The organism is Streptomyces sp. NPDC006610, assembly GCF_040611575.1.
Taxonomy (GTDB): domain Bacteria; phylum Actinomycetota; class Actinomycetes; order Streptomycetales; family Streptomycetaceae; genus Streptomyces.
The window spans coordinates 228,505-270,109 of the sequence record NZ_JBEXOP010000003.1; the positions used below are offsets into that span (position 1 = coordinate 228,505).

Genomic DNA, 41,605 nt, shown 5'->3' on the forward strand with positions numbered 1-41,605 from the left:
CCGCGAGCGGGAGTTCCGTCCCGCCCTGGTGGCGGGTGATCGACTCGGCGTCGATCTGCCAGTGGTCGAGGGCGCGGCGGACGGCGGCGAAGCGGTACGCGGTCGCGCCGTCGTCGCTGCGGACGACGTACCGGCCCGCCCCGGTCTCCTCGGGCGTGATCAGCCGCTCGTGCGCGAACTCGGCGAGCGCCTTGCGGATCAGCAGGCGGTTGGCGCGCTCCCAGCGTTCGGGGGACAGGTGGTCCACGGCGTCGGCGAGGCTCATACGGCCACCCCCGTCGCGGCCAGGAACTGCTCCCTGGTGCAGAAGCTCAGCAGCGCCGTCTTCTCCGGCTTGCGGATCTCGCGCTCCGGCACGAAGCCGACGGCCTCGTTCAGGGCGTGCACCGCCTTGTTGGCGACGTCGGGCTCCACGACCACGCGGGCGGTGGCCGGGTCCTCGAAGAGACGGGCCATGACGGCCGTGATGACCGAGCGGGTGAAGCCGTGCACGGGCCGGTCCGTCGGCGGGGTCAGGAAGTGCATGCCGACGTCGCCGGGCTGCGGCTCGTACAGGCCGACCAGCTCGCGGTGGGCGGGGTCGTAGCGCTCCATGAGGAAGGCGGGCTCGCCGCCCTGCAGGCCCAGTTCGGCGTGGTGGTGCTCGTCGGCCGCGATCTCCATGTAGGCGCGTTCGACGTCCTCCAGCCGGGCGTCCTGCATCATCCAGAACGCGGCCTTGGGGTGGGTGACCCACCCGTGCAGCAACTCGGCGTCCTTCAGCGGGTCGAGGGGGCGGAACGTGAAGGTCATACGGCGAACTCCTGGAACGCGATCGACTTCTCGACGGGGTAGTACTCGCTGCCGAGCAGCTCACGGATGATGCAGCTGTTGCGGTACGCGCCCATGCCGAGGTCCGGCGAGGTGATGCTGTGGGTGTGGACGCCCGCGTTCTGCAGGAAGACGCCGTGGCCGGTGACGTCGATCGCGTAGGTGCGGGTGACGTCGTAGCGGCCGTGGCCGTCGAAGCGGAGGCGGTGGCGGATCGGTTCGAGGAAGGCCGGCGGCTCGTAGTGGTAGCCGGTGGCCAGCACCAGGCCCTCGGTCTCGATCTCGAAGTCCTTGCCCTGCTCGTCCTGGTGGAAGCCGAGCCGGTAGACGCCGTCCTCGTGACGCGCGGTGCGCAGCGTGGAGTTGGTGAGCAGCCGGGTGGGGACCGGGCGGTCGCCGCTCTCGACGTGCTTCTGGTAGAGCAGGTCGAAGATCGAGTCGATCAGATCCGAGTTGATGCCCTTGAACAGGCCCTTCTGCTGCTTCTCCAGCCGGTAGCGGGTCTCCTCGGGCAGCGCGCGGAAGTAGTCGATGTAGTCCGGGGACGTCATCTCCAGGGTCAGCTTGGTGTACTCCAGCGGGAAGAACCGCGGGGAGCGGGTGACCCAGTTGAGCTGGTAGCCGTGGACGTCGATCTCGGCGAGCAGCTCGTGGTAGATCTCGGCGGCGCTCTGCCCGCTGCCGACGATCGTGATCGACTTCTTCGACCGCAGCTCGTCCTTGCGGTGCATGTACTGCGCGTTGTGGAAGAAGTCCCCGCCGAGTCCCCGGCAGGCCTCCGGGACGTACGGGACGGTGCCGGTGCCGAGGACCAGCCTGCGGGCGCGGTACGTCCCGCCGCGCTCGGTGCGCACGGCGTACACCCCGTCCGTCTCGTCGTACGTCACCTCGGTGACCGTCGTGCCGAAGCGGATGCTGCTCAGCTTGCCGGCGGCCCAGCGGCAGTAGTCGTCGTACTCCACGCGCAGCGGGTAGAAGTTCTCGCGGATGTAGAACGAGTACAGCCGGCCCTTCTCCTTGAGGTAGTTCAGGAAGGAGTACGGCGAGGTCGGGTCGGCGAGGGTGACCAGGTCCGACATGAACGGCGTCTGGAGGTGGGCGCCGTCGAGGAACATGCCGGCGTGCCACTCGAAGTCCGGCTTGGACTCCAGGAAGACGCCGTCCAGTTCGCCGATCGGCTCGGTGAGGCAGGCCAGGCCGAGGTTGAAGGGGCCGAGCCCGATGCCCACGAAGTCGTAGGTCTTGTCGCTGGACTGGGCGGCTTCAGGAAGCGCGGTCAAGGGATTCTCCCAGGTACTGCTCGGCGTGGCCGGCGATCAGGTCGAGTACGGCGGCGATGTCGTCCGGCGTGGTCTCGGGGTTCAGCAGGGTGAACTTCAGGTAGTGGCGGGCGCCGACCTTGGTGCCCGCGACGATGGCCTCGCCGGAGGCGAACAGGGCCTTGCGGGCGTAGAGGTTGGCCCGGTCGATCTCGGCGGGGTCGGTGACGTTCGCCGGGACGTAGCGGAAGACCAGGGTGGACAGGGTCGGCTCGACCACCACGTCGTAGCGCGGGTCGGCGGCGAGCAGCTTCCAGCCCTCGGCGGCGAGGTCGCACACCTCGTCGAAGAGCTGTCCGATGCCGTCGGCGCCCATGACGCGCAGGGTCACCCACAGCTTCAGGGCGTCGAAACGGCGGGTGGTCTGGAGGGACTTGTCCACTTGGTTGGGTATACGTTCCTGCACCATGCGGCGCGGATTGAGGTACTCCGCGTGGTAGGTGGCGTGCCGCAGCGTGGTGGCGTCACGGACCAGCACGGCCGAGGAACTCACCGGCTGGAAGAAGGACTTGTGGTAGTCGACGGTGACCGAGTCGGCGCGCTCGATGCCGTCCAGCAGGGCGCGGCGCTTGAGCGAGGTGAGCAGTCCGCAGCCGTAGGCGGCGTCGACGTGCATCCAGGCGCCGTACTGGGAGCACAGCTCGGCGATCTCGGGGAGCGGGTCAATCGAGCCGAAGTCGGTGGTGCCGGCGGTGGCGACGACGGCCATCGGGACCAGGCCCTCGCGCCGGCAGCGCTCGAGCTCGTGGGCGAGGGCGACGGTCTGGAGGCGCTTGTCGTGGTCGACGGGGATGGGGACCACGGAGTCCTGGCCGAGGCCCAGCAGTTTCGCGGACTTCTTCACGCTGAAGTGGCTGACCTCGGAGGCGAAGATGCGCAGTTTCGCCAGGCTGTCGGTCTTCGCCTCCTCGCGGGCCAGCAGCAGCGCCTGGAGGTTGGACTGGGTGCCGCCGGAGGTGAACACGCCGTCCGCACAGGGCCCGAGGCCGATGCGCTCGGCGGTCCAGTCGATCAGCCGGCGCTCGATCAGGGTGCCGCCGGCCGACTGGTCCCAGGTGTCCAGGGAGGAGTTGACGGCGGACAGGATCGCCTCGCCGAGCACCGCCGGGATGACGACCGGGCAGTTGAGGTGGGCGAGGTAGCGGGGGTGGTGGAAGTAGACGGCGTCCCGGAGGTAGACGTCCTCCAGTTCGTCCAGCACCGCGGTGGTGTCGTGCAGCGGCTTGTCGAGATCGATCCGCTCGATGAGGGGGGCGAGGGCGTCGACGCTGACGCCGGTGAACGGCCTTTCTGCGGTGGCGAGTTTGGCAGCCACCCGCTCGACTCCCTCGGTCACGGAGCGGCGGTAGTGCTCCGCGGTGGTGTCGTTGAGCAGGTGCGAGCGCATGTGGGGGTCCTCCGATGGGGACGGTCCGTGCGGGCGGAAGAAGGATCGGAACCCGAGGTTCAACTTAGGGTAGCCTAACCTAAGTTGATCTGTGGTGCGGCAGCCTCGTTCGTGACCGCCGTCACGTCGGACGGCGGTCATGTCAGGGCGGGTCGACCGGCGGCTCGGAGCGCCGGCCGGCTACTCCTCGCCCATCTCGCGCAGTTGCTCCTCGGTCAGCCCGTGGCGCCAGTAGCCCACGAAGGTGACCCGGCGGCGGTCGATGCCGCGTTCGCCGACGAAGTGCCGGCGCAGCTGCTTCACACAGCCCGACTCGCCGGCGATCCAGACATAGGGGTGCTCCGCGTCCGCGAGCTTCGCGTCACGGATGACGGGGAGGGCCAGGGGGGAGTCCTGGCCGGGGGAGTCGCCCTGCACCAGCCACTCGATCTCGGCATCGGCCGCCGTCTCGATCTCCTGGACGTCGCCGGCGTCGCGCACCTCGATCCAGGCCTTCACGGGCGTACCCGCCGGCAGCGCCTCGATGATCGCGGCGGCGGCGGGCAGGGCGGTCTCGTCCGCCCACAGGACGACCAGGTCGGCGTCCTCGGGCGGGCGGAAGCGGATCGAGCGGTTGTCCGCGATCCGGGGGCCGATGAGCACGACCCGGTCGCCGGGCTTCGCCCCGGCGGCCCAGCGGGAGGCGGGGCCGGCCGGGGTGGCGGAGCCGGGCTCGACCCCGTGCAGCACGAAGTCGATGTCGATCTCGGTGGTGACGCCCTGCGCGTCGCGGCGCAGGGACCGCAGGGTGTACGAGCGCATCACCGCCCGTACGTCCTCCGGGAGTTCCTGCCACCCCCGCCACCAGTCCTCGCCCATCTCGATGGGCACGGCCGGCGCGTCCTGTCCCGGGTGGGGCAGGAACAGCGACAGTGACTGGTCCTGTCCGTCGGAGCGGAAGTCGGCCAGGTCCGGCCCGGCGAAGGCGACCCGGACCAGCGACGGGCCGAGCCGTCGCGTCCGTACGACCTGGAGGGAGAAGAAACGGAACGGTACGGCCGCGGCAGCCGTCATCGGGACTCCTGAATGTCGGTCAGGGGCGGAAGGGCGACGGGAGGGCGGAGCGGAGTCAGCCGACCTTCTTGGCCTTCTCGATGGCCTCGGCCAGGGTGGTCAGCAGCGGGGTGCACTTGGCGTAGGAGAGGATCGGCTCCGGCGAGCGGGCGATGACCTGGCCGGCCTTGACGGCGGGCAGCTTCTTCCAGGTCCCCTCGGTGATGTCGGCGGGCTGGATGGTCTGGGAGCGGTCGTCCATCATGATGATGTCGGCGTCGTACTTGTCGACGTTCTCCCAGCTCAGGCCCTCGTACCAGCCGCCGCCCTCGGCCTTGGCCTCCTCCGGCGGCTCGACGAAGTTCACGCCGAGGGCCTTGAAGTACTCCAGGTCGATGGAGAGGTTGGTGCCCGAGACGTAGAACAGCTCGGTGCTCGCGGAGCCGGCCATCACCTTGATCTCCGGGCGGGCCTTCGCGGCCTTGCGCAGGCGCTCGGCGGCGGCCTCGAAGTCCTGCTTGGCCTTGGTGACCTCGGCGGCCTTCATGTCCGCGCCCAGCGACTCGGCCAGCTCCCACACCCGCTGGAGCGGCTCGGTGATCTGCCGGTCGTACACGGAGACGGCGACGCTCGGGGCCAGCTTGGCGATCTTGCCCTTGGACGCCTCGGGGACGTACCAGAGGGTGCCCGCGTCGTCGAACGTGGTGGAGATGAGCAGCTCGGGCCGGAAGGCCGCGTACTGCTCGACGTTGAACTGGTCCCAGACGTTGCCGAAGACGGTCAGCTTGCTGACGTCCATGTCGCCGGCCTGGACGTCGGCCTTGCCGTCCTGGGTCTTGGTGGGACCGAAGACGCCCTCGACCTCGATGCCGTAGTCGTGGAGCGCGGCGGCGACGCCGACGAAGGCGACGATCCTCTCCGGGGTCTTGTCCAGCTTGACCGTCTCACCGCGGTCGTCCTTGAAGGTCCAGGGACCGGAGGCCTTGGCGGACGCCGTGGAGTCCGAGCCGCCGCTCTTCGTGTCGTCGTCGCCGCAGGCTGCGAGCACGGCACCGAGGCCGAGGGCACCGCCGGCGGCGAGGATGCCGCGACGGGTGAGGTGGGTGGCACGGGCGTTGGACATGAGTGTGGCTGCTTTCGAACAGGGCGGAGGGCCCGCCGGACAATTCGAAGGTAGGTTAGCCTAACCTCAGATCTTGTCCAGAGGTGGGTGACGATCATCCGTCATCACGTGACCCACCTGCGACGCGCCGTGTCGACCGGGGCCCGTCAATCTCCGGGCCGGTTCTCGCAGTTGTGATCCTCTGGCCTCGAACGACAGGTTTTTTCGGCCAGGTCGGTCTTCCGGTATTCGAACTACCCGCCGGTCGCGGTGCGTAAGGCCCGGGGAGCGAAACGTGATCAACACCACGCGGGGTGGGGCGGGTGCGGGTGGGAGCTGGGGCCGCGTCAGAAGGGCGCGCGGTGGGGGCCGTGGGGGCCGTGGGGTGCCGGGGGGTGCCGGGGGCGATGCCGACGTGCAGGGCCGACGTGCGGGGTCGGCGCACCGGGTCGGTGTACGGGTCATCGGGCCGAGCGGCCGCCGCCCTCGACGCCCCGTACGCCCTCGTGCACGCCCCCTGACACCGTCGGGCGTCGCCCGGGCGGCCGCTACCCTGCCAGCCCCAACTCGCGGGCGATCAGCATCCGCTGGACCTCGCTCGTGCCCTCGCCGATCTCCAGGATCTTGGAGTCGCGCCACATGCGGGCCACCGGGTACTCGTTCATGAAGCCGTAGCCGCCGTGGATCTGGGTGGCGTCGCGGGCGTTGTCGACGGCGATCGTGGACGAGTACAGCTTGGCCAGGGCCGCCTCCTTCTTGAAGGGCTCGCCGGCCACCAGGCGGGACGCGGCGTCGCGCCAGGCGAGGCGGGCCGTGTGGGCCTTCATCTCCATGTCGGCGATCTTGAACTGGATTGCCTGGTTCGCGCCGATCGGGCGGCCGAAGGCGTGACGTTCCTTCGCGTACTTGACCGACTCGTCCACGCAGCCCTGCGCCAGCCCCGTGGCCAGCGCCGCGATGGCGATGCGGCCCTCGTCCAGGATGCGCAGGAACTGGGCGTACCCGCGGCCCTCCTCGCCCAGCAGGTTGGCCGCGGGGACGCGGACGTCGGAGAAGGACAGCTCGCGGGTGTCGGAGGCGTTCCAGCCGACCTTGGAGTACGGGGGCGCGACCGTGAAGCCCGGGGTGCCCGAGGGGACGATGATCGCCGAGATCATCGGTCTGCCGTCCGGCTTGCGGCCGGTGACGGCGGTGACGGTCACCAGGCCCGTGATGTCGGTGCCGGAGTTGGTGATGAAGCACTTGGTGCCGTTGATCACCCATTCGCCGGTGTCCGGGTCGAGCCGCGCCGTCGTGCGCGTCGCGCCCGCGTCCGAGCCGCCGTCCGGCTCGGTCAGGCCGAACGCGCCCAGGATCTCCCCGGAGCACAGCCGCGGCAGCCACTCGCGCTTCTGCTCGGGCGTGCCGAACAAATGCAGCGGCATCGCGCCCAGGGAGACGCCCGCCTCCAGGGTGATGGCCACCGAGGAGTCCACGCGGGCCAGCTCCTCCAGGGCGATCCCCAGCGCCAGGTAGTCGCCGCCCATCCCGCCGTACTCCTCCGGGAACGGCAGCCCGAACAGGCCCATCCGGCCCATCTCGCGGACGATCTCGTACGGGAACTCGTGCCGCTCGTAGTGGTCGCCGATCTTCGGGGCGACGACGTCGTGCGCGAACTCCTCCACGGTGCGGCGGAGTTCCTCCAGCTCGGGGCTCAGACGGTGGTCCATGGCGGTGATCACGGCTCCTGGTGGGAGAGGGCTCGGACGGTGCGGGACGGGCTGGGCCGGCCCAGGCGGCCCGCCATCCAGACGCTGGTGGCGACGAGGCCGTCCAGGTCGACCCCGGTGTCGATGCCGAGGCCGCGCAGCATCCACACGAGGTCTTCGGTGGCGAGGTTGCCGGTGGCGGACTTGGCGTAGGGGCAGCCGCCCAGCCCGCCGGCGGAGGCGTCGACGGTGGTGACGCCGTGCTGCAGGGCGGCCAGGGTGTTGGCCAGCGCCTGCCCGTAGGTGTCGTGGAAGTGGACGCCGAGGGCGCCGGCCGGGACGCCGGCCTCGAAGAGCGCGGCGAGCAGCGCGCCGACATGGCCGGGCGTGCCGACGCCGATGGTGTCGCCGAGGCTCAGCTCGTCGCACCCCATGTCCAGCAGGGACCGGCACAGCCGCACCACCTGCGCGACCGGCACCGGGCCCTCCCACGGGTCGCCGAAGCACATGGAGAGGTACCCGCGCACGTGCAGGTCCTCCGCCTTGGCCCGGCTCACCACGGGGGCGAACATGGCCAGCGCCTCGTCCACCGTGCGGTTGAGGTTGGCCCGGGCGAAGGCTTCGCTGGCGCTGGCGAAGACGGCGATGCGGCGGGCGCCGAGCGCGAGCGCCCGGTCGAGGCCGCGCTCGTTCGGCACCAGCACCGGCAGCGCCACGCCGGGCAGGTCGTCCACCATCGGCAGCAGCCGCTCGGCGTCCGCGAGCTGCGGCACCCATGTGGGGTGGACGAAGCTGGTCGCCTCGATCGTGCTCAGCCCGCAGCCTGCCAGCCGGCGGATGAACTCCGCCTTGACCTCGGTCGGGACGGTCTCCTTCTCGTTCTGCAGGCCGTCGCGGGGGCCCACCTCGTGGATCCGCACCCGGGCAGGCAGTCCCGGCGCCGGTACGGTCATCGGCAGCCCGTGCGCCGTCATCGCGCCGCCTCCTGTCCGGGCTCCCGCTCCGCTTCCCGTCCCGGTTCCCGCTCCGCCTCCCGTGGCGTGATCACGGCCAGGACCTGGTCCATGGCGACCGTGCTGCCGGGCGCGACGTCCAGCTCGGCGACCGTGCCGGCGTGCGGGGCGGAGATGACGTGCTCCATCTTCATCGCCTCCACCACCAGCAGGCTCTGACCGGCCGCCACCTCGTCGCCGACGGCGACCTTCACGACCGTGACCGTCCCCGGCATGGGCGCGGTCAGCGAGTCGGCGCCCGCGTGGGCGGCCCGGCCGAGGGACGCGGCGACCGGATCGTGGTCGCGCACGTGCCAGGCGTCGCCGTCCCGGCCGAGCCAGTCGCCCGCCCGGTGGAAGGTGTGCCGTACGCCGTCCAGGGTCACGGACACGCGGTCGGCGGCGACCGCGTGCTCGCCGCGCGGGGTGTACGTCACCGGCTCGGAAACCCGCAGCGGGAAGGCGGCGGGCCTGGTGGCGCCGCCCATCCGCCAGCCGCTCGGCACCGAGAACGGGTCCGTCCAGCCGCCGCCGCGCGGGCGCAGCGCGTCCAGCCGTACGGCCGCCGCCGCCTCGTACACCTCCTCCGGCACGTCCGTCGCGACCAGCGACTCGGCCTCCCGCTCGACCAGCCCGGTGTCCAGGTCGCCGGCCACGACCGCCGGGTGGGCCAGCAGCCGGCGCAGGAACCCGGTGTTGGTCGGCACGCCCAGCACGACCGTGTCCGCGAGGGCGGCACGCAGCCGGCGCAGGGCGGTCGCGCGGTCGGGGCCGTACGCGACGACCTTGGACAGCATCGGGTCGTAGAGGCTGCCGACCTCCGTGCCCTCGCTGAGCCCGGAGTCCGTGCGGACGCCGTCACCCTGCGGCTCGCGCAGCCTGAGCACCGTGCCGCCGGAGGGCAGGAACCCGCGGGAGGGGTCCTCGGCGCAGACGCGGGCCTCGATGGCGTGACCGGTCAGGGCGATGTCGTCCTGCCCGAACGGCAGCGGCTCCCCGGCCGCCACCCGCAGCTGCCACTCCACCAGGTCGAGACCCGTCACCAGCTCGGTGACCGGGTGCTCCACCTGGAGGCGGGTGTTCATCTCCATGAAGTAGTACGACGAGGGGTCGCCGCCCGGGACGATGAACTCCACCGTGCCCGCGCCGACGTACCCGCAACTGCGCGCCGCCTGCACCGCCGCCTCGCCCATCGCGGCCCGCGTCGCCTCGTCCAGGAGCACGCTCGGCGCCTCCTCGATCACCTTCTGGTGCCGGCGCTGCAGGGAGCACTCGCGCTCGCCGAGGTGGACGACGTGGCCGTGGGCGTCGGCCAGGACCTGGATCTCGATGTGCCGGGGCCGGTCGACCCACCGCTCCACCAGGAGGGTGTCGTCGCCGAAGGACGCCGCCGCCTCGCGCCGGGCCGCCGCGATCTCCTCGTCCAGCGCGGACAGGTCCCGCACCAGCCGCATGCCCTTGCCACCGCCGCCCGCGCTGGGCTTGAGCAGCACCGGCGCGCCCAGCTCACGGGCGGCCTCGGCGAGCTTGGGGTCGCGCCCGCCCGGTACCACGGGCACCCCGGCCGCCTGCACCGTCTCCTTGGCGCGGATCTTGTCGCCCATCAGGGCGATCGCGTTCGGCGGGGGGCCGATGAAGACCAGGCCCGCCTCGGCGCAGGCGCGCGCGAAGCCGGCGTTCTCGGCGAGGAAGCCGTAGCCGGGGTGCACGGCCCGGGCGCCGCTGCGGCGGGCGGCCTGAAGCAGCCGCTCCACGGACAGATAGCTCTCGGCCGCGGGCGGCGGTCCGATCCGCACCGCCGTGTCCGCCTCGCGGACGTGCCGGGCGTCGGCGTCGGCGTCGGAGAAGACGGCCACCGAGCGCACGCCCAGCGCGCGCAGCGTCCGGATCACGCGGACGGCGATCTCACCGCGGTTGGCCACCAGAACTGTGTCGAACATGGGTCCCCTCCTCACATCCGGAAAACGCCGAACCCGGGGTCACCGAGGGGCGCGTTGGCGCAGGCGGTCAGGGCCAGGCCCAGCACCTGCCGGGTCTCCAGCGGGTCGATGACGCCGTCGTCCCACAGGCGGGCGGTGGCGTAGTAGGCGTTGCCCTGGCGCTCGTACTGGGCGCGGATCGGGGCCTTGAAGGCCTCCTCGTCCTCGGCCGGCCACTGCTCGCCGCGCGCCTCCAGCTGGTCGCGCTTGACGGTGGCGAGGACGGAGGCGGCCTGCTCGCCGCCCATCACGGAGATCTTGGCGTTGGGCCACATCCACAGGAAGCGGGGGGAGTAGGCCCGGCCGCACATCGAGTAGTTCCCGGCGCCGTACGAGCCGCCGACCACGACCGTCAGCTTCGGCACGCGCGTGCAGGCGACGGCCGTGACCATCTTGGCGCCGTGCTTGGCGATGCCGCCGGCCTCGTAGTCCCGGCCGACCATGAAGCCGGAGATGTTCTGCAGGAACAGCAGCGGGATGCCGCGCTGGTCGCACAGCTCGATGAAGTGGGCGCCCTTCTGGGCGGACTCGGAGAACAGGATGCCGTTGTTGGCGACGATGCCGACCGGGTGGCCGTGGATGCGGGCGAAGCCGGTGACCAGGGTCTGTCCGAACTCCGCCTTGAACTCCGCGAACCGGGAGCCGTCGGTGATGCGGGCGATGATCTCGCGCACGTCGTAGGGCGTGCGGGGGTCGGCGGGCACGGCGCCGTACAGCCCGTGGGGGTCGACCTTCGGCTCGACGGCGGGCCGCACCTCCCAGGGCAGCGGGCCGCGCGCGGGCAGGGTGGCGACGATGGTGCGCACGATGCGCAGCGCGTGCGCGTCGTCCTCGGCGAGGTGGTCGGTCACGCCCGACACGCGCGCGTGGACCTCGCCGCCGCCGAGCTTCTCGGCCGTGACGACCTCGCCGGTGGCGGCCTTCACCAGGGGCGGGCCGCCCAGGAAGATGGTGCCCTGGTTGCGGACGATCACGGCCTCGTCGCTCATGGCCGGGACGTACGCCCCGCCGGCGGTGCAGGAGCCGAGCACGGCGGCGATCTGCGGGATGCCGGCCCCGGACATCCGGGCCTGGTTGTAGAAGATCCGCCCGAAGTGCTCCCGGTCGGGGAAGACCTCGTCCTGCATGGGCAGGAAGGCGCCGCCCGAGTCGACCAGGTACAGGCACGGCAGCCGGTTCTCCAGCGCCACCTCCTGGGCGCGCAGGTGCTTCTTGACGGTCATCGGGTAGTACGTGCCGCCCTTGACGGTGGCGTCGTTGGCGACGATCACGCACTCGCGCCCGCTCACCCGCCCGATCCCGGCGATCACCCCCGCGGCCGGGGCCTGTCCGTCGTACATCCCGTCGGCCGCCAGGGGCGCCAGCTCCAGGAAGGGCGAGCCGGGGTCCAGCAGGCCGTCCACCCGGTCGCGCGGCAGCAGCTTGCCGCGCGCGGTGTGCCGGGCCCGGGCCTTCTCACCGCCTCCCAGACGGGCGGCGGCCAGCTTGGCCCGCAACTCCTCGACCAGCGCGAGATGCGCGGCCTCATTGGCCTGCCAGGCCTCCGACGCGGGATCCGCCGCGGTCGTCAGCTCCGGTGCCTGGTCCATCCTCGCGGCCCCTTCATTGTGTTAGTGACCGTTAACGCGTTGCCCCCAGGTTAACGACCGCTAACCTCCCTGTCTAGAATCGCTTCCATGGCCACCAGAACGGACGCCCCGACCCGCCGCGAGCAGATCCTCAAGCAGGCCGCCCGGCTCTTCGCCGAGCGCGGCTTCCACGGCGTCGGGGTCGACGAGATAGGCGCCGCGGTCGGCATCAGCGGCCCCGGTCTCTACCGGCACTTCGCGGGCAAGGACGCGATGCTCGCGGAGCTGCTGGTCGGCATCAGCGGCCAGCTGCTGACCGGCGCGAAACGCAGGCTCGGCGAGGCCGGAGGCGTGGCGCCGGGGAAGGTCCTCGACTCGCTCATCGAGGGTCACATCGACTTCGCGCTCGACGACCGTCCCCTGATCACCCTGCACGACCGCGAGCTGGACCGCCTCCGGGACACCGACCGCAAGCTGGTCCGCCAGCTCCAGCGGCAGTACGTCGAACTGTGGGTGCAGGTCGTCCGCGACGCCTACCCGGCCCTGGCCGAGCCCGCGGCCCGCTCGGCCGTGCACTCGGTCTTCGGCCTGCTCAACTCCACCCCCCACCTGGGCCGCGGGGGCTCCCTGCCCGGCCGCGGCGCGACGGCGCAGCTGCTGCACCGCATGGCGCGGGGCGCGTTCGCGGCGGCGGCTCAGGCCTCCGGCGAGGACTGAGCGGTTCGGGGGAAGCCCAGCGCGTCGAGCAGGCCGTCGAAGAGGTCCTCCACGAAGGGCTCGTGCGCGCGCAGCAACTCCTTGATCCACGTCCGCTCCGCCGCGGCCCACGCGAGCGCGCCCGCGGCGTCGGCGGGCACGTCCGCGTCCAGCTCCGCGCGCTTGCGCCGCACGGCCTCGTCGAACTCGGGGTTGCCGATCCACAGGCCGGTGTCGTCGACGTCCTCGGGCTTCTCGGTGAGCAGGGCGGCGGCGTTGTCCAGGTTGAGCCATGCCCGCCGGCGCCGCCCGCCGGGGCCGAGCCCCGTGACGAGGGCGACGCCGCTGTCCGAGACGTCGGCGACGCAGACCGGGGCGCCGGTCCGAGCGACCAGCGCGGGGAGGTCGTCGTCACTCCAGAGCCCGTGGGTCAGCTCCAGGGTCTGCCATCCGCCCGGCCGCGGCTCCCCCGCGTGCACGGCGTCGCCGGGCTCCGGGCCGAGGCCGGCGAACACGGGCGCTGCCGCCGGCGGGCGCGGGCTGCGGGCGAAGACCGGGTGACCGGAGAAACCCACGGGAACTCCTGCGTGAGAGAGACGGTGTGCGCACTGTACGGGCGACCGCCGACATCGCCGGCCGGCGGCCTCCCGGGTCACCCGCGTCGCTCGCTCAGCCGTTCGCGCGCACCCGCAGCGAGTAGAAGCGCGTCGTCTGGGCGGCGTTCTGGTTGTCGTCGCTGGCCAGGAGGACGTCCAGGGCGCCGCGGCCCCGGCCGGTGACCGTCATAGCCTCGATGTTGTCGAGGAGCGGGTTGGGCTGCGGCTGCTTGGCCGTGGCGCCCAGGTCGGGGCAGTCGGCCAGGTCGGCCAGCAGGGTCTTGCCGACCAGGCGTACGCCGTCCTGCCCCGTCAGGTACGCGGTGCCGCCGACGTCCGTGGCGTGGCGCGGGTCGGCGAGGTACAGGCGGACGGTGTTGCCGACCCCGGCGGTGAAGCCGCGCTCCAGGACGAGCAGGCGGCCGTCCGGCGTGGCGGTGACCTCGGGGACGCCGAGCCCGGCGTCGGCGCGGTAGGCGTACTGCGCGCCCGGCGTGAAGCCGCCGCGCCCGCGGTTCCAGGTCTGCAGGCGCACGATCCCGGCGCTGTCGCCGGACAGGGCGTACTCCATGGAGGCGATCAGCGTCCGGCCGCCCGGCAGCAGGGTCAGGCCCTCGAACGTCCCGTTGACCGCGGCGCGCCCGGCCGGGGCGACCCGCAGGGCGTCGGGCACGGGCAGCCGGCCGAGGATGCGGCCGTCGCGCGAGTAACGGCGTACGGAGGGCTCGGTCTCGGAGGAGACCAGGTACGTGCCGTCCCGGTCCACGACAAGGCCCTCGGAGTCCAGCGCGGCCCCGTTCTCGTCGGCGAGCGGCACCACGCCCCGCGGCCGGAGCGTGCGCGCGTCCAGCGTGAACAGCGCGGAGCGGTCGGAGAGCGCGGCCAGCGTGCCGTCGCGGTGCGGGGCGAGGGCGGAGAAGTTGCCCACGAAGGTGTTCTCGTACGTCGTCTTGTCCAGGGCGTCGGAGAAGCCCCGGACGGAGACGGACGGCGAACAGGCGTTCTCCCACGAGCCGTTCGGGTGGGCGGCGGCGGGGCCGGCGGCGGTGAGGCAGGCGGCGGCCGACAGCGCGGCGGTGGCGGCGGCGAGTGCGGTGCGTACGGTTCTCAGGCGCATGGGCGTCACCGTAGGGCGGGCCGGTGACGGCGGGGAGGCGGGGCAGTGAAGGGCCGGTCGCCCGCGGCCCGGGCATGGTGGCTCGTCGGCAAATCGCCCGACCCTGCCTCCACTTGACGGTTTCCGTCATGCGCACGACACGTTAAGTTCACGCCCGGGAGCCCATGTCCATGTCACGCTCCCGTTTGCCCGCTCACTCAACACGCGTAGAACGGACGTCCCCTCATGCCCGCGACGCAGACACGCCGCTGGAAGTCCGTGGCGCTCGCCACGTCGGCCGTACTGGTCGGCCTCACCCTCCCCGCCCTGACCGCGACCCCGGCCGGCGCCACCACCACCGCGTACGACAGCACGTACTACGCGCCGGCGATCGGCAAGACCGGCACCGCGCTGAAGTCGTCCCTCCACACGATCGTCAGCAAGCAGACGAAGATCTCCTACTCCGCCGTCTGGGAAGCGCTGAAGGTCACCGACCAGGACCCCGGCAACACCAACAACGTCAGGCTGCTCTACTCCGGCATCTCCCGCAGCAAGTCCCTCAACGGCGGCAGCACCGGCAACTGGAACCGCGAGCACGTCTGGGCCCAGTCGCACGGCGACTTCGGCACCTCCGCCGGTCCCGGCACCGACCTGCACCACCTGCGTCCCGAGGACGTCCAGGTCAACAGCATCCGCGGCAACAAGGACTTCGACAACGGCGGCAGCAGCTTCACCAACAGCGGCGGCAGCCTCACCGACTCGAACTCCTTCGAGCCCCGCGACGCCGTCAAGGGCGACGTGGCCCGCATGATCCTCTACATGGCCGTCCGCTACGAGGGCGGCGACGGCTGGCCCGACCTGGAGCCCAACGACGCGGTCACCAACGGCAGCGTCCCGTACCACGGGCGCCTGTCAGTCCTGAAGCAGTGGAACGTCGAGGACCCGCCGGACGCCTTCGAGGAGCGCCGCAACCAGGTCATCCACTCGACCTACCAGGGCAACCGCAATCCGTTCATCGACCACCCGGAGTGGGTCGAGGCGATCTGGTAGCCCGTCGGCCGGCATCCGCCGGGCTCCCCGTCACACGGAGCCCGGCGGCGCCTCTTCCACGGTCGCGCTGCCTGCCCCGAAGCGGCCGTCGGCCGCAGTGCGTCGATCGTGGACGGCGTGCTCCGCGGGAACGTCCCAAGCGGTGGCCGGGTCCACGCGGCGCCCCCGGCACGGGCGGCGCGCCCCGCGCCACCGGTGCGCCCGCGTGACCGGCGCTCGCCATGGCCGGTGATCGCGCCGTCGGGCCTCCGGTTCGCTCCATGAGGTGGTGTGGGCGCCCACCCCGGGCGTGGCGTCGCGGGACGTGGGGACCATGGCGTCACCCCGGCGGTCCCGTCGGGGCGATGCCGTCCCGCAAACACCGGAAGAACTGGAGCGTCCCATGAAGCTTCGTACCTGGTCCGCCGCCGTCGCGCTCGTCCTGACCGCCCTCGTCCTGCCGGCGCAGGGGGCCGCCGCGCAGCCGCAGGAAGCCGCCGCCCCGCCGTCCTGCCCGGACGGGTCGATCTGCTTCTACAGCAAGGAGAACTTCCGCGGCAGCACCTGGGAGTGGACGGCGCGCAGCGGTTACCGCGACATGCCGTCCTTCCTCCACGACCACGTCGGCTCGTTCGTCGCCAGCACCCGCGCCTGCTTCATCAACTGGTCCCCGGTGGAGAAGCGGGACGTCTTCAACGGCGACTGGCGCTCGCGCTACCTGAGCGACTTCGGCGGCCGGATCGACGGCGTGGGCCGCGGACCCTGCTGACCGGGCCGCCGCTCGCGCCGCCGGCCCCGCTCACCCCGTGTGCGTCGGCGCGAACATCCGCAGTACCGCCGGGAGCACCACCACCGACGGCCCCGGGGTCCCCAGTGCCTTGGTCAGGTCCGCCGTCAGGGTCCCCGGGGTCGTGCGGACCGCGGGGACGCCGAAGGACTCGGCGAGGGCCGCGAAGTCGGGGCCGGTCAGGTCGGTGGCCGTGGGGGCGCCGTAGGCGTCGGTCATGTACTCGCGCAGGATGCCGTAGCCGCCGTCGTCGACGATCAGCCAGGTGACGTCCAGGCCGTACTGGCGGGCCGTGGCCAGCTCGGCGACCGAGTAGAGCGCGCCGCCGTCGCCGGAGACCGCGAGGACCGGGCGGGTGGGGTCGGCGACGGCCGCGCCCAGGGCCGCCGGGAAGGCGTAGCCGAGGCCGCCCGCGCCCTGCGCCGAGTGCATGGTGTTCGGGGCCTTGGGGTCGAAGGCGGACCAGGCCCAGTAGCCGAGGATCGTCATGTCCCAGAAGGACGGGGCGTCGGCCGGGAGGGCCGCGCGCACCGAGGCCAGGACGTCCTGCTCCACAGCGAGTCGCTGGCCGGCGAGCCGTTCGCGGACGCGGTCGAGGACCGCCCGCACCCGCGCGGGGGCGGCGGTGTCCTCGCGCGGCCCGACCGTCTCCAGGAGGGCCTGCAGGGCGAGGCGGGCGTCCGCGTGGATGCCGAGGGCCGGGTGGTTGGACTCCAGCTTGCCGAGGTCCGCCTCGATCTGGATCACCCGCCCGCGCGGCCGGAACGTGTGGTAGTTCGAGGAGAGTTCGCCCAGCCCCGAGCCGACCACCAGGAGCACGTCGGCGTCCTCCAGGAAGTCGGTCGTGTGCCGGTCCTCCAGCCAGGACTGAAGCGACAGCGGGTGGTTCCAGGGGAACGCGCCCTTGCCGCCGAAGGTCGTCACCACCGGGGCCGAGAGCCGTTCCGCCAGCTGCCGCAGCTTCTTGGCGGCGTCCGCGCGGACCACTCCGCCGCCCGCGACGATCGCCGGGCGGGCCGCCCGGGACAGCAGGTCGGCGGCCACGGCGGTGAGTTCGGGGCGGGGCGGAAGGTCCTCGGGGGTGGCGTCGACCGCCGTGACGACCGGCAGCGCGGCCGGGGCCGTGAGGACGTCCTGCGGGATCTCCACCCACACCGGGCCGTGCGGGGCGGTCAGCGCCGACCGCCAGGCCGCCGCGATCGCGGAGGGGATCTGCGACTGGCTGCGGACGGTGTGCACGGACTTGACCACGCCCCGGAACGACGCGGCCTGGTCGGGCAGTTCGTGGAGGTAGCCGCGCCGGCCGCCGCCGAGGCCCGCCGTCGGGACCTGGCTGGCGACGGCCAGGACCGGGGCCGAGGCCGCCGCCGCCTCCTGGAGCGCCGGAAGGGACATCAGCGCACCCGGCCCCGTCGACAGCAGCAGCGGCGCCGCCTCGCCGGTGATCCGGCCGTACGCGTCCGCCGCGAACCCGGCGTTGTTCTCCGTGCGCAGCCCGACGTAGCGCAGGTCCGAGCGGCGCAGGGCGTCGAACAGGCCGAGCGCGTGCTGCCCGGGCAGGCCGAAAACGGTGGTCGCGCCGAGCCCGGCCAGCGTCTCCACGACCAGGTCCCCGCCCGTGCGGCCGGGAGGAGGATGCAGCGCGGCCTCCGTCTGGGCGGCCGTCGGGCGCAGTTCCAGGTCGTGGTCGTGGGTCACTTGCTTTCGCTCTCCTCGCGGTTCTCCTCGCGGGCGGCGGCGATCCGGCGCGACATGATCGTGGTCAGTTCGTACGCCGTGTGGGAGGCGGCCACCGATGTGATCTCGGCGTGATCGTACGCGGGGGCCACCTCGACCACGTCCGCGGAGACCAGGTTGCAGGAGGCCAGGCCCCGCAGGATCTCCAGCAGCTCGCGCGAGGTCATGCCGCCGGCCTCGGGCGTGCCGGTGCCGGGCGCGTGGGCCGGGTCCAGGCAGTCGATGTCGATGGAGATGTACAGGGGGCGGTCACCGATGCGCTGGCGGAGCTGGTCGGCGACCTCGTCGGCGCCGCGGCGGTAGACGTCCGCCGAGGTGACGATGCCGAAGCCCATCTTCTCGTCGTCGGTGAGGTCCTGCTTGCCGTAGAGCGGGCCGCGGATGCCGACGTGGGACAGGGCGGAGGTGTCGAGGACGCCCTCCTCGACGGCTCGCCGGAACGGCGTGCCGTGCGTGTACTCGGCGCCGAAGTAGGTGTCCCAGGTGTCGAGGTGGGCGTCGAAGTGGAGCAGGGCGACCGGGCCGTGCTTCTTCGCCACCGAGCGCAGCAGGGGCAGGGCGATGGTGTGGTCGCCGCCGAGGGTCATCAGGCGGGCGCCCGTGCCGAGCAGCTCGTCGGCGGCGGCCTCGATGGTGTCCACGGCCTCGTTGATGTTGAACGGGTTGACCGCGATGTCGCCGCCGTCCGCGACCTGCGCGAGGGCGAAGGGGGAGGCGTCCTGCGCGGGGTTGTACGGGCGCAGCAGCCTCGACGCCTCGCGGATGGCGTTGCCGCCGAAACGGGCGCCCGGCCGGTAGGAGACGCCGGAGTCGAAGGGCACGCCCACGACGGCGACGTCGGCCGTGCCGACCTCGTCCAGGCGGGGGAGGCGGGCGAAGGTCGCGGGGCCGGCGTAGCGCGGGATGCGGGAGGAGTCGACGGGGCCGCGAGGCGTGTCGTTGCTGCTGCTCATGGGGGCGCTGCCTACTTTCCTGCGTTTCACTGTGCTGCGGGCCGGGACCGAGCCTAGGTGGCCGCAGGGCCGAGACGAAGAGTACGTTTCCTCCATTCACGTCATGCCGAATGGAGGAAATGCACACCGTGTCGGACGCCGCCTCCCCGCCCAGCCCACAGGCCCCGACTACCCCATATGCCCTGAACCCCCCTTCCGCCCCGCCGCATCCACCGGTCCCGCCTTCCCCACCCGTCCCGCCGACCCCTCCGGTCCCCCTCGCCGCCCTGCTGGCCCGCGACGACCTGGCCCTGCGGCAGCTCGCCGGGCCGTCGGGTCCGGACGTGGCGATCCACTGGGCGCACACCTCGGAGATGGCGGACCCCTACCCGTACCTGCTGGGCGGCGAGCTGCTGCTCACGGCCGGGGTGCACATCCCGGACGGGGCGGAGCAGGCGTATTTCGACGGCTATGTCGCGCGGATCGTCGACGCGGGCGGCGCGGCCCTCGGGTTCGGGGTGGCTCCGGTGCACGACACGGTGCCGGACGCGCTGGTGGCGGCCTGCGAGGCGCGTGGGCTGCCGCTGCTGGAGGTGCCGCCGCGGACCACCTTCTCCGGCGTGGCCCGCGCCGTCGGGCGGCTGGTCGCCCAGGCCCGGCTGGCCGAGCTGCGCCGGGTGACCGAGGCCCAGCGGAGCCTCGCGGCGGCGGCGTCCCGACCGGACCCGGCGCCGGCGGTGCTGCGGAGGCTGGCCCAGTGGGTGCGCGGCCGGGCGGTGCTGTACGGGCCGGACGGCACGGAGCTGGCGGCGGCCGGGCGGACGCCGGGCGAGGAGGCGTCGGGGGCGCTGGCGGGGCTGGCGCGCGCCGTCACCGAGCGCGCCTCGGCGTCGGCGTCGGACACCGTGGGCGCCGCGCACCTCACCGCGTACGCCCTCGGCGCCGGGCGGGGTCATGTCCTCGGCGTCGCCGCGCCGGGACGGGAACCCGGCGACCACACGATCGCCTCGGTCGCGGCGGTGCTGCTGACCCTCCTCACCGGCGAACGGCACGGCGCCGGCGCCGCCGCCCGCTCCTCCGCCCTCGTACGGCTGCTCCTCGGCGCGCGCCCGCAGGACGTGGCCCCGCTCCTCGGCGAGGGCCCCTGGCTGGTGGCGCACGCCCTGCCGGACGCGCCGCCCGCCGACCCGACGGCCGCCTCCGCCCTCGGCGCGGCGCTCGGCACCGCCCTGCTCGACCTGGCGCCGGACGTCGTACGGCTGCTGCTGCCCGCCGGCCGGGATGTGGCCCCGCAGCCGGGCTGGACCCTCGGCGTCAGCGCCCCGGCCGGTCCCGAGGCGTGGCCGGCCGCCGACGCGCAGGCCGCCCGCGCCCTGGCCCGCGCCCGCGCCATCCGGGCGCCCCTCGCCCGGCACGGCGCCGACCGCGCGGGACTGAGCGCACTCCTCCCCGAGGCGGAGGCGCAGGCTCACGCCCGTGCACTGCTCGCGCCCCTGGCCGCCGTCCCCGCGCTCCCCGAGACCCTGCGCACCTGGCTGTCCCTGCACGGCAGTTGGGACCGCACCGCCGTGGCCCTGTCGGTGCACCGCAACACCGTGCGGCAGCGCATCGCCCGGTGCGCGGCGCTGCTGGACGCTGACCTGGACGATCCGGACGTGCGGATGGAACTGTGGTTCGCCCTGCGGCACATGTGAGGCGCCCGGGACGGCCGGGGAGTGACGCACGTCCCAGCGGACGGGACGCCCGGGACGCGCACAGGCGTCTGCCCCACAATGGGAGCCATGCCGATATCCGGGACACCCAGCCGCGCCGAACTCGTCGAACACCTCGTGAGGACCCGTATCGCGGGCGACGTGGCCACCCCTCGTGAGAACAACCTCTCCCACTACCGTCAACTGGCGAACGGCGTCCGCAACTTCTGGCTCGGCCTGGAGCTCGGCGACCGCTGGACCGACGAGCAGGACGTGCTCGCGGTGATGGCGGAACGGGTGGGCGTCAACGACGACCCCGAGTACCGGTTCGGCCAGGACACCATCGACCCGGAGCTGACAGTCGCCGGGCTGGAGCGGCTGGCGGCCCGGCTGCGCAAGGCGGCCGACGGCGGGCAGCGGGTGCTGTTCGCGACCGGTCACCCGGGCGGCCTGCTCGACGTGCACCGCGCGACGGCCGCCGCGCTGCGGGCCGCGGGCTGCGAGATCGTCGTGATCCCGGAAGGGCTGCAGACGGACGAGGGCTATGTGATGCAGTTCGCGGACGTGGCGATGCTGGAGCACGGCGCGACGCTGTGGCACACCCACTCGGGCGAGCCGATGAAGGCGATCCTGACCGCCCTGGAGCGCGAGGGCCGCCCCCTGCCCGACCTGGTCGTCGCCGACCACGGCTGGGCGGGCTACGCCGGTCAGCACGGCGTCGACTCCGTCGGCTACGCCGACTGCAACGACCCGGCCCTGTTCCTCGCGGAGGCCGAGGGCACCGTCCAGGTGGCGGTCCCGCTGGACGACCACGTGGTCAGCCCCCGCTACTACGACCCGATGACGGCGTATCTGCTGTCGGAGGCGGGACTGGCGTAACGGGCCGCGCGCCCCCGCACGGGCGCGCGTTCCCCCCATCGGAAGCCGCCGGAAGCCGCCGGAAGCGGCCGGGAAGCGGCCGGAAGCAGTTGAGAGGCCGCCGGAAGCCGCCAGAAAGCCGTTGAGGACGCCCGAAGCCGTCGGAGGCCGCCGGTGCGCGCCGCCTCAGCCCCCGCGCGGCACCCGCAGCACGCCCTCCTGGATCACCGATATCGCCAGCCGCCCGTCCTGGGTGTAGATGCGGGCCTGGCCCAGGCCCCGGCCGCCGTGGGCCGTCGGCGAGTGCTGGTCGTACAGCAGCCACTCGTCGGCGCGGAACGGGCGGTGGAACCACATCGCGTGGTCCAGCGAGGCGCCGACCACGTCGCCGACGGCCCAGCCGCCGCGGCCGTGGGCGAGCAGCACGGAGTCCAGCAGCGTCATGTCGGAGACGTACGTCGCGAGGACGACGTGCAGCAGCGGGTCGTCCGCGAGCTTGCCGTTGGCGCGGAACCACACCTGGGAATGGGGCGCGCGGGGCTCGCCGTACCGGCCGAAGGGCGGGTCGTCGACGTAGCGCAGGTCGACCGCGGCGCGGGCCTCGATGAACCGCTCGACCGTCTCGGGGTCGAGGTGCGGGTAACCGCGCAGGCGGTCCTCGGAGGTGGGCAGCGTGGCCGGGTCGGGCGCGGGCGGTATCGGAGTCTGGTGGTCCAGGCCCTCCTCGGGCCGCTGGAAGGACGCCGACAGGGCGAAGATCGGCTTGCCGTGCTGGACGGCGACGACCCGGCGCGCGGTGAAGGAGCGGCCGTCGTTCATGCGGTCGACGGTGTAGACGATCGGCGCGCCCGGGTCGCCCATGCGCAGGAAGTACGCGTGCAGGGAGTGGGGCAGCCGGTCCGCGGCGGCCGTCCGGCCGGCGGCGACGAGCGCCTGGGCCGCGACCTGCCCGCCGAAGACGCGGGGGACCACGGCGGAACGGGACGTGCCGCGGAAGATGTCCTCCTCGATCTGCTCCAGGTCGAGCAGATCGAGGAGGTCCTGAAGTGCCTGGTTCATGGCACCTTTTCTACTGGCCGGTAATTGCGGGGACCTTACAGGCCCATGTCCTTCGCGATGATCATCTTCATGACCTCGCTGGTGCCGCCGTAGATCCGGTTGACCCGGTTGTCCGCGTACAGGCGGGCGATCGGGTACTCGTTCATGTAGCCGTAGCCGCCGTGCAGCTGGAGGCAGCGGTCGATGACGCGGTGGGCGACCTCGGTGCAGAACAGCTTGGCGCTTGCGGCCTCGGCGGCGGTCAGCTCGCCGGCGTCCAGGGCCTCCAGCGCGCGGTCGGCGACGGCCTCGGCGGCGTCCACCTCGGCCTGGCAGGCGGCCAGCTCGAACTTGGTGTTCTGGAACGCGGCGACCGGCTTGCCGAACACCGTGCGCTCCCGCACGTAGTTCTTGGCGAACCGCACCGCGGCCTTGGCCTGGGCGTAGGCGCCGAAGGCGATGCCCCAGCGCTCGGAGGGCAGGTTGGCGCCCAGGTAGGAGAAGCCCTTGTTCTCCTCGCCGAGCAGGTCCTCGACCGGCACCTTCACGTCGACGAACGCCAGTTCGGCGGTGTCGGACGTCTTCAGGCCCAGCTTGTCCAGCTTGCGGCCGACGGAGTAGCCCTCGGACCTGGTGTCCACGGCGAACAGCGAGATGCCGTGCCGGCGGTCCTCGGCGGTCGGCGGGGCGGTGCGGGCGCAGACGATCACCTTGTCGGCGTGCACGCCGCCGGTGATGAAGGTCTTGGCGCCGTTGAGGACGTAGTGCGTGCCGTCCTCGGAGAGCCGGGCGGTGGACTTCATGCCCGCGAGGTCGGAGCCGGTGCCCGGCTCGGTCATCGCGATCGCCCACATCTCCTCGCCGGAGACGAACTTCGGCAGGAAGCGCTTCTTCTGCTCCTCCGTGGCGAGCATCTTGATGTACGGGAGGGCCAGCAGCACGTGCACGCCGGAGCCGCCGAAGGTGACGCCCGCGCGGGCGGTCTCCTCGTACTGGATCGCCTCGAACTTGTGCGTGTCCAGGCCCGCGCCGCCGTACTCCTCGGGCACGTTGATGCCGAAGACGCCCAGCTCGCCGAGCTTGTAGTAGAAATCGCGGGGCGCCTGGCCCGCCGCGAACCACTCGTCGTACACCGGCACGACCTCGGCCTCGATGAAGGCGCGCAAGGTCTCCCGGAACGCCTCGTGATCCTCGTTGAACACCGTACGGCGCACGCCGCCACCTCCACGGGTACATGTCTAAGCGCTTGCTCACTCACCGTACCGGCGGGTAGGAACCGCGTCCAGACCGTCCGCCGGGTAACCCTCGTCACTCGCCGCGGCGCCCCGCGGGATGAAATCCGCCCCCACCGGTGTTGGTGCCTTCCGGCAGATCAGGTCCGTCGGCAGAAACGGAAGGCACCGCGTGGGCGCGCAACGGGGATGGGCACGACGGCTGGCCGGGTACGCCTGGCGTCATCCGAAGGACGTCGTCCTGGCCCTCGGGTCCTCACTCGCCGGCATGGCCGTGATGGCGCTGGTGCCGCTGATCACCAAGGTGATCATCGACGACGTGATCGGCGACAGGAGCCGCGCCATGGCCCCCTGGGCCGGCGCCCTCGTCGTGGCCGCGCTGCTCGTCTACGTCCTCACCTACATCCGCCGCTTCTACGGCGGCCGGCTCGCCCTCGACGTCCAGCACGACCTGCGCACCGAGATGTTCGAGACGATCACCCGGCTCGACGGCCGCCGCCAGGACGAGCTGTCCACCGGCCAGGTGGTCGGCCGGGCCACCAGCGACCTCCAGCTGATCCAGGGCCTGCTGTTCATGCTCCCCATGACGATCGGGAACTTCCTGCTCTTCCTGATCTCCCTGGTGATCATGGCGTGGCTGTCGGTCCCGCTCACCCTCGTCGCCCTCGCCGTCGCCCCCGCCATCTGGTGGATCGCCCAGCGCTCCCGGACCCGGCTGCACCCCGCCACCTGGTACGCGCAGGCCCAGGCCGCCGCCGTGGCCGGCGTGGTCGACGGCGCGGTCAGCGGCGTCCGCGTGGTCAAGGGCTTCGGACAGGAGGACCAGGAGACCGGGAAGCTGCGCGAGGTCGGCCGCAAGCTGTACGCGGGACGGCTGCGCACCATCCGCCTCAACAGCCGCTACACCCCTGCCCTCCAGGCCGTTCCCGCCCTCGGCCAGGTCGCCATGCTCGCGCTCGGCGGCTGGCTCGCCGTCCGCGGCGACGTCACCCTCGGCACCTTCGTCGCCTTCTCCACCTACCTCGCACAGCTCGTCGGCCCGGTGCGGATGCTCGCCATGGTCCTCACCGTCGGCCAGCAGGCCCGCGCCGGCACCGAGCGCGTCCTGGAGCTGATCGACACCGAGCCGACGCTCGCCGACGGCGCCCTGGAACTGCCCGCCGACGCCCCCGCCACCGTCGAGTTCGACGACGTCTCCTTCGGCTACGACCCCGACCGCCCCGTCCTCCAGGGCCTCTCCTTCGAGATCCGCCCCGGCGAGACCCTCGCCGTCGTCGGTTCCTCCGGCTCCGGCAAGTCCACCGTCTCCCTGCTCCTGCCGCGCTTCTACGACGTCACCCGCGGAGCCGTCCTCGTCGGCGGCCACGACGTGCGCGAGCTGACCCTGGACTCCCTGCGCGCCGCGATCGGACTCGTCCCCGAGGACTCCTTCCTCTTCTCCGACACCGTCCGCAACAACATCGCCTACGGCCGCCCCGATGCCACCGAGGAACAGATAGAACAGGCCGCCCGCGCGGCCCAGGCCCACCGTTTCATCGCCGAGCTGCCCGACGGCTACGACACCAAGGTCGGCGAGCACGGCCTGACCCTCTCCGGCGGCCAGCGACAGCGCGTCGCCCTCGCCCGCGCCATCCTCAGCGACCCCCGCCTGCTCGTCCTGGACGACGCCACCTCCGCCGTCGACGCCCGCGTGGAGCACGAGATCCACGAGGCCCTCCAGCAGGTCATGCGGGGCCGCACCACCCTCCTCATCGCCCACCGCCGCTCCACCCTCAACCTCGCCGACCGCATCGCCGTCCTCGACGGCGGCCGGCTCGCCGACATCGGCACCCACGAGGAACTCCAGCGCCGCTGTCCCCTCTACCGCCGCCTGCTCACCGACCCCGACGAACTCGGCGGCGTCTCCCCGGGCCACGCCCGGCCCGCCGCTCCGCCGGAGGACACCTCCGTCCGCGAGGAGCTGGACGCCGAGTTCGACGCCGAGCGCGGCGTCACCCCCCGGCTGTGGAGCGGCGACCGTGAGCCGAAGGACCCCGCGCTGGCCGGCACCCCGGCCACGCCCGAGCTGCTCGCCCAGGTCGACGCCCTCCCGCCGGCCGACGGCACGCCCGACGTGGACGAGGCGCGGGCGGTGCGCGCGGAGGAGTCGTACGGCCTGAAGCGGCTGCTGCACGGGTTCGGGCTGCCGCTGCTGGTCAGCCTCGGGCTGGTCGCCGTGGACGCCGGGATGGGCCTGCTGCTGCCGGTGCTGATCCGGCACGGCATCGACAGCGGCGTCGGCGAGGCCGCCGTCGGCGCGGTCTGGGCGGCCTCGCTGCTGGGCCTGCTGACCGTGCTCGCCCAGTGGGCCGCGCAGACCGGCGAGATCCGGATGACCGGCCGCACCGGCGAACGCGTCCTCTACGCGCTGCGGCTGAAGATCTTCGCCCAGCTCCAGCGGCTCGGCCTCGACTACTACGAGCGCGAGCTGACCGGCCGGATCATGACCCGGATGACCACCGACGTCGACGCGCTGTCGACGTTCCTGCAGACCGGCCTGGTCACCGCGTTCGTCTCCGTCGTCACCTTCTTCGGCATCATGGCCGCCCTGCTGGTGATCGACCTCCAGCTCGCCCTCGTGGTGTTCGCCACGCTGCCGCCGCTGATCATCGCCACCTACTTCTTCCGCAGGGCCAGCGTGAAGGCGTACGAACTGGCCCGCGAGCGCGTCTCCACCGTCAACGCCGGGCTCCAGGAGACCGTCGCCGGACTGCGGATCGTGCAGGCGTTCGGACGCGAGCGGGACGGCGCCCGGCGGTTCGCCGAGAGCAGCGACAGCTACCGTCAGGCCCGTATCCGCGGCCAGTGGCTGATCTCGGTCTACTTCCCGTTCGTGCAGTTCCTGTCCTCGGCCGCCGCCACCGCGGTGCTCGTCGCGGGCGCCGGCCGGGTGGACGCGGGCACCCTGACCACCGGCGCGCTGGTCGCCTACCTGCTCTACATCGACCTGTTCTTCGCCCCCGTCCAGCAGCTCTCCCAGGTGTTCGACGGCTACCAGCAGGCCTCCGTCTCCCTCGGCCGCATCCAGGAACTCCTCCAGGAGCCGACCTCCACCAAGAGCGCCGACGAGCCCCGCGAGGTGCTCTCGCTGCGCGGCGAGATCGCCTTCGAGGACGTGCACTTCGCCTACGGCGACGAGGAGGAGGCCCTGGCCGGCATCGACCTGCGCATCCCCGCCGGGCAGACCGTCGCCTTCGTCGGCGAGACCGGCGCGGGCAAGTCGACCCTGGTCAAGCTGGTCGCCCGGTTCTACGACCCGACCCGCGGCCGGGTCACCGCCGACGGCCAGGACCTGCGCACCCTCGACCTCACCTCGTACCGGCACCGGCTCGGCGTCGTCCCGCAGGAGGCCTACCTCTTCCCCGGCACCGTCCGCGACGCCATCGCCTACGGCCGCCCCGGCGCGACCGACGCCGAGGTGGAGGCGGCGGCCCGTGCGGTCGGCGCCCACGAGATGATCGCCCGCCTGGAGGGCGGCTACCTCCACCAGGTCGCCGAGCGCGGACGCAACCTCTCCGCCGGGCAGCGCCAGCTGATCGCGCTGGCCCGCGCCGAGCTGGTCGACCCGGACGTGCTGCTCCTCGACGAGGCGACGGCCGCACTCGACCTGGCCACCGAGGCGCTGGTCAACCAGGCGACGGACCGGATCGCGGGCCGCCGTACCACGCTGGTCGTCGCGCACCGGCTGACCACCGCCGCCCGCGCGGACCGGGTCGTCGTCATGGACCACGGCCGGGTCGCCGAGGACGGCACGCACGACGAACTCCTCGCGCGCGGCGGCCGGTACGCCGAGCTGTGGCGCACCTTCGTCGGCGCGCCCGACCCGGAGGAGACGGTCGGCGTCCGCGGCTGAGCAACCATCCGGCGTACGTCCCGCGTCCGTACACCAGTACGCTCATCACTGGGGTGACGGGGAGGACGAACAGTGAACGGGAGAGCGATACGACGCCGGGCGGCGCTCGGGACGGCGCTGCTGACCGCGTCCGGACTGCTCGCGCTCGCCGCGCCCGCCGAGGCCCACGCGGCGCCCTCAACCTGCGCCGGACGCAAGGTCAGGACGCTGCCCTTCTCCACCGGTTCGGTGCACGTCTACAAGAGCGGCGGCTATGTCTGCGCCCTCACCCTCGCGAAGAACCCGGGCCCCCGGCGCACCATGTCGGTCAGCGTCCAGGCGCGCGGCAGCCGCCCGGTCGTCGACAAGGGCGAGTACCGCAGGCACGCGGGTCCGGTGACCGTGCACGCCGGGCAGCGCTGCGTGTGGGTCAAGGGCTCGGTGTCGAGCGGCTCGGTCAGCTCGGGCTGGATCCTGTGCTGACCGCCTGACCGCCTGACCGCCTGACCGCCTGACCGCCTGACCCCCTCCGGCCCCTCACGCGCCGTCATTCCCCCTGGTGCACAGTCGTGTTCCTCCGATAGCTTCCGGCGCACATCTGTTCTCACAGGGGAGGGTGCATGCGCAAGGCGCTCAGATGGCTGCTCGCGCTCACCGTGTTCATAGGCACGCTGAGCACGGCCGGGGCGGCCACCGCCGCCCAGCCGGAGGCCACCGGTACGACGGACATCAGGGAGAGGCTGCTCTCCATACCGGGGATGAGCCTGGTCGAGGAGAAGCCGTACCCCGGCTACCGCTTCTTCGTCCTGAACTACACCCAGCCGGTCGACCACCGGCGGCCGTCCCAGGGCACGTTCCAGCAGCGGATCACCGTGCTGCACAAGGACGTCTCCCGTCCGACGGTCTTCTACACCGGCGGCTACAACGTCTCCACGACGCCCAGCCGCCGCGAGCCGACCCAGATCGTGGACGGCAACCAGGTCTCCATGGAGTACCGCTACTTCACCCCGTCCCGGCCCGCGCCGGCCGACTGGAGCAAGCTGGACATCTGGCAGGCCGCCACCGACCAGCACCGCATCCACCGGGCGCTGAAGCCGGTCTACTCGCAGAAGTGGCTGTCCACGGGCGGCTCCAAGGGCGGCATGACCGCCACCTACTACGAGCGTTTCTACCCGCGCGACATGGACGGCGTCGTCGCCTACGTCGCCCCCAACGACGTGGTGAACCAGGAGGACTCCGCCTACGACCGCTTCTTCGCCACCGTCGGCACCGAGGAGTGCCGCGACCGCCTGAACGGCGTCCAGCGCGAGGCCCTGGTGCGCCGGGAGGCGCTGGAGAAGCGCTACGAGGCCTACGCCGCCGAGAACGGCTACACCTTCCACACCGTCGGCAGCCTCGACAGGGCGTACGAGGCGACCGTGCTCGACTACGTCTGGGGCTTCTGGCAGTACAGCCTGCTCTCCGACTGCGACACCATCCCGGCCGACGCGGAGAACGCCACCGACGACGAGATCTGGACCTCGATCGACACGATCGCCGGGTTCTCGTTCTACACCGACCAGGGCCTGGAGCCGTACACGCCGTACTACTACCAGGCGGGCACCCAGCTCGGCGCGCCCACCATCCACTTCCCGCACATCGAGAAGCAGTACGTCCGCTACGGCTACCTGCCGCCGCGGTACTTCGTGCCGCGGGAGATCCCGATGAAGTTCGAGCCGGGCGCGATGCGCGACATCGACCGCTGGGTCCGCCACAACGCCGACCGGATGCTGTTCGTCTACGGCGAGAACGACCCGTGGGGCGCCGAGCCGTTCCGCCTCGGCAAGGGAGCGCGCGACTCCTACGTCCTCACCGCGCCCGGCGCCAACCACGGCGCCCGCGTGGCCGGCCTGGTCGAGGACGAGAAGGCCCTCGCCACCGCGAAGATCCTCGAGTGGGCGGGCGTCGCCCCGGCCGCCGTCCGCGCGGACGCGTCCAAGGCCAAGCCGCTGGCCCGCTACGACGCCAAGCTGGACAAGCGCGGCCCGGAGCGGACGCTGCGCCCGTAACCGACGGCCGTACCGGCACCACCCGTCGCCCGGCTCCTGGTCTCCAGGGGCCGGGCGCTCGCCGTCCGCCCGCTCCGTACGTCCGTCCGCTCAGTACGTCAGCCCGTGCCCCAGCGGATACAGCACAGCCGACGGGTCGTCCGCCCGCTGCACCGGCACCGGAAGCCGCCCGTCCGGGGACACCCTCCCGGCGATCGCCCGCGCCGCCGCCCGCAGTTCGACGTCCGTCCAGGAGTACGTGGCCAGGTACGCGCGCACACGCGGCAGGTGGGCCACGTCGTACGGGTTGCGGATCGCCACCGCGACCACCGGACGCCCGGTCGCCAGCAGCCGTTCCACCAGCGTCTTCTGCGTGCTGCCCGCCGTGACGTTGTACGTCGCGACCACCACGGCGTCCGCCTGCCCGGCCGCCGTCACCGCCCGCTCGACGACCGCCGAGGACGGGGCCGTGCCCGTCGACAGGGCCGTCGCCGTGAAACCCAGCTCCGTCAGCGCGGCGGCCAGCACCCGCGTGGGCGGGCCCGTGGTGCCGGACGGCGAGGCCGGGTCGGCGCCGACCACCAGCAGCCGGGGATGCTCGCCGCGGGACAGCGGGAGCAGCCCGCCCTCGTTGACCAGGAGCGTCGTGGTGCGGTCGGCGATCCGGTCGGCCGTCGCCAGATGCGCGCGCCGGCCCACCACCCGGCCGACCTCGGCCTCGTCGGCGTAGGGCTGCTCGAACAGGCCCAGCTTCGCCTTCAGCCGCAGCACCCGCAGGATCGATTCGTCGAGCCGGGCCTCCGTCAGCTCGCCGTCGCGCACGGCCCGCAGGACGGCGTTCCAGGCGAGGTCCAGCTTGGGCGGGTTGAGCAATTGATCCACGCCCGCCTTCAGCGCCAGCACCGGCACCCGGTCGTCGCCGTACTTCGTCCGCACGCCCGCCATGTCGAGGGCGTCGGTCACCACCACCCCGTCGTAGCCGAGCCGTTCGCGCAGGAGGCCGGTGACGATGGGGCGGGACAGGGTCGCCGGGTCGCCGGAGTCGTCCAGCGCGGGGACCAGGATGTGCGCGGTCATGATCGAGTCGATGCCGGCCTCGATCGCGGCGCGGAACGGCGGCGCGTCCAGCGCCTCCCACTGCTCCCGCGTGTGGGTGATGGTGGGGAAGCCGTAGTGGCTGTCGACCTCCGTGTCGCCGTGTCCCGGGAAGTGCTTGGCGGTCGCCGCGACCCCGCTGCCCTGGTACCCGGCGACCTCGGCCGTGACCAGCCGGGCCACCGCGTCCGGGTCCGCGCCGAAGGAGCGCACGCCGATCACCGGGTTGGCCGGGTTGACGTTCACGTCGGCGACGGGGGAGTAGTCCTGCCGTACGCCCATCGCGCGCAGCTCCCGGCCCGCGACCCGGCCCAGGGTGCGGGCGGCGCCGTAGGAACCGCTCGCGCCGATCGCCATGGCTCCCGGGAACAGGGTGGCCGGCTTGCCCACGCGGGCGACGATGCCGTGCTCCTGGTCGGTGGAGACCAGCAGCGGCAGGCCCCGCTCCGGTGCGAGGGAGGCCCGCTGGAGGCCGTTGGACAGGCCGGCGATCTGGCGCGGGTCACGGGTGTTGTGCGCCCACACGAAGTAGATGACGCCGCCCAGCCGGTACTTGGCGACGACCTCGGCGGCCGTCCGCACGCCGAAGTTTGCGAGGTTGGCGTCCACGTCGGCCTGTTCGGGGGCGGTGGCGGAGTGACCGTAGACGCGGGAGACGAAGAGCTGGCCGACCTTCTCCTCCAGCGTCATCCGGGAGATCAGGGCGCGCAGGGCGTCGTCGTCCGGCCCCGCCGCCCGGGCGGATCCGCCCACGGCGAGGGCGGCCGTGACCCCGGCCGTGGCGGCGAGGACGGTGCGCCGGGAGGCTGTGGCGGGTCGAGCGGTGTTTCCCGTGCTGGTGTGGTGCACGTGCGCTCCTTCCGGAGGAGGTCCGCTGAAGGATCTGAAGGAAACTTCCGAGGAGTCACCAATATCCGGGAAGTTTCTGCCGGTCAAGGGAGTGCACAGTACCCGGCGGCCCGGCCCGTCGCCCCCGTGGACACGGCCCCCGCGCGGGCCGCGGTCCCGGTCCATCCCGTGGACGCCCTGGCGCACGGGGCCGCCGCCGCCCGATCATGAGTCCATGCCTGTAGCCGAGATCCCCGGTTCCAAGTCCATCACCGCCCGCGCGCTGTTCCTCGCGGCGGCGGCCGACGGAGTCACCACCCTGCGGCGGCCGCTGCGCTCGGACGACACCGAGGGCTTCGCCGAGGGGCTGACCCGCCTCGGCTACCGGATAGGCCGGGCGCCGGACGCCTGGCAGGTCGACGGCCGCCCGCAGGGACCCGCCGTCCCGGAGGCCGACGTCTACTGCCGCGACGGCGCCACCACCGCCCGCTTCCTGCCCGCCCTCGCCGCCACCGGCCGCGGCACCTACCGCTTCGACGCCTCGCCCCAGATGCGCCGCCGCCCCCTGCTGCCGCTCACCCGGGCCCTGCGCGACCTCGGCGTGAACCTGGTCCACGAGGAGGCCGAGGGCCACCACCCGCTGACCGTCCACGCGTCCGGCGTCGAGGGCGGCGAGGTCACCCTCGACGCGGGCCAGAGCTCCCAGTACCTCACCGCGCTCCTCCTGCTCGGCCCGCTCACCCGCACCGGCCTGCGCATCAGGGTCACCGACCTGGTCTCCGTCCCTTACGTCGAGATCACCATCGCGATGATGCGGGAGTTCGGCGTCGAGGTGCGCCGGGAAGGAGACGTCTTCGTCGTCCCGCCCGGCGGCTACCGCGCCACCGCCTACGCCATCGAGCCGGACGCCTCCACCGCCAGCTACTTCTTCGCCGCCGCGGCCCTCACCGGCGGCGAGGTCACCGTCCCGGGCCTCGGCGAGGGCGCCCTCCAGGGCGACCTCGGCTTCGTCGACGTCCTGCGCAGGATGGGCGCCGACGTGGAGACCACCGCCGACCGCACGACCGTCCGGGGCACCGGCACGCTCGGCGGCGTGACCGTCAACATGCGGGACATCTCCGACACCATGCCGACCCTCGCCGCCATCGCCCCCTTCGCCTCGGGACCCGTGCGCATCGAGGACGTCGCCAACACCCGCGTCAAGGAGTGCGACCGCCTGGAGGCCTGCGCGGAGAACCTCCGCCGCCTCGGCGTGACCGTGGAGACCGGCCCCGACTGGATCGAGGTCCGGCCCGGAGCGCCCGGACGCGGCACCGAGATCAAGACCTACGGCGACCACCGCATCGTCATGTCCTTCGCGGTCGCCGGCCTGCGCGCGCCGGGCATGACCTACGACGACCCCGGCTGCGTGCGCAAGACCTTCCCCGACTTCCACGAGGCGTTCGCGGCGTTCCGGAAGGAGCTGGGGGCGTGACCTTCGACCTGCGCACGCCGGTCCTTGAGGGCACGCTGGTGCGCCTGGAGCCGCTGGAGCACCGCCACGCGGCCGGCCTCGCCGAGGCGGCGCAGGAGAACCGGGACACCTACGGCTACACCCTGGTCCCCGGCCCCGACGACGTCGGCGACTACATCGACGGCCACCTCGCCCGCGCCGCCGCCGGCCGCCAGGCGCCCTTCGCCCAGGTGTCCCTGGCGACCGGCCGCGTGGTCGGCTCGACGTCCTTCTGGGACCCGCGCTGCTACCACTCCGCCGACCGCCTGGACGCCGTCGAGATCGGCTACACCTGGCTGGCCCGCTCGGCCCAGGGCACGGGCGTCAACGCCGAGGCCAAACTCCTGCTCTTCCTGCACGCCTTCGAGGAGTGGGGCGTCGCCCGCGTCGACCTGAAGACCGACGCCCGCAACGCCCGCTCCCGCGCGGCCATCGAGAGCGTCGGCGCCCGTTTCGAGGGCGTGCTGCGCAACTGGTCCCGCTCCTGGGCGCCGGGCGAGGAGGGCCTGTCCCGCGACTCGGCGATCTTCTCGATCACGGCGCAGGAGTGGCCGCAGCGGCGGCGGGCGCTGGAGGAACGCGTGGCGTCGTACGCGGCAGCGTCTCGGACCGAGGGGCCCGGCGTCACGCCGACTCGTTGAGCAGCCGCCCCAGGTGCTCCCGGCCGGCGGCCAGCAGGCCGGGGAGCGGGGCGGCGGCCTCGTACCACCGCTTCTCGTACTCCCAGCACAGCCAGCCGTCCCAGCCGTGCCGGGAGAGCACCTCGACGCACTCGGCGATCGGCAGGACGCCCGCGCCGAGCGGGAGCGGGGTCGTGTCGTCGGGGGAGGCGATGTCCTTCACCTGGACGTAGCCGAGGTGCGGGGAGAGGGCGGCGAAGGTCTCCGACGGCTGCTCCCCGCCGAGCCAGGTGTGCATCACGTCCCACAGGGCCCCGGCGTTGCGGTGCCCGACCGGTCCGAGGACGCGGATGACGTCGGCGCCGGTGCGGTGCGAGTCGTGGGTCTCCAGCAGGACGCGCACCCCGGCGTCGGCGGCGTACTCGGCGGCGGTGCCCAGACGCCGGGCGGCGACGGCGTCGGCCTCCTCGGGCGGCTGGCCGTTGACGTCGGCGCCGGGGAAGACGCGGATGTACGGGGCGCCCAGGTCGCGGGCCAGGTCGAGCAGGGCGCGGATCTCGTCGAGCACGGGCCCGTCGTCCCCGGGCGCGGCCACGCGGGCGTACCCGGCCAGGCCGAGCACCTCGACGCCGGCCGCCTTGAACGCGGCGGCGGCCTCCTCGCGCGCGCCCGTGTCGAGGCCGGGGTGCACCGGTTCGTCGGGGTGGGCGCGCAGCTCGACACCGTGATAGCCGTGCGCGGCCGCCAGTCGCAGGACGTCCGGGAGGGGCATGCCGGGGACACCGAGGGTGGAGAACGCCAGTTTCATGCCCTCAGCTTGGTACACACCCGCCCCACGGGGCTACCGCGCCTCGGCCCGCCGGTAGACGCAGACCTGGGCGCCCGCGGGCCCAGCGGCTGCCGAGACCGGCTCGAACACCGTCTTGCGCCCGCCCTCCGGGAAGATCGACTTGCCGCCGCCGAGGATCACCGGCGACACGATCAGCCGCAGCTCGTCGACCAGGTCCTCGGCGAGGAGCAGCCGGGCGAGGGTGGGGCTGCCCATGACGAGCAGGCTGCCCTCCCCGTCGGCCACGCGCAGCTTGCGCACCTCGGCGACGGCGTCGGCGGCCGGGATCAGCGTGCTGTTCTCCCAGGTCAGGTCGGTTTCGGCGAGGGTGCCGCTGACGACGTACTTCCGGATGGAGTTCATCCGGTCGGCGAACGGGTCCCCCGCCCGCTCCGGCCAGGCGCCGGCCATCGTCTGCCAGGTCCGCCGCCCGAACAGCAGCGCGCCGGCCTCGTCGAGGGCCGCGTCGAAGGCGCCGCCGACGACCTCCGGGTCGAAGAAGTCGTGCGACCAGCCACCGTGGGCGAACCCGCCGTCGGTGTCCTCCTCGGGCCCGCCGGGGGCCTGGACGACGCCGTCGAGGCTGATGAACTCGCTGATGACGATGCGCATGGGGTGGCTCCTCGTGCTTTCGAACGTGTGCGACGGGCCCGAACGTGTGCGGTGTCCGGACGCCTGCGATGTGTCCTGCGTCCGCGGTGCCCGGACACCGGCGGTGTCCGAACGTCCGTCCGGGACGTATCCGAATGGCTTACGGCGATGAAGACCGCGGCGCCGCGCGAAAATCATCGCTCGGCCGGAACACGAGTGCGACGGCGCCGGGGGCGACCCCGTCGCTCACCCGCACTCACTCCGGCCGTCCCTCACCCCACCGCCCCCGTCGTCCGCGGCGCCCCGGAGGATCCCCGCACCATCAACTCCCCCCGCGCGGTGGCGATCCCCCCGGGCGGCGGCTCCTCCCGCCCCATCGCGATCCGCCCCGCCCGCGCCCCCGCCTCCGCAAGCGGCAGCCGCACCGTCGTCAGCGCCGGCACCGCGTCGATGCTGAACGGCAGATCGTCGAACCCGGCGACCGACACGTCCTGCGGGATCCGCAGCCCCGAGTCCCGCAGCGCCGCGCACGCCCCCAGCGCGACGGAGTCGTTCGCGGCGACCACGGCCGTGAGCGTCGGGTCCCTGCGCAGGAGTTCGAGCGTGGCCTCGTAACCGGAGCGCCGGTCGTAGCGCCCGTGCACCGTCCAGCGCGGGTCCTCCTCGATGCCGGCCTCGGCGAGCGCCGCCCGGTGGCCCTCCAGCCGGTGCCGGGTGGTCGTCCGCTCCTCGGGACCCGCGATGTAGCCGAGCCGCCGGTGGCCGAGGCCGATCAGGTGCTCGGTGAGCTGTTTGCCGCCGCCCCGGTTGTCGAAGGTGAGGGCGATCGCCGCGGTGTCCGGTGCGGGCGGGCGACCGCAGAGCACGACGCGGGTGCCGGCGTTCGCGAGCTTCACGAGCTTCGCCGACACCGCCGCCGCGTGCGCCGAGTCCTCCACCGCGCCGCCGGTCAGCACGACCGCCGCGGCCCGCTGCCGCTGCAGCAGCGTGAGGTAGGTCAGCTCCCGCTCCGGGGAGCCGCCGGTGTTGCAGACGACCGGGAGCCGTTCGCCGCCGGCCCGCCCGCCGGGGCCGCCGATCTCGGACTGGATGGCGCTGGCCATGATCCCGAAGAACGGGTCGGCGATGTCGTTCACCAGGATGCCGACCAGGTCGGAGGTCGCGGCGGCGAGCGCGCTCGCGGGGCCGTTGAGGACGTAGTCCAGCTCGTCCACGGCCTTCAGCACCCGTTCCCGGGTGGAGGCGGCCACGGGATAGTTCCCGTTCAGCACCCGCGACACCGTCGCGGGGGAGACCTGTGCGCGGGCCGCCACGTCCGCCAGGGTCACCGTCATCTCGTCGTCCTCCGGTCGCGCATCTGGTCCCCACCTGTCCTCGTCCACCACCAGGACGTCACGTCCTGCCGCAGCGCGTCCCGCCCGTGCGGCAGTACGTCCGTCCCGCCGCGGTACGCCACGCGTACGCCACCTCACTCCATCTCACGTCAGGTCGCGTCACGTCACGTCCTGCGTCCTTGACGTCGTACACGTCACGCACCGGGCCGCGGTTGCGAACAGACCTTATGGCCCCCGCCCCGCGGCCGTTGGCGCGCCCGATCGACCCGAACAACTCGAAACGGTCACACCCTTGTCCGGACCCCTGGTCAGAGGCTAGCTTCTCATCAGATAGAAAGCGCTTGCTGTACGGCTTACCCGTCACTCGGGCAACACAGAAATCAGGGCGCCCGCGCGCCCGCGAAGGGAACAAACGTGACACGCAAGACGGTGCGTATCGCCATGAACGGCGTGACCGGGCGCATGGGCTACCGCCAGCACCTCGTCCGCTCGATCCTGGCCATCCGCGACCAGGGCGGCCTCGACCTCGGCGACGGCACCGTGCTGTGGCCCGAGCCGATCCTCGTGGGCCGTCGCGAGCACGCGCTGAACGCGCTTGCCGAGCGCCACGGCCTCGACCACGTCTCCACGGACCTCGACGCCGTCCTCGCCGACGACACCGTGGACATCTACTTCGACGCCCAGGTCACCTCCGCGCGCGAGGAGGCCATCAGGAAGGCCATCGCGGCGGGCAAGCACATCTACACCGAGAAGCCCACCGCCACGGGGCTGGAGGGCGCCCTGGAGCTGGCCCGGCTGGCCGCCGAGAAGGGCATCAAGCACGGCGTCGTCCAGGACAAGCTGTTCCTGCCCGGCCTGCTCAAGCTGAAGCGCCTGATCGACGGCGGCTTCTTCGGCCGCATCCTCTCCGTGCGCGGCGAGTTCGGCTACTGGGTCTTCGAGGGCGACTGGCAGGAGGCCCAGCGCCCGTCCTGGAACTACCGCTCCGAGGACGGCGGCGGCATCGTCGTCGACATGTTCCCGCACTGGGAGTACGTGCTGCACGAGCTGTTCGGCCGGGTGAAGTCCGTCCAGGCCCTCACCGCCACCCACGTCCCGCAGCGCTGGGACGAGAACGGCAAGCCGTACGACGCCACCGCCGACGACGCCGCCTACGGCATCTTCGAGCTGGACGGCGGCGCGATCGCCCAGATCAACTCCTCCTGGACGGTCCGCGTCAACCGCGACGAACTGGTCGAGTTCCAGGTCGACGGCACCGAGGGCTCCGCCGTCGCCGGCCTGCGCAACTGCCGCGTCCAGCACCGCAGCCTTACCCCCAAGCCCGTCTGGAACCCGGACATCCCGGCCACCTACTCCTTCCGCGACCAGTGGCAGGAGGTCCCGGACAACGCCGAGTTCGACAACGGCTTCAAGGCGCAGTGGGAGCTGTTCCTCAAGCACGTCTACGCGGGCGCCCCCTACCACTGGGACCTGCTGGCCGGCGCCCGCGGCGTCCAGCTGGCCGAGCTGGGCCTGCAGTCCTCGGCCGAGGGCCGCCGCATCGAGGTTCCGGAGATCGCGCTGTGAGCATCCGCCTCCCCGACGCCGACGGCACGCTGCGCACCTACGAGCCGCGCACCGAGCCCCTCGCGCTCACCCCGGGCGCCCCCATCACCTCCCGTACGGTCTTCTCCGCGGCGCACGTCGTCGCCGACCCGTTCGCGGACGTCACCCCCGACTCCCCGGCCGCCGTCGACTGGGACGCCACCCTCGCCTTCCGCCGCCACCTGTGGTCGCACGGGCTGGGCGTCGCCGAGGCCATGGACACCGCCCAGCGCGGCATGGGCCTGGACTGGGCCTGCGCGGCCGAGCTGATCCGCCGCAGCGCCGCCGAGGCCAAGACGGTCGGCGGCCGCATCGCCTGCGGCGTCGGCACCGACCAGCTCGCCGCCGGCGACCTCAAGGAGGTCCGCGCGGCCTACGAGGAGCAGCTCGCCGTCGTCGAGGAGTCCGGCGCGCAGGCCATCCTCATGGCCTCCCGGGCACTCGCCGCCGCGGCCCAGGGTCCCGAGGACTACCTGGAGGTCTACGGCCACCTGCTGCGCCAGGCCTCCGAGCCGGTCGTCCTGCACTGGCTCGGCCCCATGTTCGACCCGGCGCTCCAGGGCTACTGGGGCTCGGACGACCTCGACGCCGCCACGGACGTGTTCCTGGAGGTCATCGCCGCCCACCCGGACAAGGTCGACGGCATCAAGGTCTCCCTGCTGGACGCCCAGCGCGAGATCGACCTGCGCCGCCGGCTGCCGCAGGGCGTGCGCTGCTACACCGGCGACGACTTCAACTACCCCGAGCTGATCGCGGGCGACGACCAGGGCTTCAGCCACGCCCTGCTCGGCATCTTCGACCCGCTGGGCCCGCTGGCCGCCGAGGCGGTGCGCGTCCTGGACACCGGGAACACGGAGGGCTTCCGTGCCCTGCTCGACCCCACGGTCGACCTCTCCCGCCACCTGTTCCAGGCCCCGACCCGCTTCTACAAGACCGGCGTCGTCTTCCTGGCCTGGCTGGCCGGCCACCAGTCGCACTTCACGATGGTCGGCGGCCTCCAGTCGGCCCGCTCCCTCCCGCACTTCGTCCGCGCCTACGAACTCGCCGACGGTCTCGGCCTGTTCCCGGACCCGGCGCTCGCCGAGGAGCGGATGAAGAACCTGCTCGCGCTGTACGGAGTGACGCAATGACCGGTGACCTCTCCCGCTTCTCCATCAACCAGATGACGGTGAAGCAGCTGTCCCTGCCCGATCTGGCCGAGGCCTGCAAGGAGCTGGGCGTCGGCAACGTCGGCCTGTGGCGCGAGCCGGTCCAGTCCTACGGCGTCGAGGCGACCGCGAAGCTCGTGCGCGACGCGGGCCTGGCCGTCACGACCCTGTGCCGCGGCGGCTTCCTCACGGCGATCGACCCCGAGGAGCGGGCGGCGGCGCTGGCCGACAACCGCCGCGCGGTCGACGAGGCGGCAGCGCTGGGCACCGACACGCTGGTCCTGGTCTCGGGCGGCCTGCCGTCCGGCTCCAGGAACCTGCGCTCGGCCCGCGAGCGCATCGCCGACGCCCTCGCCGAACTCGGTCCCTACGCCGAGGAACACGGGGTGAGACTGGCCATCGAGCCCCTCCACCCCATGTTCGCCTCCGACCGCTGCGTGGTCTCCACCCTCGCCCAGGCCCTGGACATCGCGGAGCGCTTCCCCGCGCACCAGGTCGGCGTGACCGTGGACACGTACCACATCTGGTGGGACGACACGGCCCCGCTGCAGATCGCCCGCGCGGGCGCGGCCGGCCGCATCCACACCTTCCAGCTCGCCGACTGGACCACCCCCCTCCCGGAGGGCGTCCTCAACGGCCGCGGCCAGATCGGCGACGGCGCGATCGACATGCGCGAGTGGCAGTCGTACGTGGAGACGGCGGGCTACACGGGCCCGATCGAGGTCGAACTCTTCAACGAGGACCTGTGGGCCCGCGACGGCCGTGAGGTCCTGGCGGAGACGGCGGCGCGGTTCGTGGAGCACACGGAACGCTGAGCCGACGCCCCGCCGACGGGCCTTCGACTCCCGTCCCGCCGCACGAACGGCGGGACGGGAGCCGAGGGCCCGTGTCGCGTGGTCAGCGTTTGACGCGACTGCGGACGGCGAGCACGGCCAGGCCGAGGAGGACGGGTTCGACCAGTCGTGAGGTCATCTCGGTGTAGGTGCCGGTGGTGGTGAGGTCCTGGCCGGAGGAGCGGAAGACCACCGAGTTGACCACCACCCGCAGACCCTTCTCGAACCGTGCGGTCGTGACGCGTCCCGTGAGCGGGCCGGTGGGATTGACCGGGTCGGGCGTGTCGGTGGTGAGGACGATCTCCTGCCCGGCCCGGACCTGGCGTCCGGTGGTCCGGGGCTTCGGGTCGTCGGAGGGCAGGCCCCACATCATCATGACGGCGACGGTGAGGGCCATGAGGCCTCCCAGCCAGGCCAGTGCGCGGGCGGCCCGCAGCCCGTACCCGGACAGCGCCCAGTAGAGGGCCAGCAGCGCCCGCTCGCCCCAGGGCCGGGTGGAATCGTGGCGGCGCATCTCGCACTCGCCGTAGTAGAAGTCGGCGGCGTCCGGCTCGTTCTTCCCGTCCTCCAGGGACTTGCGCACCTGCCGGTACAGCGCCGCCACGGCGGCCGGCTTGAGCGCGGGAGCGTCCTGCGGCGGGCTGTCCCAACCGCCGGGGGCGTAACGGGCGGTGCGCGCCCGCCAGTGGTGCTCCTCGGTCAGGGTGTTGCGCCGGCTCCACCGCCAGGGGAAGCGCCGGCTCCAGCCGGCGGGGGTCGGGGCGAACGTGCACCAGCCGTCGACCTTGAGCTGGTCGAGATGGATGGCCCCGGCGAACCGGCAGGTGCTCAGGTCGATGTCGTGCAGGGCGAGGTGGGCGGTGTCGACGCCGCCGAGCGAAGTGAGGCGTACGCCGGGCCGCAGACCGGCGAGGGCGGTCTCCGGCAACGCCTCGGCCACGCGGCCGGAGCCGGGGAAGGGCGTGGGGCGGGCGGAGACCAGCACCGGGTACTCGAGCACCGCGTCTCTCAGGTCCAGCTCGGCGTACCGCAGGTGCAGCGTGGCGGTGGACGCCCACCGGGTGCGCGCGCAGCTGACCTGTCGGGCGGCGATCTCCAGCGTCACCGGTTGCTGGAACTCCGCACGATCCAGTGTCACCCGATCGCCGCAGACCAGCGGTCCCAGCCGTGGTGCCTTCTCGAAGCGCGCTTCGTCGAACCGGGCAGTGGCTCCGCAGGACGCACCGCGGAAACTCGCGGCTTCGGCGAAGGTCGCCCTGTGGAACCAGACAGCGTCCGTGAAACGTGCCTCGTCGAACCAGACCTCGCCGCTGAAGGCCGCTCGGTTGAACCAGGCGACGTCGGCGAAGCCCGCTCTGTGGAACCAGGCGTTGCCGATGAAGTGCGCCCCGTCGAACCGTGTGGGGCCGACGAATTCCGCGTCGCCGAACCGGGCGGTGCCGGTGAACTCGGCCTCGCTCAACCAGGCGTCGCCGACCGTGGACTTGCCAGTGCTGGGGTCGTGCAGCGCGGCGAGCAGGTCGTCCAGCAGTTCACGGGTGAACGGCGTACCCCGATGGTCGATGTCGGCGCCCGGCGACAGCGTCGCGAGGTGGGCGCGGCGGTCGGCCTCGTTCAGGTGGGCCAGACAAGCGGTGTAACCGGTCACGCGGATGCCCCGGCAGCCCACCGGATCGGCCGGAGCGGCGTCAGTGATGTCGACCGTGCAGCCCCGCACGACCGTCGGAACTGCCTGTTCCCAGTCCCGGATCTGTTCGTTGTAGGCGCGCGTCACGAGTGGGGCG

34 protein-coding genes (1 of these 34 cut by a window edge) are annotated in these 41,605 nt (G+C 72.8%); 13 read left to right on the forward strand and 21 right to left on the reverse strand.

The window, feature by feature from the left end; translation table 11 throughout:
- The 10 genes from ABZY13_RS04245 to ABZY13_RS04290 all read right to left on the reverse strand — a co-directional run.
- A protein-coding gene (locus ABZY13_RS04245) for an IucA/IucC family siderophore biosynthesis protein (protein ID WP_356627326.1) crosses the window boundary here: on the reverse strand, positions 1 to 265 show its 5' end (the start). Its footprint begins 1,508 nt before the window's first position; only the first 265 of its 1,773 coding nucleotides appear in the window; its start codon is at positions 263 to 265; its stop codon lies beyond the left edge, outside the window.
- Positions 262 to 792 carry a GNAT family N-acetyltransferase gene (locus ABZY13_RS04250; protein ID WP_356627327.1) on the reverse strand — a complete coding sequence of 177 codons (531 nt, stop codon included), beginning with the start codon at positions 790 to 792 and terminating at the stop codon, positions 262 to 264. The genes ABZY13_RS04245 and ABZY13_RS04250 overlap by 4 nt, the downstream gene beginning before the upstream one ends.
- On the reverse strand, positions 789 to 2,090 hold the full coding sequence (locus ABZY13_RS04255; protein WP_356627328.1) for a lysine N(6)-hydroxylase/L-ornithine N(5)-oxygenase family protein: 1,302 nt from the start codon (positions 2,088 to 2,090) through the stop codon (positions 789 to 791). The genes ABZY13_RS04250 and ABZY13_RS04255 overlap by 4 nt, the downstream gene beginning before the upstream one ends.
- The gene (gene desA, locus ABZY13_RS04260) at positions 2,074 to 3,516 is read right to left on the reverse strand and encodes a lysine decarboxylase DesA (protein ID WP_356627329.1); all 1,443 of its coding nucleotides are present in this window, start codon (positions 3,514 to 3,516) and stop codon (positions 2,074 to 2,076) included. Before desA ends, ABZY13_RS04255 begins: the two co-directional genes overlap by 17 nt.
- Positions 3,517 to 3,696: 180 nt before the next feature.
- Positions 3,697 to 4,569 carry a siderophore-interacting protein gene (locus ABZY13_RS04265; RefSeq protein WP_356627330.1) on the reverse strand — a complete coding sequence of 291 codons (873 nt, stop codon included), beginning with the start codon at positions 4,567 to 4,569 and terminating at the stop codon, positions 3,697 to 3,699.
- A gap of 55 nt (positions 4,570 to 4,624) precedes the next feature.
- Positions 4,625 to 5,671 carry an ABC transporter substrate-binding protein gene (locus ABZY13_RS04270; protein ID WP_356627331.1) on the reverse strand — a complete coding sequence of 349 codons (1,047 nt, stop codon included), beginning with the start codon at positions 5,669 to 5,671 and terminating at the stop codon, positions 4,625 to 4,627.
- A 527-nt stretch (positions 5,672 to 6,198) separates the two neighbouring features.
- Complete coding sequence (locus ABZY13_RS04275) at positions 6,199 to 7,359, reverse strand: acyl-CoA dehydrogenase family protein (protein WP_356627370.1); 1,161 nt, start codon at positions 7,357 to 7,359, stop codon at positions 6,199 to 6,201.
- 8 nt (positions 7,360 to 7,367) lie between these two features.
- Complete coding sequence (locus tag ABZY13_RS04280) at positions 7,368 to 8,312, reverse strand: hydroxymethylglutaryl-CoA lyase (RefSeq protein WP_356627332.1); 945 nt, start codon at positions 8,310 to 8,312, stop codon at positions 7,368 to 7,370.
- Positions 8,309 to 10,270: a biotin carboxylase N-terminal domain-containing protein gene (locus tag ABZY13_RS04285; RefSeq protein ID WP_356627333.1), complete on the reverse strand. Its 1,962-nt coding sequence runs from the start codon at positions 10,268 to 10,270 to the stop codon at positions 8,309 to 8,311. The genes ABZY13_RS04280 and ABZY13_RS04285 overlap by 4 nt, the downstream gene beginning before the upstream one ends.
- 11 nt (positions 10,271 to 10,281) lie before the next feature.
- Complete coding sequence (locus tag ABZY13_RS04290) at positions 10,282 to 11,898, reverse strand: carboxyl transferase domain-containing protein (protein ID WP_356627334.1); 1,617 nt, start codon at positions 11,896 to 11,898, stop codon at positions 10,282 to 10,284.
- An 87-nt stretch (positions 11,899 to 11,985) separates the two neighbouring features.
- Between ABZY13_RS04290 and ABZY13_RS04295 the strand changes: the two genes are divergently transcribed.
- The gene (locus ABZY13_RS04295) at positions 11,986 to 12,594 is read left to right on the forward strand and encodes a TetR/AcrR family transcriptional regulator (protein WP_356627335.1); all 609 of its coding nucleotides are present in this window, start codon (positions 11,986 to 11,988) and stop codon (positions 12,592 to 12,594) included.
- Here the strand turns inward: ABZY13_RS04295 and ABZY13_RS04300 are convergent.
- Positions 12,573 to 13,148 carry a hypothetical protein gene (locus ABZY13_RS04300; protein ID WP_356627336.1) on the reverse strand — a complete coding sequence of 192 codons (576 nt, stop codon included), beginning with the start codon at positions 13,146 to 13,148 and terminating at the stop codon, positions 12,573 to 12,575. The two genes, ABZY13_RS04295 and ABZY13_RS04300, sit on opposite strands and share 22 nt — an antisense overlap.
- A gap of 94 nt (positions 13,149 to 13,242) precedes the next feature.
- Positions 13,243 to 14,286, reverse strand: coding sequence for an esterase-like activity of phytase family protein (locus tag ABZY13_RS04305; RefSeq protein WP_356627337.1), 1,044 nt, complete (start codon positions 14,284 to 14,286; stop codon positions 13,243 to 13,245).
- Between the two features lie 225 nt (positions 14,287 to 14,511).
- Between ABZY13_RS04305 and ABZY13_RS04310 the strand changes: the two genes are divergently transcribed.
- Positions 14,512 to 15,315: an endonuclease gene (locus ABZY13_RS04310; protein ID WP_356627338.1), complete on the forward strand. Its 804-nt coding sequence runs from the start codon at positions 14,512 to 14,514 to the stop codon at positions 15,313 to 15,315.
- Between the two features lie 382 nt (positions 15,316 to 15,697).
- Positions 15,698 to 16,063 carry a peptidase inhibitor family I36 protein gene (locus ABZY13_RS04315; RefSeq protein ID WP_356627339.1) on the forward strand — a complete coding sequence of 122 codons (366 nt, stop codon included), beginning with the start codon at positions 15,698 to 15,700 and terminating at the stop codon, positions 16,061 to 16,063.
- Between the two features lie 30 nt (positions 16,064 to 16,093).
- Here ABZY13_RS04315 and ABZY13_RS04320 read toward each other — a convergent pair whose 3' ends face one another.
- Together ABZY13_RS04320 and speB are read right to left on the reverse strand one after the other, a co-directional pair.
- Positions 16,094 to 17,779, reverse strand: coding sequence for a thiamine pyrophosphate-binding protein (locus ABZY13_RS04320; RefSeq protein WP_356627340.1), 1,686 nt, complete (start codon positions 17,777 to 17,779; stop codon positions 16,094 to 16,096).
- On the reverse strand, positions 17,776 to 18,771 hold the full coding sequence (gene speB / locus ABZY13_RS04325; RefSeq protein WP_356627341.1) for an agmatinase: 996 nt from the start codon (positions 18,769 to 18,771) through the stop codon (positions 17,776 to 17,778). Before speB ends, ABZY13_RS04320 begins: the two co-directional genes overlap by 4 nt.
- Before the next feature lie 182 nt (positions 18,772 to 18,953).
- On the opposite strand from speB, the gene ABZY13_RS04330 reads away from it, so the two are divergent.
- Together ABZY13_RS04330 and ABZY13_RS04335 are read left to right on the forward strand one after the other, a co-directional pair.
- Complete coding sequence (locus ABZY13_RS04330) at positions 18,954 to 20,444, forward strand: PucR family transcriptional regulator (RefSeq protein WP_356627371.1); 1,491 nt, start codon at positions 18,954 to 18,956, stop codon at positions 20,442 to 20,444.
- Between the two features lie 87 nt (positions 20,445 to 20,531).
- The gene (locus ABZY13_RS04335; RefSeq protein ID WP_356627342.1) at positions 20,532 to 21,320 is read left to right on the forward strand and encodes a phosphatase; all 789 of its coding nucleotides are present in this window, start codon (positions 20,532 to 20,534) and stop codon (positions 21,318 to 21,320) included.
- A gap of 165 nt (positions 21,321 to 21,485) precedes the next feature.
- On the opposite strand, the gene ABZY13_RS04340 is transcribed toward ABZY13_RS04335, so the two are convergent.
- Together ABZY13_RS04340 and ABZY13_RS04345 are read right to left on the reverse strand one after the other, a co-directional pair.
- Positions 21,486 to 22,358, reverse strand: coding sequence for an acyl-CoA thioesterase II (locus ABZY13_RS04340; protein WP_356627343.1), 873 nt, complete (start codon positions 22,356 to 22,358; stop codon positions 21,486 to 21,488).
- 35 nt (positions 22,359 to 22,393) lie between these two features.
- On the reverse strand, positions 22,394 to 23,551 hold the full coding sequence (locus ABZY13_RS04345; protein WP_356627344.1) for an acyl-CoA dehydrogenase family protein: 1,158 nt from the start codon (positions 23,549 to 23,551) through the stop codon (positions 22,394 to 22,396).
- A 190-nt stretch (positions 23,552 to 23,741) separates the two neighbouring features.
- Here ABZY13_RS04345 and ABZY13_RS04350 point away from each other — a divergent pair, with 190 nt between their 5' ends.
- The 3 genes from ABZY13_RS04350 to ABZY13_RS04360 all read left to right on the forward strand — a co-directional run bounded on the left by ABZY13_RS04350 (position 23,742) and on the right by ABZY13_RS04360 (position 29,488).
- Complete coding sequence (locus ABZY13_RS04350; RefSeq protein WP_356627345.1) at positions 23,742 to 27,461, forward strand: ABC transporter ATP-binding protein; 3,720 nt, start codon at positions 23,742 to 23,744, stop codon at positions 27,459 to 27,461.
- Positions 27,462 to 27,533: 72 nt separating this feature from the next.
- Positions 27,534 to 27,923 carry a hypothetical protein gene (locus ABZY13_RS04355; RefSeq protein ID WP_356627346.1) on the forward strand — a complete coding sequence of 130 codons (390 nt, stop codon included), beginning with the start codon at positions 27,534 to 27,536 and terminating at the stop codon, positions 27,921 to 27,923.
- A gap of 137 nt (positions 27,924 to 28,060) precedes the next feature.
- Positions 28,061 to 29,488, forward strand: coding sequence for a S28 family serine protease (locus tag ABZY13_RS04360; RefSeq protein WP_356627347.1), 1,428 nt, complete (start codon positions 28,061 to 28,063; stop codon positions 29,486 to 29,488).
- A 90-nt stretch (positions 29,489 to 29,578) separates the two neighbouring features.
- On the opposite strand, the gene ABZY13_RS04365 is transcribed toward ABZY13_RS04360, so the two are convergent.
- Positions 29,579 to 31,411: a glycoside hydrolase family 3 protein gene (locus ABZY13_RS04365; protein ID WP_356627348.1), complete on the reverse strand. Its 1,833-nt coding sequence runs from the start codon at positions 31,409 to 31,411 to the stop codon at positions 29,579 to 29,581.
- A gap of 214 nt (positions 31,412 to 31,625) precedes the next feature.
- On the opposite strand from ABZY13_RS04365, the gene aroA reads away from it, so the two are divergent.
- Both aroA and ABZY13_RS04375 read left to right on the forward strand, forming a co-directional pair.
- Positions 31,626 to 32,864: a 3-phosphoshikimate 1-carboxyvinyltransferase gene (aroA, locus tag ABZY13_RS04370; RefSeq protein WP_356627349.1), complete on the forward strand. Its 1,239-nt coding sequence runs from the start codon at positions 31,626 to 31,628 to the stop codon at positions 32,862 to 32,864.
- Positions 32,861 to 33,523: a GNAT family protein gene (locus ABZY13_RS04375; protein WP_356627350.1), complete on the forward strand. Its 663-nt coding sequence runs from the start codon at positions 32,861 to 32,863 to the stop codon at positions 33,521 to 33,523. The genes aroA and ABZY13_RS04375 overlap by 4 nt, the downstream gene beginning before the upstream one ends.
- On the opposite strand, the gene ABZY13_RS04380 is transcribed toward ABZY13_RS04375, so the two are convergent.
- The 3 genes from ABZY13_RS04380 to ABZY13_RS04390 form a co-directional block, all read right to left on the reverse strand.
- Positions 33,507 to 34,310, reverse strand: a complete 804-nt coding sequence (locus ABZY13_RS04380; RefSeq protein WP_356627351.1) for a sugar phosphate isomerase/epimerase family protein — start codon at positions 34,308 to 34,310, stop codon at positions 33,507 to 33,509. The genes ABZY13_RS04375 and ABZY13_RS04380 overlap by 17 nt on opposite strands.
- A gap of 33 nt (positions 34,311 to 34,343) precedes the next feature.
- Positions 34,344 to 34,943 (reverse strand): dihydrofolate reductase family protein, encoded by a 600-nt coding sequence (locus ABZY13_RS04385; protein WP_356627352.1) that lies wholly within the window; start codon positions 34,941 to 34,943, stop codon positions 34,344 to 34,346.
- A gap of 251 nt (positions 34,944 to 35,194) precedes the next feature.
- On the reverse strand, positions 35,195 to 36,256 hold the full coding sequence (locus ABZY13_RS04390) for a LacI family DNA-binding transcriptional regulator (RefSeq protein ID WP_356627353.1): 1,062 nt from the start codon (positions 36,254 to 36,256) through the stop codon (positions 35,195 to 35,197).
- Between the two features lie 414 nt (positions 36,257 to 36,670).
- Between ABZY13_RS04390 and ABZY13_RS04395 the strand changes: the two genes are divergently transcribed.
- From ABZY13_RS04395 to ABZY13_RS04405, 3 genes are read left to right on the forward strand one after another with little or no spacing between them, the layout of a single operon-like run.
- Positions 36,671 to 37,822, forward strand: coding sequence for a Gfo/Idh/MocA family oxidoreductase (locus ABZY13_RS04395; protein ID WP_356627354.1), 1,152 nt, complete (start codon positions 36,671 to 36,673; stop codon positions 37,820 to 37,822).
- On the forward strand, positions 37,819 to 38,970 hold the full coding sequence (locus ABZY13_RS04400) for a dihydrodipicolinate synthase family protein (protein WP_356627355.1): 1,152 nt from the start codon (positions 37,819 to 37,821) through the stop codon (positions 38,968 to 38,970). Before ABZY13_RS04395 ends, ABZY13_RS04400 begins: the two co-directional genes overlap by 4 nt.
- Positions 38,967 to 39,803 (forward strand): sugar phosphate isomerase/epimerase family protein, encoded by an 837-nt coding sequence (locus ABZY13_RS04405; RefSeq protein WP_356627356.1) that lies wholly within the window; start codon positions 38,967 to 38,969, stop codon positions 39,801 to 39,803. The genes ABZY13_RS04400 and ABZY13_RS04405 overlap by 4 nt, the downstream gene beginning before the upstream one ends.
- Positions 39,804 to 39,885: 82 nt before the next feature.
- On the opposite strand, the gene ABZY13_RS04410 is transcribed toward ABZY13_RS04405, so the two are convergent.
- Positions 39,886 to 41,605, reverse strand: a 1,720-nt coding sequence (locus tag ABZY13_RS04410; protein ID WP_356627357.1) for a pentapeptide repeat-containing protein, incomplete at its 5' end; no start/stop codon positions are given.

What these genes read in the sequence shown, in the direction of transcription:
- ABZY13_RS04250 (WP_356627327.1), bottom strand. Translation starts at nt 792, where the DNA reads ATGACCTTCACGTTCCGCCCCCTCGACCCGCTGAAGGACGCCGAGTTG.
- desA (WP_356627329.1), bottom strand. Translation starts at nt 3,516, where the DNA reads ATGCGCTCGCACCTGCTCAACGACACCACCGCGGAGCACTACCGCCGC.
- ABZY13_RS04265 (WP_356627330.1), bottom strand. Translation starts at nt 4,569, where the DNA reads ATGACGGCTGCCGCGGCCGTACCGTTCCGTTTCTTCTCCCTCCAGGTC.
- ABZY13_RS04270 (WP_356627331.1), bottom strand. Translation starts at nt 5,671, where the DNA reads ATGTCCAACGCCCGTGCCACCCACCTCACCCGTCGCGGCATCCTCGCC.
- ABZY13_RS04275 (WP_356627370.1), bottom strand. Translation starts at nt 7,359, where the DNA reads ATGGACCACCGTCTGAGCCCCGAGCTGGAGGAACTCCGCCGCACCGTG.
- ABZY13_RS04280 (WP_356627332.1), bottom strand. Translation starts at nt 8,312, where the DNA reads ATGACGGCGCACGGGCTGCCGATGACCGTACCGGCGCCGGGACTGCCT.
- ABZY13_RS04285 (WP_356627333.1), bottom strand. Translation starts at nt 10,270, where the DNA reads ATGTTCGACACAGTTCTGGTGGCCAACCGCGGTGAGATCGCCGTCCGC.
- ABZY13_RS04290 (WP_356627334.1), bottom strand. Translation starts at nt 11,898, where the DNA reads ATGGACCAGGCACCGGAGCTGACGACCGCGGCGGATCCCGCGTCGGAG.
- ABZY13_RS04295 (WP_356627335.1), top strand. Translation starts at nt 11,986, where the DNA reads ATGGCCACCAGAACGGACGCCCCGACCCGCCGCGAGCAGATCCTCAAG.
- ABZY13_RS04305 (WP_356627337.1), bottom strand. Translation starts at nt 14,286, where the DNA reads ATGCGCCTGAGAACCGTACGCACCGCACTCGCCGCCGCCACCGCCGCG.
- ABZY13_RS04310 (WP_356627338.1), top strand. Translation starts at nt 14,512, where the DNA reads ATGCCCGCGACGCAGACACGCCGCTGGAAGTCCGTGGCGCTCGCCACG.
- ABZY13_RS04315 (WP_356627339.1), top strand. Translation starts at nt 15,698, where the DNA reads ATGAAGCTTCGTACCTGGTCCGCCGCCGTCGCGCTCGTCCTGACCGCC.
- speB (WP_356627341.1), bottom strand. Translation starts at nt 18,771, where the DNA reads ATGAGCAGCAGCAACGACACGCCTCGCGGCCCCGTCGACTCCTCCCGC.
- ABZY13_RS04335 (WP_356627342.1), top strand. Translation starts at nt 20,532, where the DNA reads ATGCCGATATCCGGGACACCCAGCCGCGCCGAACTCGTCGAACACCTC.
- ABZY13_RS04340 (WP_356627343.1), bottom strand. Translation starts at nt 22,358, where the DNA reads ATGAACCAGGCACTTCAGGACCTCCTCGATCTGCTCGACCTGGAGCAG.
- ABZY13_RS04360 (WP_356627347.1), top strand. Translation starts at nt 28,061, where the DNA reads ATGCGCAAGGCGCTCAGATGGCTGCTCGCGCTCACCGTGTTCATAGGC.
- aroA (WP_356627349.1), top strand. Translation starts at nt 31,626, where the DNA reads ATGCCTGTAGCCGAGATCCCCGGTTCCAAGTCCATCACCGCCCGCGCG.
- ABZY13_RS04380 (WP_356627351.1), bottom strand. Translation starts at nt 34,310, where the DNA reads ATGAAACTGGCGTTCTCCACCCTCGGTGTCCCCGGCATGCCCCTCCCG.
- ABZY13_RS04385 (WP_356627352.1), bottom strand. Translation starts at nt 34,943, where the DNA reads ATGCGCATCGTCATCAGCGAGTTCATCAGCCTCGACGGCGTCGTCCAG.
- ABZY13_RS04390 (WP_356627353.1), bottom strand. Translation starts at nt 36,256, where the DNA reads ATGACGGTGACCCTGGCGGACGTGGCGGCCCGCGCACAGGTCTCCCCC.
- ABZY13_RS04405 (WP_356627356.1), top strand. Translation starts at nt 38,967, where the DNA reads ATGACCGGTGACCTCTCCCGCTTCTCCATCAACCAGATGACGGTGAAG.